The following is a 49221-nucleotide window of genomic DNA, read 5'->3' as shown; positions in this document are numbered from 1 at the left end:
AAATCACATGAATTTGATTTAATATAAAAATCATTAGTTTTTCTATAGGTTTTAAGTATCAATCTTTCATTCTAATGGTTTGTTATGCAAAGCTAGTTCTGCACTGCGACAAAATGTGTCGTATTATATAGTCTTTATGTAAAAACAATGCATCATTCCGTACAATAGAAGTAATAAATTCCGTTATTAAACTGTTATTACTATATGAAAACACTCATCCTATTTTTTATTTTATTCACAAGCACCATTACTGTTTCAGCTCAGAATAAAGAACCTGAAGGCTTCTATGAGACTTCAGACCATGTCAGGATAAAGTACAAGATTTCAGGAACAGGAGATCCCTGCATCTATATTCCCGGAGGGCCCGGACAGGGATATCCGTCATTTGAACTTTTAGGAGGCAGCAGTCTTGAAAAAAATATGCAGATGATTTATATGGACCAAAGAGGCTCAGGAGAATCCGGAAAGTCTGCAGATTATCATCTGGATAAAATGGTTCAGGACATTGAAGAATTGAGACAACATCTGAAGTTGGAAAAGGTATTTTTGCTAGCCCATTCATTCGGGGGAATTATTGCTGTTAATTATGCCAAAAAATATCCTCAGTACACCAAAGGACTTATCCTTTCCAATATCACTCTCCATTTCATGAATGATGACTCTGTACAAGAACAGATTGAATATGGAAACAGTCTTTTACAGCATAAAAATAAAGTTATTCCTAAAGACAGTCTTTCTTCAGAGCTTTCAAAAATAAGCACTGCATTAAGAAAGAAAAGAATCGGATATAAATTCCTCACAGAGGATGTTGAAACCATTAAAAAGATGGATAAAGTGGATTCTCTTCACCCACGAATTATCGATTTCGGGATGGCTGTGATTTCAAAACCTAAAGAATTTCCGGAATATTATTCTGATTACACACCAATGACAAAAGACATCAAGGTTCCGGTGCTGGTAATCACAGGAAAAAAAGATAAAGCTGTAGGAACCCGGCATTATAAGACCTTTCAGTTTCCTCATCAGAAAGTGGTAGTTATTGATGGCGGACATCTTTTATATTACGAGAGAAACAGGGAGTTTGTGAGTGTGATTGAAAGATTTGTAAGTGAAGTGAAATAAAACTGTTTCGGCGCAGCCTCTGGCTGCGCCGAAACATACAAAAAGCGGCATCCAGAGGATGCCGCTTTTTTATATCAATTCAAGACATTAGAATTTCAAATCTCCATTCACTTCTCTCACTGCATTAGCAGCTTCAGCGAATTTCAATTGCTCTTCAGCAGTCAAAGTTACGTTTACAATTGATTCTACTCCGTTGGCTCCGATGATCGCAGGAACTCCTAAACAGATATCGTTTTGTCCGTATTCTCCTTCAAGCATTAAAGAACAAGGGATCATTTTTTTCTGGTCACATGCAATAGCCTGAACCATTACAGAAACAGCAGCACCTGGAGCATACCATGCAGAAGTACCTAATAACTTTGTAAGGGTAGCACCTCCTACTTTAGTTTCTTCGATTACATATTTTTGCTGATCATCACTTAAAAACTCAGTTACAGGAACACCGTTTCTTGTAGCTTTGCTCAATAATGGAAGCATACCTGTATCACTGTGAGCTGCGATTACCATACCGTCTACATCAGAAATCGGAGCTTCTAAAGCTTCAGCCAATCTGTATTTGAATCTCGCAGAGTCTAATGCACCACCCATTCCGATGATTTTGTGCTTAGGAAGACCTGAAGTTTTGTGAACAAGGTAAGCCATAGTATCCATTGGGTTAGAAACTACAATGATGATTACTTCCGGAGAATGTTTTACTAAGTTTTCAGTAACTTCTTTTACGATACCAGCATTGATACCGATTAATTCTTCTCTTGTCATTCCAGGTTTTCTAGGAATTCCTGAAGTGATTACAGCCACATGAGAACCTGCAGTTTTGCTATAGTCTCCTGTTGTTCCGGTAATTTTTGTATCAAATCCGTTAAGAGATGCTGTCTGCATCAAATCCATTGCCTTCCCTTCAGCAAACCCTTCTTTAATGTCTACCAAAACTACTTCTGAACAGAAGTTCTTCATTGCGATGTATTCTGCACAGCTTGCTCCTACAGCGCCTGCACCTACTACAGTTACTTTCATATTGTTACTTTTTAAATTATTTTTTGTTAGTTAAGTTTAAATTTGAAACTCCCCAAATTTAATAATTCCTGAAAAAATGCGCAATTTTTCAGAAATTTAATTAGAATTAAAAGAAATTAGTTGACGTTCAGCAAAAACGTGTACAGTTTTTTCGCTCCGGAAAGGACTTTATTGTAGTTTTCTTCAGCCACTTCAGCATCCAGAATTTCCTTAAAATTCTTCCACATCGGCCCGGTATTCTCCTGATAACATCCGAAAAAGTTGAAGGTAATCCCATCAAACCCTTCCGTTTTGGAAAGCTGTTTGGCAATTACATTACCTCCAAGGGTTGAACCTTCGATCACATACATCGCCCCCAAAGCTTCATGTTCATTATCAAATTCAAGATCATGAGAAGCGGCTTTGTTGTCCAGAGAAAGACTTTTCAGGTCTTTTTCAATAAGTGAAAGCTTCTTTCTTTCATCAAGCTGAAGTTTTTCACCGAATTTATCAGCCAGGCTGCTGAATATTTTATCTTCACTGTGAAGAAGCATCAGATAATTGGTATGGATGATTTTTTTATAATCTTCCAGGGTGAAAGTTTTATTGAAAATTTTCTCAGAATTAAAGAGTTTTTCTGCTGCATCGTGATAGTCTGCCGTATTTTGCTTAAGATATTCTGATACCATAATAACGTTTTAAAAGTTTCTCAAATGTAAGGCTTTTTGAACGTTAAAATGAAAGAAGTTCCCTCTTTATTGCTCTCATAATCCACATTTCCCCCTATCCTTTTCATGATACGGTGTACAATAGACAACCCTACTCCATTTCCTTTAAACTTCTTCGCATTGTCCATTCTGTTGAAAATTTTAAACATTTTATGCTTCTCCTCTTCCGGAATACCGATTCCATTGTCAGAAATACGGTAAATAATGGTTTGGCCGTCTTCCGTGCCTTCAATTTCAACTTTAGGATAATCTTTGTGAGAAGAATATTTCACAGCATTGTTGATGATATTAAGAAATACCTGGTGCAGCATGGTTTTATCTGCCATTACATCCGGGCATTCTTTAATAACGATCTCACTTGTGGGACTGCCATAGGTCATTTTTGCATTTTCTGAAATTTTCCTGATGGTAGGGACCGTGTTAAGACTTTCAAGCTGTATCTCACTGTATTTGGCACGGCTTAGCTGCAATACATCATGCATCATTTCAGCCATATTATCAATCTCTTCGATGATGGTATTGATCTTGGTTTTACTCTTTCCGGAATCGTCTTTAAGATTACTTAGGAGCATCTGCGCATTAAGCTTCATTACCGTCAAAGGAGTTCCAAGGTCATGTGAAATTGTGTAAGAAAAACTGTCGAGCTCTTCATTCACTTTTTTAAGCTCATCATTAAGCCTTTTGATCGCATTATAATTCTTATGGGAGGTCTCTAAAATCAAATCCCTTACCGCCTGAACGGCACTGATATTTCTGGAGTTCCATCTTTTGGAATGTCCTTTGATATTTTCTGTAAAAATACGGAAAGAAGTTCTGGGTGATACCATTTGTCTTTCTTCTCCGTTCTGAGAGAATACCCCTACTGTTTTTTCAGGATTTCCGGCCCAGTTGATATGCTCGTCAAATTCTTTACGGAACCAGATCAGCATTTCGTTTTTATCACGTTCAATAAAGTAGATGATAATACCTGCCGCATTGTCAGAAAGATTCAGTTCTTCACCGTAATGTTTAAGAAAATTCCGGCTCACATAGATACGGTCTTTCGTATTGGCAAGCGCCCACTTTGTAATTCTGTCAATACTGCCTAAATCCGGAGTACTTCCTGCTGTTACAATACTCTCATCATAAACAATGGCAAGACCATCAGCTTCCGGTAGATTTTTAAGTTCTGTTTTACTTTCAATCAGAGAGTCGGATAAATGATGATGTTTTAAAAATTTTGTTTTCAGATGAGACAGCTTTTCATTCAGTTCCAAACGGTAATTCAATTCACTTTTGGATTTAAATGAAGAATAGGCATTGGCTGCCAGAGCAGTAAAAATCCCTGCCTGTACCCTGTCCTCAAGGTCAATATGCTTAGGCTTAATATTCTGACAGGTCACCAGCCCCCAAAGATGATCATCAATGATGATTGATACGCTGAAGCTTGATGCTACCCCTGAGTTTTTAAGATATTGCGCATGCACAGGAGACATTGCTCTGGATGCAGAGAACGTGAGGTCAATATTTTCTTCTTTTTTACTGAGAACAGGAACAGTATCAGCATATACGTTACTGAAGATTCTTTTTCTTTTTTTAAGATAAAGCCCCCGTGCCTGTTTTGGAATATCAGACTCCGGGTAATGAAGACCGAGAAAGCTTTCCATATCTTCATTCTTTTTTTCAGCGATCACTTTTCCCGAACCGTCCATCATAAATTTATAGATCATCATCCGGTCATAATTAACCACCTTTGAAAGCGTTTCCAGAAGATGATCCCACAGCTCCTGTTCATTATCAATGATATAAAAATTATCGTATTTGTTCGAAATCCTTTTATCCGGATTGATGATTACTTCTTCAAACTCAAGAAAAATATACGCGTCACTTCGATACACTGAAAAATGATAGTCTTTACCATCAATGAAAATCTTATCAAAATAGGTTTCATTTTTACGTCTGGTAAACTGTTCCAATGAAGTATAAATCTCGGAATCGATAATACTCTGAAAACTTTCCGGAAAGTCAGAAATCTCTCTTCCGAACAGCTCATCTGAGCGCTCGATTTTAAATATATCCGCAATATTCCTGCTGAAGAAAGTAATGGTACGGGACTCTGCATCAATGCCAATCAAATAACCAAAACTTTGTATGGAACCGGGAATATGGATAGGTTCTTCATGACATTCTACAAAATTCATATATATTTTCAGTCTATCTATCAAATATAGCGCTTTTTTCGAACAGCTCTCTCTTTTGTGGTAGCTAATTTCAAAGCATGCATCAATAGAGGGACACCGCCTGTTTCAAGCTTCTGACCATCAGGATAAACCCATTAAAAAATTTTCTTTTTTTATCACTTTTTAGTACGATATTTCTAAAAGTTACAAAAAAAATCCCAGCAATCAAATATTTTCTCCTTTAAGCATGATTCATAACATGAATTACACATTATCAACTAAAATTATTATGTTATCTAAACAAATTTAGCTAAATTTATATCACCAAATAATGAATATGAGAAAAATCCATTGAATTATTCACAATAATTTCAATATAAATTTTAAATTCAAATAATACTATTATGAAAAAGTTCCCATTAATTTTATTTTCTTTGATTCTATCAGTAGGATTATGGAATCCTTCAGAAGCATGTACACGAGTGGTATATAAAGGCCCTCAGAATACCGTTCTTACAGCCCGTTCTATGGACTGGCGTGATGAGATCCCGACGAATCTCTGGATATTGCCAAAAGGAATTGACCGCACCGGCCAAACCGGGCCTAAATCTATAAAGTGGACCTCTAAATACGGAAGCCTTATCAGCTCTTCATGGGACATTGCTTCAGCAGATGGAATGAACGAAAAAGGACTGGTGGCCAATTTGCTTTGGCTGGGAGAATCCCAATATCCGAAATTCGATCCTAAAGGAAGTAAAAAGGGACTTGCCATCTCATTATGGGCACAGTATTATCTCGATAATTTTGCAACAGTGAAGGAAGCAGTTGACTTCTCAAGAAAAGAACCTTTTGTGGTAGTAAGTGACTATATCCCGGGAACAGAGAGATTTACAACAATCCATCTTTCTATTTCCGATGCTTCCGGAGACAATGCCGTATTTGAATACATCAACGGTAAACTTGTGATTCACCATGATCCTTCTTACACAGTAATGACCAACTCTCCGGTTTTTGAAGAACAGCTGGCGCTCAACAATTACTGGAAAGGAATTCCGGGAACGGTAATGCTGCCGGGAACCAACCGTGCCGCAGACCGGTTCGTGAGAGCATCTTATTATGTCAATGCCATTCCGCAGACTGCTGATACCCGTACTGCTGTAGCCAGCGTGTTCAGTGTGATCAGAAACTGCTCTGTACCTTACGGAATCACTTCACCCACAGAACCTAACATTTCTTCTACAAGATGGCGTTCCGTTTCAGACCAGAAGAACCTTGTTTATTATTTTGAAACGGTTTTCACTCCGAATACCTTCTGGGTAGATCTTAAAGATTTTGACCTGAGCGCAAAAGGAAAAGTAATGAAACTGGATCTGAGCAACAACCAGACTTACAACGGTAAATCAAATGCAAGCTTTAAAGAATCTGCACCGTTTAAGTTTCTGGGGTTAAACTAGACCTTTCAGCGACAAATACAATACCACATTATCATTTCATCTGCCCTCCGTATATGAACGGACAAAGTACGATGAATGATCACTGAATATATAATCATTTCCCTCCTTGAGCCTGTCAAATCTCTGATTATGACGGAACGGCTAAGGAAATAAAAAACAAAAAGATATGGCCTTTTTTTCAATCAAAAAGAAAAGCCTGGTCCTCTGTATGCTGGTCTGCGGATTAGCAGCAAATGCACAGATCCAGGATTCTCTGAAGACCCAGCCTCCTCAACAGGAAGAAGACAATGTAAAATATCCGCAGCTGCAGATCAAAGGGCTTTTTCAGGCACGTTATCTCGTTGGGATGTCCAAAGATGTAGATGTAAACGGACTTCATCATACGGATGGCTCCGGGACGGATAATAATTTCATGCTCAAATACATGAGAGTACAGGTGCGGGCACAGATCAGCAAACGTACCGAAGTGGTAGCCCTGGCTAACCTTGCCGATTTTAAAAATGATCCGAAAAGCAGAGTGCTGGAAAATGCTTATTTAAAATATTCCTTCAGTCCCAAGTTGGCATTCACTGTAGGGCAATTCAGGCCCTGGTTCGGTATTGAGGAAACCTACCCTATAGACATTATCAAATCATTAGACTGGTCTAACCAATACTCTGAATTTGGAAAACTGGGCTGGACGAGTTTCCAGATCGGGATGTCAGCAACAGGGCAGCTTCAGTTGGGAAAGATCCCATTCCAATATGCAGTTTCCGTAGTGAATGGAAATGGTAAAAACCAGATCAATGACAATGATAACGGGAAACAGTATTCTACCCGGATGGTCTTCGGGCTTTATCAGAAATACAACTTCAATGTTGGTCTGAACGGAGGAATCGGGGAAGTATTCAGCAAAAAAGTATATGCTCTGGGTATTGATCTCAGTTCACTGATCAAATTCGATCCTAAATGGAGCCTTGATATGCAGCTCGAAGCTAAGCAGGCCACCAACCATGTACTGTACAATTCCATCGCACCTGAATTAAGACCTGATAATCCCGACCAATATCTGATACGTGGTGTTTATTTTCTTCCGAATGTAAGATATGAGATCAACCACAAAAACCTCAGCGCCTTCGAATTATCCTGCCGGTACGAATACCTTGATACCAACTTCAGAATGGCTTCCAATCCAAGACAGACGATCACCCCGATGTTCGGCCTGGAATTCCTGAAGAATTACGGAGCCAGAATCCAGCTCGGTGTACAGTTTGACCGCTACAAATATCAGGTGGAAAATACATCACAATACAACAATAATCTATTCATTGTACAGGTACAAAGTAGGTTCTAACCTTTAAACAGTCATTATCATGAAAGAAATAAATAGTAAAAACGTAGCGATCACCTTTGCCGTTGCGTTGATCATATGGTTCATTCCTGCTCCGGAGGGAGTTGCCGAAAATGCCTGGCATCTGTTTGCCATCTTTGCTGCGACCATTTTAGGAATTATTCTTAAGGCTGCTCCAATGGGCACCATGTGTATGATGGCAATTGCCTTTACAGCTCTGACACAGGTTGTTGCTCCCGGAGATGCGGGAAAATCAATCACAAAAGCTCTTTCCGGTTTTGGAGATAAAGTAATATGGCTGATCGGGATCTCATTCTTTATTGCCAGAGGATTTATCAAAACAGGATTGGGAAACCGTATTGCCTTTCTATTCATCAGGGTTTTTGGTAAAAGTTCACTGGGATTAGCTTACGGACTGGGGCTTGCAGATGTGTGTCTGGCTCCCGCTATTCCAAGTAATACTGCAAGAGGTGGTGGAATCATCTACCCTATCATGAAATCTATGGCCATCAGCTTTGATTCTGTACCGGAAAAACCGGAAACCCACAGAAAATTAGGGTCATTCCTGACGTTGAACAGCTATTATATGAACCTCATCGCTTCTTCCATGTTCCTTACAGGGACAGCGAGCAATCCGATGTGTCAGAAATTTGCTGCCAATCTTGGTATTGATATTACCTGGATGTCATGGGCTGCTGCAGGTTTCATTCCGGGTGCGGTAGCGTTCTTTGTCGTTCCTTTGGTATTGTACAAACTATATCCGCCTGAATTGAAAAAAACAGGTGATGCCCCGAAAATGGCTACCCAGAAATTAAAAGAAATGGGACCTATCTCCAGAAATGAATGGCTGATGTTATTGGCATTCTTCATTCTGCTGGGACTTTGGATCTTTGGTGGTGCACTTTCTATTGATGCCACTACAACAGCTTTCATCGGATTGACCTTACTGTTATTAACCTCAGTATTGACCTGGGAAGATGTAAAAGGCGAAAAAGGAGCATGGGATACCATCGTTTGGTTCGCTGTTCTGGTAATGATGGCAAGCTCTCTGAATGAATTGGGCTTCATTGGCTGGTTCAGTAACCTTATCAAGGTACAAATCGGAGGTTTGAGCTGGCAGGTAGCCTTCCCGGTGATTATCATAGTCTATTTCTTCAGCCACTATATTTTTGCGAGTGCTACAGCTCACGTAGCGGCTATGTATGCTGCATTACTGGGTGTAGGGGTTTCTTTGGGAATTCCACCTATGCTATTGGCCATGATGCTGGGGTTCATGGGTTCTATTTATGGAGTACTTACCCACTACGGCCACGGTCCGGCTCCGGTATTCTTCGGAAGCGGCTATGTTGACCTGAAGGTCTGGTGGCTCAGAGGTCTTGAAATAGGAATTGTCTTATTGATCATCTACATGGCTGTAGGTGGGTTATGGATGAAAGTTTTAGGATATTATTAATTATTAAATCAAACATATGTTATCAACATTGTCAAGAAAAATGCTGATGTGTCTTACAGGACTCTTTCTGGGATTCTTCCTGTTGATCCATTTCCTCGGAAATCTTCAGCTTTTTCTTCCACAGGAGCAGGCCCACCTGCAGTTCAATGCCTATTCGCATTTTTTATCAGGAAATATCATTATCAAAATAGTATCTTATGTTTTGTATGCAAGTATTATTTTGCACGCAGTAGATGGGCTGATCATTACTTTAAAAAATAAAAAATCCGGAGGCGGCTATCAGACTGACAGACGTGGAAGAGCCAGCAAATGGGCTTCCAGAAATATGGGAATCCTGGGAACATTAATCCTGATCTTCCTGGTCATTCATTTTCAGAATTTCTGGTATATCTATAAATTCGGGAATCCTCCTTTGGACGAAAACGGAAATAAAGATTTATACATTCTGGTAGTAACGGTTTTCAAGGAATGGTGGTACGTCCTTATTTATGTACTTTCTATGGTTGCCCTATGCTATCACCTGATCCATGGGTTATACAGCTCCGTAAGAACGCTGGGGGTATACCATCCTAAGTTTGTGAAATGGGTTAAAATCATTGGAACAGCCTATTCTGTTATCATCAGCTTAGGTTTTGCACTGATGCCTATTTATGTATTCTTTACCTATCATTAAACAGATTGATCATGATTTTAGATTCAAAAATACCTCAGGGTCCATTGGAACACAAGTGGGAAAATTATAAAAAGAAAGCAAAACTCGTAAATCCTGCCAACCGTAAAAAACTGGATGTAATTGTGGTAGGAACAGGTCTTGCGGGAAGTTCTATTGCAGCTTCACTGGGCGAGATGGGATATAATGTGAAAGCATTCTGCTTCCAGGACAGCCCCAGGAGAGCGCACTCCGTGGCAGCACAGGGAGGTGTAAATGCGGCTAAAAATTATAAAAACGATGGCGACAGTGTCTACAGAATGTTCGTAGATACCCTGAAAGGCGGTGACTTCAGAGCCCGTGAAGCCAATGTCTACAGAATGGCAGAATGTTCTTTGAACCTTATCGATCAGGCTGTAGCACAAGGAGTTCCTTTCGGGCGGGAATACGGTGGATATCTGAACAACCGTTCATTCGGAGGAGTTCAGGTAAGCCGGACATTCTATGCAAGAGGTCAAACCGGACAGCAGCTGCTTCTGGGAGCCTATCAGGCTTTGATGCGGCAGGTAGGAAAAGGTTCCGTACAGCTGTTTTCAAGACATGAAATGCTTGACCTTGTCACTGTTGACAGCAAAGCCAGAGGAATTATCGTAAGGAATTTAGACACAGGAGAAATTGAAAGACATGCTGCCCATGCTGTAGTACTGGCAACTGGAGGGTACGGAAAGATCTATTATCTGTCTACCTTAGCAATGGGCTGTAATGGTTCTGCCATCTGGAGAGCACACAAAAAAGGGGCCTTAATGGCCTCTCCGAGCTGGATTCAGGTGCATCCTACTTCCCTTCCGCAATCAGGAGACTATCAGTCTAAACTCACTTTGATGTCTGAATCATTACGTAATGACGGAAGAATCTGGGTGCCTTTACAACCGGATGAAAAAAGAGGCCCTAATGATATCCCGGAAGATGAAAGAGATTATTATTTGGAAAGAAGATATCCGGCTTTTGGAAACTTAGCCCCAAGAGATATTTCATCCCGTGCTGCTAAAGAAAGAATTGATGCAGGCTTCGGAATCGGTCCCTTGAAAAATGCAGTATATCTGGATTTTTCTAAAGCGATAAAGGAACAGGGAAAAGACAAGATCGAAGAGAAATATGGAAATTTATTCGATATGTATCTGAAAATAACGGGTTATGATGCGTATAAAGAACCCATGATGATTTCCCCGTCAGCTCACTTTTCAATGGGTGGTCTTTGGGTAGATTATGAGCTAATGACTACCATTCCGGGGCTGTTTGCACTGGGTGAAGCTAATTTTGCAGATCATGGTGCCAACAGATTGGGAGCCAACTCTCTTTTGCAGGCTTCTGTAGATGGATATTTCATCGCCCCATATACCATTGCGAACTATTTGGCAGACGAAATTCATACCGGAAAAATTTCACCCGATACTCCTGAGTTTGAGCAGGCTGAAAAAGCTGTTAAAAACCAGATTACTGATTTTATCAATATCAAAGGAACCAAAACCGTTGATTATTTCCATAAAACATTAGGAAAACTCCTGTACGATTATTGCGGGCTGGCCAGAAATGAAGAAGGGCTGAAATACGCCATCCGTGAAATCAGAAAACTGAAACAGGAATTCTACAAAGACGTAAGGGTATCAGGACAGGGAAATCAAATGAATGCTGAGCTGGAAAAAGCAGGTCGTGTTTCCGATTATTTTGAAATCGGGGAACTGATGTGCTATGATGCTTTAACCCGTAATGAATCCTGCGGAGCGCACTTCCGGGAAGAATTCCAGACTCCTGACGGAGAAGCCATGAGAAATGATGCAGAATATCAGTTTATTTCCGCCTGGGCATGGTCCGGTGAAAATGATGAACCTGAACTGATCAAAGAACCTTTAATCTTTGAAGAAATTCAGCCAACGGTAAGAAGTTACAAATAAAAAAACAGAAATTATGGATTTACATCTTAAGATATGGAGACAGAAAGACAGAAAAAGTGAAGGAAAACTGGTCAGCTATGACCTTAAAGAACTAAACCCTCACATGTCTTTCCTGGAAATGCTGGATAGTCTGAATGAAAAACTGATCACTGAAGGCGATGAACCTGTAGAATTTGATCATGACTGCCGTGAAGGAATCTGCGGGCAATGCGGAATGATGATCAACGGCATTGCTCATGGGCCTTTAAAAAATACAACCACCTGTCAGCTGCACTTAAGGTCTTTTAAAGATGGGGAAACGATTCTGATAGAACCATTCCGGGCAGAAGCATTCCCGGTAAAAAAAGATCTGAAGGTAGACCGATCTGCTTTTGACAGAATTATCTCTTCGGGAGGTTTCGTCTCTGTGAATACCGGGCAGGCACCTGATGCTACAGCTATACCTGTTACCCATCAAACGGCTGAAGAAGCTTTTGATTCTGCTGCATGTATCGGATGTGGGGCTTGTGTGGCCACCTGTAAAAACGGAAGCGCAGCTTTATTTACGTCTGCAAAGATCACTCATATGGCACTCCTGCCCCAAGGAAAAGAGGAAAGAAGCAAACGGGTGCTGGATATGGTTGCCCGGATGGACACAGAATCATTCGGACACTGCTCCAATACGGAAGCCTGTGAGGTGGAATGTCCGCAGGGAATTTCCGTACTCAATATTGCCAGAATGAATTTTGAATACAACAGAGCATTGTTTTTCAGGAAAAAAGCTTAGATACATAAACGAAGAACGCTAAAAATGATAATGTGAGAAAGGGTGAATCTGCAATGCGGATTTGCTCTTTCTTTTTTTGATTTACTTCTATTCGTTCATCATGGCCACTACCCTTGCCGGAGCTGCAGAACCACCTACAATTTTTAACGGAAATACACAGATTTTAAATCCGGATGGAGGTAATGCACTGAGGTTTGTAAGCTGCTCGATGTGTAAATATTCTTTTTCAATGCCTACACGATGGGCTTCCCAGAAGAATTCTGGATCATTGAGTTCTTTGGCCTTCTGAGCCATATATTTCAGAGGAAGATCCCAGCCCCACTGGTCAATTCCCATTACTTTTACGCCCTGGTCAATCAGCCATTCCGTAGCTTCTTTACTCATCCCCGTTCCTTTTTCCACAAAATCCGGAGTTCCCATCATTTTGTCACGATCGGTTCTGATCAGTACAATATTTCTTTCCTGTATGGTAATTCCGTTTTTATCAAGATCTTTTTTCAGGTCATCTATGGTGATGGCAACAAAGTCTTCTTTATGGGTACAGTCGATCACAATTCCGTCACCATAACACCATTCCAGCGGAATCTGATCTATCGTTTTAGCAGGTTTCCCTTCTACTACAGGTCCATAATGCCATGGCGCATCAATATGAGTGGTAGCGTGAAGCCCCATATTTTTAATCGTGTCATCTGCCCAACCTGTCCAGTTTTTAGGAAAAAGCCTAAAGGGAAGGTTTAAGGCCAACCGGATCAGCCAGTGTGATTTTCTGTGAGATTTATGCTTGATCTTCACTCTCATGAACCATGGGTCTCCTGCATTATATTGAATAGGCTTTGTCAGATCAACAATTTTTGTTTTCATATGATTTAGCTAAGAAAACAAAGATAATGAATAAGGTAAAAAAACGAATAGATATTAGCAAACGAAAAAAAGATTAGTAACAGCTAATCTTTTTCTAATTCTAATGGGTTTTCGTATTTTTTGTTTTCTTCCCGTTCTTTTTGTCTTTGCCTTATCATTTCTTGACCTTGTATAATAGTTGTACCGTAACTAGCGAGTACACCGGCGACATTAGATTCTACATTCTGTTTTGCTTGTTTTAATTTTGCTTGTGTAGTTTCTGTAGCTCCAGTATATCGACTTTCCTTAATATTAACTAATTTACCTTTTAATTTAGAAGTAGGTACAGATTTTACCAATTCAAAATCATAATCTCCTTTATCATCTGTTATTTTGACAATTAATCCAGGTAATCCGCTAAATTTCATCGGACCATAAGGAAATGGAATTTCAGGAGAATACCATGCTATCCAATGACGCCCTTTAAAAGTAACTTCTGCTTTTTTACAATTAATTGTGTTAATTATTTTTGTTTCATCTATAAGTTTCCAATTTTTTATTACAGGTTCTTTATACGTAAGTAATGACATAAGAGCGGAATCAAAATATTGTATATTTTCATTAGATTGTATAATTGTAAAGTTGAAACTCGTTTTTGGAATCACGACCCCTGCTTTCCAACCAAGAGTTATACTTCCATCAGGATTATTTGATGCTGTACCTGAATTTGTCATTACTGAATCACCCTTCAACGATACAGCACTTGCAAAAAAAGCTCGTCGATTTGCTATTTGTAAGATGAATAGTTCTTCATATCGGTTGTCAGTTCGATTATCGAATTTAGCTTTTAATTGATAAGTGAATTCACCTTTTAAACTATCAGCCTCTTTATATGATTGCGTATAAAATAAAGCACCATAAAATAAAATGAATAGTTGCAATAATTTTTTATGGTAATGCATTAAAAAAATATTTCTTATTAAGTGCAGAAATTTTCACATTAATTAAGCTAAATTATAACTAGGACCAGTATGAGTAGCTGGTTTACAATAATTTGCTTCAATCTTCGCTTGCCATTCATTTGCTTGTTGAGCAGTCCAATCTTGTGTAGTTGTGGCTGTAAAACCGCAAGAAGTGATAGCAATCCAAACCTGACCTCCTTTTACAGTTTTAAGATCTTCACGAGTCATTTTTTTTAATTTTTTCATCAATATGATTTTTTAATTAGTTCTCAAATATATAGAACTAAATCAAACCTATAGGATATTTTTTATTATGTTAATCAGTTATTTATCTGGGGAAAACATATTTTTTACTTAAAAATTTTTCATGTAAAATTAAGCTGATTTGATGATATTGCTTAAACAAAAAAGTAGCTATTAAAAAAATGCTCTTGGTTATTTTTTTATATGTTAAATAATAAATCTCGAACTGCAATTTTCATTTAAATGTTGTTAAGTTTGGCAGTTAAAGCCCTTTGGGGATCATAATCTTTTTCGGATCATTTTCGTCATACATAATCTCAATTATTCCTTGTTTAGGAATGGAAGAGAGTTTCAAAAGGCTGACAATCTTCTTATAAACAGCAATATGTTCAGTACCTCTGAAATCTTTAAAACTTACCTGAAACATGATTTGTGGTTGGTCATTCACCGTAAGGCCTGTCTGGCTTACACTGATGATAGTGGCTTCAGCATTTCTTCCTGAAAAAAGAATCTGTTCTTCTTTTGTATTTTTAAAAAACCTGCTGAAAATCAACTGAAAAACCAATACATAGATAATGGTCATGACCCCACTGAAAATAATCGGGTGCATAAATGTCAGGAATCTCCAGCCAAAATCAAAGGATTCATGTATATAGAAATAAGAGTATAAACCAATAACATAAGCAATCAGCAATCCTGTAAAAATAATTCTCAACATCATTCCTGATGCATTGAACCCTACTTTCTGATCACTTAAAATAAAATAGGGTTCCTGTGAAACATTGGGATTTAGCAGTACTTTCACCTTATTTCCGGCATCAAATCTTCTTTCCTGTGGTTTGGAGTCATGAAACATCATTGTATGCTCTATCACAGTATTGCTGAGATTGGGGAATGAAAGTGCAACCTGAATGAGATTCATATTGTCTTTAGGAATATACTTGAGGAGTTTATAATCAATGATTTGGGCTTCTCTTGGAATTCCGTTTCGCAGAATGGATTTAATCGTATTTTTTTCTTTAAAAGTTGTAATGAAAAGCTTATTGATAAAGAAAATAATTACATATCCCCATATCAACAAAGAAAAACCGAGATACCCATAGCTCACCGCTAATGAATTTCTCGGTCCTGTTGCGAATTCTCCGGTCATCATATAAATAAAAATCGGAAAAGGAACGCAGAAAAAAAAGAGGAAAATTCCCCAGAAAATGAGCATAAATTTCATAACCTGTATTTTGCAATCTGCAATAAAGTTATGATAATATTATGAAATGATCTTCGTTTTTATTACACTTCTTTCTCGAAGTAAAGTCGGTAGTATTTTCCTTTATCATCCTCTCCCATCTCTATTTTCTGTCTGTCACCGTGAATGTAGATATGGAAGTTTTTATCAAGTTTGATAATGCTTTTGAAATGCCTCTGTGTCTTTTTTACAGCTGCTTCACTGATCGGGAATTCCTCAGCAATATTCACCTGCATATCCTGTTCGTAATCTGTTTTAAAATTCACAAAACTTTCAATCACATGCTCATCACCCAATACTTCATTCGCAAATTCATCCAATTTAAACTCTTCTTTTTCTTTGAAGAAATTAATCGATTTATTCAGGAAATCCGCCTGGTCAGCTTTTGAAACCTCAAATTCCTGTGGAAGCTGCTTGGTAATATAATCTTTGTAAACCATCAAAGCTTCCTGCGTGTGGAAATATTCATCATCACGCTGTTTTACTTTTAAGAAATCCTCGAACCAGTAATACATATCCCCGTTTTTGTTGTTGTCAACCACAGAAAGTACATATCCTGTATCCTTATTATTATTGTAGATCAAAGCTGCCTTATCAATTTTAGACAAACCAATTCCCTGATCTTTTTCAATATCAAACGTTTCTTCTGCTGGGTTGATTTTCAGGAAAGATTCTCTCTTTTCTGTTTTAAAGATCCCGATCTTGTCTACTTTATCAGGACGGTCGCTTTCGTCTTCAAAAAGTACGATGAACAATTCCCCACTCTGAACTCTAGGGTTTTCAGCTGCTTCGAAAAGGTGTTTTGCAATATTTTCAGATTCCCAAAGGAATTTGGATTTATCATCAAAAATTTCTGATACCGCACTGTAAACCGGATTATTTACCAGATAGGTATCACTGTAAAAATGAAAGGTTTCTTCCGATTTGAATGATCCTAAGAAGTAATCTTCAAGCAATTCTGCCATTCCTTCTTCCAGTTTCAATTCCTCTTGTGAAAGCGTCAGGGAATCTCCGTTGATCTTATTGCCGACTCTGTGTACTATTATTTTTGAAAACATTTTTCTGAATATTTGGACTGCAAAGATATTCATTCTAATTCTTTCTGCGAAACTTAAAAAATGTCACAAGTTGGGGTAGACTTTAAACCACTCTTCAAAAATTCTTTGAATTTTCGCCACCCCTCCAAAGGGGAATTCTCAGCCGTTCATTTGTGGTGACAGGTCATATAAGTTTTGCCCTTTCGTTTTTCCAATTTGATAAAAACCTTCTCATTTTGACAGGCTTTTGGTATTAAATATTTACACTTAAAAACCACAATCATTTAATTATCAATATTTTAAATAAAATTCATATTCAACGGAATGGCATTGGCATCATGATTTGAAAACATCAGAAAATGGACTTAAAAACATTAAACAGAATTGATAAACTGCGAAGATTAAAAAGCAGAGGTCCCAAAACCCCGGCATGGCTGAAACCTTATCATATGCTCTTCTTTGCTTTCCTGGTCGTTTTCATCTTTGGAGCATTCATGAAACTGCTGGAACAACATCCCAATTAAAATATAATACTATGAATTATTTACAAGCCGTAAAGGAAATCACTGATGTGGTTCCCGACTTTGAAAAAGAAGTAAAAGAAATTAAAATTCAAAACTCATACAGCATCATCCGCACCTTCACAGAACGTATTAAAAACATGATCCGACAGAATGACAGAAATCTGCTGTTCAGGAGTTTACAAAAGATGGACAAAATTTACACTGACGGAGATACAGTATTAAAGAATGCAATTGAGACAACCTTTATCTATTCTCTGGACAATTGTACTGCTTTCTGCAGTGAGGAATACAGAAAAGTGATTTTTAGTCACATTTCTGCCAACCTTCAGAAAGTATATTCCAGACAAATTTACAGTCACGGCATATAAAGCTTTTGTTACATTTTTTATCCGTTTCATTACAAAGTGTTTAAATTAAACAAAATTAAAAATAACTCACAATCAATAGATTATGAAAAATAAAATCAGAAAAATTTCAGACTGGAAAACCTGGAAAACTACGACCAGCAGACACAATACAGAGATATTGCTCACTCACATTGCGGTGATCATAGGGGTATTTATTTTTGCAGCCTGTATTTAAATTTTGGTATACATTTCGCTGCAATAAAAAGTGTTTGAAAAATTCTTAATTATGATGAAAGTACAAATGCAAACTATTAATCAAAAAATAGCTGTTGAATACTTAAAATTTTTCTATCCGCCACTTCGCAATGAGATCACGCAGTTATCTGTACAGGATAATTTCGCCGGGATTATGCAGGCTACGGTCAATTATCTGAAAAATCTTCTTCAGGAATCGAAGATCAATATCATTGCCCATCACATCAAACTGATGGACTGGATTTACAGAAACGGGAATTCCTATGTAAGAACCATGATCGAAAACCTTTTCGTAAGATCTTTCGAAAGTTTTAAAAAGCATGCCAAGATCCAGCATTGGAAACTGCTTTACCAGTATATGCCTGTGAGCTTCCAGATCATTTATAATGAACAGCAGAAGCAGGACCAGATGTATTTCGGAAAGTAAATTTTCAGAGTTTACAGCGATGAAGGCTGAGAAAGTAAAGAACAATTCATGTATAGGTATAGGGCAGATCCAAATCTGCTCTTTTTTATTTTTAGGATCAGTCACTTTGTGAAATTTTAGTTATTTTTAAATATTGAACAGATTCAATTTCTCACCATGATTGAAATGAGGAAATACTCTAATCAGGAAGTACATCCTGAGGCAAGACGGGTTATAAAATATAATTTGTTGTGGTGTAACAATGATAATGCTGAAATTCTGAGCGATAAAAATATTTTCACTTTGAAAACCGGCCACCCGGTGATTATTACTTCAAGGCATTTTCATCAATTGAGATCTGTGGAAGGAGAACTTACCGCTCTTGAGTTTACTTTAGAATTCTTCAGTAAAAGCGACAGTGATATTCAGCCGATCTTCCACAATGGACTGTTTTGTCATCTCGGGATGAATGAAATAATCAGGGTTTACAATTAATTATATAACTTTCTATAGATGAACGGGAGCATTGATATTTTTGACGCCATTGTTATAGCTGGTGTAATACAGGGTATAGCTGCCACAATAGCCGTCTGGTGCTATCCTTCCAATACCTTCGGCAGAAAACTTTTATCCGCATTATTGCTAACCCTGGCCTTCCTAAGTATCAAAATATTGCTACATACTTCAGGTCTATGGCAATATCCCGGTTTTCGTTATTTTCCTCTGGCTATTGACACCCTTATTCAGCCTTTATTTTACTTATATACCTGTTCTCTTACAGAAAAGGATTTTTCGCTTCGTCGCCGGCAATTATGGCATTTCGCTCCGGCAGCTTTATTTCAGATCCATGCTATTATTGTATATATCATTACCATGTCACAGCCTGACATACATACAAAAGATCTTATTGCTGAAAAGGAATTGCATTACAATGCTGTTAAATGGACGGAGGATATATTTGCTCTTTTTTCTGCGGTCATTTACTGGTTTATGAGCTTCCGGAGGACACAAGCCTACCGTAAATGGTTATTTACCAGCCAGTCTGCTACACAATATTCTGAATTTGCATGGCTACGGAATCTTCTTATCGGTACCGGAATATTAGTTGCTGTACTGTTTTTATCTTCATTATCTTCCAATATTTTACAGCTTAAAAACACGTTTTTTTATCTGGAAGTTTTCTATATCTATCTCACTTTGCTTATTTATTTTTTATCCTTCCAGGGTTACCGGGCCTTGGTGGCTGCTGAAACATATATTCTGAGAGCATCAGGTGATGCATCATCTTTGGTACTGATCATACCGAAAGATTTATCAGACGCCGAAATAAAAACCACAGAAGATAAAGAGAACTTTTCTGCAATTCAATCTGCATTAGAGGAAATAATGAATAAGGAACTGCTTTTTTTGGAACCTGAATTAAACATTAAACAGATTGCAATAGCAACGGGCTTCCCATCAGCACAGGTTTCAGCTGCCATCAATGCACAGTTCGGGGTAAATTTCCGGAGCTGGGTAAACGGTTATCGTGTGGAAGAAGTGAAAAAAAGACTGGCTGACCCTGCTTACAAACACCTCAGCCTTCTGGGAATCGCATTCGATTGCGGTTTCAATTCTGAGGCCAGTTTTTACCGTATTTTCAAAAATCATACAGGACATTCTCCCAAAACCTATTTACAAAATATAAAATAAGAGTTTTAAAAGAACTCTCAAAACCTGTTTTGAGTGGGTTATGGATTCCGGATAACCTTCATTTGCACTAAAAAAATCTGCTTATGAGGCCAATACAATTATTATCCGTTATCCTGTTGATGATATATAGTACAGGATATTCCCAGATCAGCGCAAGCCAGATCCCTGCACAGAAACCCGCTATTCTGAATGCCCCTTTTCTGTTGAAAACCGATTGGGACCAATGGGGTATTTATGCAAAATATACTCCCGAAAACCAGGTATTAGGCTGCTGGAGTACAGCCATGGCACAAATACTTTATTACCATCGTTTGAAGCCATCCGGTATTGTTTCCTACACATGTTCTAAAGGATATGTGATTAAGGATACTTTATCTCATTATTCCCCGGTATGGAAGAACTTTACCGGGAGTCTCAACAATCACAGCAATCCTGAAATAATAGAGGCTGTAGCCCGGTATTCTTATTTTACAGCTCTTGCCGTTCGCAAAGATTTTGGAACTTCCCGGTACCTCGAAATGATCAATCCTGCACCACAGATCGAAAAACATTTTGCCTGTAAAGCAGTCTTCTATGGAAGTTTCACGGGAGATATTCCTTTTTCACAGGAACAGTTGAAAAGTATTTCCGAAAAAGAAGAAATCAGACATATCATTGGTAAAGATGAAATTATTCTATTGATTAAAAACGAGATCGGGCATCGAAGACCGGTTTATTTTCACATGGGTAATTTTACTACTTATGGCCATTCAACAGTTATTGACGGATATGTGGAGAAAAAAGGTATTTTTTACGTACACCTTAATTATGGTGCCGGTGGTTTTCGTACCGGCTGGTATGACCTCTTTAAGCCTATTGATGTAAAAGATGATATCCGTTTGCGGGCATTTGTAAGTATTGAACCGGAAAAATAAAAAACTCTTCCGGATATTGGGAAGAGCTTTTGTTTTCATAGAATCAGGGAGCTGGAGCCTGGAAGGGAATTACATTCTTATTTTGAAGATTAACTTCCGGCTTTCCACTTCCCTCTTCCAGCGTTTTCCTTTATTTCGGTAATTCCGGCGGACGCATTTTGTATTTGTAGCTGTTCAGGGTTTTTAAGAATTCCACAATATCAAATACTTCCTCATCGGTCAGATTCAGTTTTTCAATCATTTCAGACTTGTGTGGAAATTTAGGATCATTGATCTGCTCTCCTTTTGGAGTTTCCCTGCCCATTCCGGCATTGTACATCATAACGATATTAGCCAGCTCAGGGAAAAGCCCGTTGTGCATATAAGGTTTATTTTCAGAAACTTCTCTCAGAGTCGGAGTTTTGAATTTCCCCACATCTTCATTTTTATTGGTAACGATATACCTGCCCAGGTCTTCATATTTTTTTCCATAATAGGTAAGACCCAGATTATGGAATTTCTGATCGGAAAAATAAGGGGTATTATGACAATTGATACAGTTTGCCTTGGTCCGGAATAAGTGCAGGCCGTTCACTTCAGAATCCGTCAGGGCATCTTTTTTCCCGGAAATAAATTTATCAAATTTTGAAGGCGGACTTATGAGAGAACGTTCAAATGTCGCAATCGCTTTTGAAATTTTATCTTCCGTAATGTCTCCGTTTCCGAAAGCTTTCACAAAGAAAGGTTTATAGTCTTTAATTTTTCTGATATTCTTTACAGCCAGCGACATGTGAAGGTTCATTTCCACCGGATTTTCTATCGGGGCTTTTACCTGTTCTTCCAGCGTTGCCGCACGTCCGTCCCAGAAAAAAGTTTTTGCATAGCCTATATTCAGTAAGGTAGGTGCATTCCGGGTTCCTGTCTGCCTGTCATGTCCGAAGGAAACCCTGCTTCCGTCTGACCATCCTATTTCAGGATTATGACAGTTGGCGCACGAGATCTGCCCGCTTCCCGAAAGTCTCGGATCAAAAAACAACATTTTTCCCAACTCCATTTTATCTTCGGAATAGGGGTTATCTTCTGGAAATTTCATTTTGGGAAGAGATCCTATATCCTGAAAGCCTTCTTTAGCTTCATTGAATAAATGGGGAACCGGCCATTTGGACTGGTCTCCGCTGCTGTAAAGGGTACGCAGTTCTTCTACGGTATACCCCGTAGGATCATTGGAAGTATAACTCAATAAAGATGCTATACCGGCAATGGCCAGAATAGCAAGATATCTGTCTTTCATTTTTTAATAATAAACATTCAGTCCTACAGAGGCCATCTGATTGGCTCTTCCGTTGTAGTCCACTTTATTTTTATAGGTACCATTCGCCAGCCATATCTGGGTAAAATTTCCGAAGAACTCATACCTGATTTTATTTCTGTCCAGGATATAGCTTGCGTTCAGGCCAAGCCCGATTTTTGTGGTACTGTCATACGCAAAGTCAGGCTGTGCTATTTTGGTTACAAATATATTCTCTTTTGTACTTTGATAAGGAGCATAATTGAATTCTTTTTCCAAAGGCACATAAAGATTTTGGGTAATTCCCACAGCCAGTTTATGTGAAGGCATTAAGACCAGCTCTTTTTCCACTCCCAGACGGTATTGAAAGAAAGAAAGTTTTCTCTCCATCACTACAGAAACATCCTTTACATGATTTCTACCGTATGCGGCATCCAAAACCATCTTAAATGCTTCATTCCTGTGATTGAACCAAGTGACGCTGTTCTGCCAGGACAGGTTCTGCTGGTCCAGACGATACGTTCTGTATTCCAGGGCATAATTGTAGTTATAATCCTGCTGATCCTGATAGGTTAATGCAGATGCCCATTTTTTTCCATTATAATTTCCTAGAAAATTAAGATAAAAACTATGAAGTTCTGTTTTCAGCCCTGAGTATTTTACATAATCTTTCTGGTAGATAAAGTTAGGGTCCTGATATTCGAAAACCTTGTAAAAGCGTTCAGTCACATTTTTATAATCATATCCTGCAGAGAAATGAGTGCTGGCAGTATTGAATGCATACTCTCCACCCAAGATATAGCCTCCCATTTTGTATTCGGAGGTTTTGTACTGGGTATTCCCGATATACTGGTTTCCGTAACCTTCATTATAGCGGATATAAATACTGTCATTTGCCGGTACATGCGCTTCAATGTTCACAAATAAGATATTATTCATCTTATAATGGTTCACATAGCTCAATTTACCAAAAAGTGAATGTTGCCGCCAATTCAAGCCCAGTTTTGCGAATGCTTTGTATTTATAATCATCCACTTTGGGTCTCGGATCAGCATTTTGCCGGTACGATTTAGCATACAGCCCTTCTGCTCCCATCTGAAGGATTACAGGTTTTACAGGATTATAAGCTACCTGTCCGTTGATAAAATAACTCTGTTTCTGCCACTTTGCGGTACGTGGCACCCAGTAATATGATGGATTGTAAATAAAAGAACTGTGGGTGGTTCTTTCATCATTCAGAATATAAGGAACATTATCCTCGGCTGTTTTATCTGCCTGAAGCCTTCCTGAAAGGGCTATTTTAGAATTAAGTTTATAAACACCTTCCGAATGAAAAATGAAACTTCCTGTTTTTTCAGGAGACTGAACTCTTTTAAAATTCTGTTTCATCGTAGAATACTGAAAACTTGTTTCCGAAAAATCCAGCGGCTGGAAAAAAGAAATATAAGGGTTGTCTATCCTGATATTTTTCTCTGCAGAACTTATATTGATACTGTCTAAATGGGTGGTTTGTGCATGAAGGAACTGGCTGCCCAATGTGACCAGTCCCAGTATAGTGGACTGAAAGATACTAATCGTCTTCTTCTTTTTATTTTGCATATCCTCGAGGGTTTGCTTTAATGGTTACAAAATCATTCGCTGAGTTATTGGTATCCTGTAATACAATACGCCCGTTAATATTTTCTTTGGTCTTACGGATCACCGAAAGTCCTGTGAAATTACCCGCTGCCAGTCCCTTTTCATTGACCACAAAAGTACGGGTGGCATCAATATCTGAAGGAAAATCTTTAGGGGCTTTCTGCTCATCGTCTGTAATATCTACCCCGTCAATAATATATTCTTTAGGGATTTGAAGGAAAAGCGTTCCTGTTACGGGAGATTTAGGAGTAACCACCTTTTTCCAGCTTGCAACTTCTGCATCTGTGGCTCTCAGAATACCTAATCCCAACATAGAGGTAACATTCAGTACAAGGTCATTGGAGGCTATACTCCAATAAGAGATCAGCATATCCGGCACCATGATATTCTGAATATCCCATGCAAAGGGCTTTTTACCAATACTGATATTATAAGCTCCAAGATAGGCTTCAAAATCTGCATGGCTCAGATCAATTGTTTCATCAGGATTTTGTATGGAAATGGCTGTCCCGTTGATGTCATTATAAGGAGCCTTATGATTGAGTGCCGTCTGAGCAATGACAATACTTTTCCCTGGTAAAATAGGATACTGGTCTCCATTTCCAGGAATTTTAATGAATATATTGGCATACACATAATCCGTATTGGCAGAACTTCCGCCTCCTGCAGTCTTACTCCAGTCATATTGCCCGTTGGATAAAGTATAATTGGTTACATTATTGTTTGTGTTTCCTTCCAGAAATACAAGGTACAGACCATCTGCATAGATCGCCTGATCGGAATTATTATGAATTTCGATAAACTGGTCCCTGATATTGGCTCCGGTTTTTGAATTTGATCCTGCATAATAATATTGCTTGATAACCAGGTCACCAAAATTCCCGCTGGAAATACTCAGTATTGTGGAAGATATTTTGGAATTGACAATTGCTTTTTCCTGAAAACCTCCGAAATGGACAATTTCGTAACTGGTCTCTTCTCCGATTTCCTGTTCGTATTCGGATTTCTTCAACTGAAGTTCGGCTTTAATGCTATAATTTCCGGGGAGTACAGCCTCCAGCTTCAGATCTCCATTGGCATCTGTCTTTCCGGTAATTTTATCTCCGGTAGCTGCGTTTTCCATCGTAACCGTTACATTCGCTACTCCTTTATCTGCAACGTCAGGATATTTTGAAGCATCATATCTGAGGCTGACTGTATACGGAACAGGTTTGATTTCGTTTTTACCAAAGTCATCGTCCCTGTTGCACCCCAACAAGGCAAGAGCAGGAATGATGAGCCAGAATATTAATCGTTTCATTGTTCTTATTTTTTAGCAGTATTATTAAAATTTGTAGGAAATATTAGCTCCGAATGAGGTTGATGTAAAGTTGGCGTACAAATAGCCTCTTTCGTCATAGGCTTTCAGATTGAAAACATTACTCACATACACCGATAATCTGAAACCGCTCAGAAAATCTTTTGTTACCCTCAAATGAACATTATGCAGGGTTTTATTGTAAAGTCCCGAAAGTTTTTCATCTGTAGGTTTTCTGAACAGATTCTGATATAACTGATTCGTATTTTGCCCTTCCGGAATCATTTCAATGTCTCCGCCATGTTTGATATACCCTATCGGATAAATATCACTGGCATGAGTAAAAGTTCTGTCTGAAAGAAAATGATCTGTTCTGAGACCAATAATCAGCCCTGAAGGAGCAAGGTGATAATCGAAACTGAAACTGGCCCTGGCCATCGACTTTTTACTTTTGGTATCATTATAAATTCCGTATTCGAAATTCGGATCTATGATTTTTGGAGGTTCGTATTTATAAAGTCCCTTATCTTTTTCCCCTGAAGTCTCCACATAGCTGGCATTGAAACCGATAACGAGGTTAAGCGCTTCTATTTTTTTGAAATTCGCCATCAATTCCAATCCTTTATCTACTGAACTGTATCCATTGATAATTCTGTTCTGCAGGTAAAAATATTTTTCGGTTCCGACGATTTCAAAAGTTGGTACTTCCGTTCCTGTTATATTGACGTTCACTTTAGCTTTATTCATAACCTTAGGAACTGACATGGTGGTGAATCCGTCGAATAGCCTGTTATAATAGGCAGTAAGGTTCACGGTTGCAAAAGGAAACCTGTAATCAATTCCTATTTCGGTTTTCCAGCTGCGTGAGGGTTTAAGGTCAGCATTATCTCCCGGAGTCACTACCGTCTGCATAATCGCAGCTGAATAGTATCCGGGTAAACGGTAGTCTCCCAGCAGGAAGTCGAAATAACGGGGTGAAGTATACATCTGATTAAGGGACGGTGCTTTGGAGGTAAGCCCAAAACCTCCTCTCACAGAAAGGTTTCCTAATTGATAAGATGTATTAATCCTTGGTGAAAACGTAGAGAATGAATTCTGCAGGTCATAACGAAGTCCTAAATTGGCTCTGAAAATATTTTTATTGGAAAAAACTTTGGTGATATTATCCTGAATATAAAGGGCATACTGCTGAGAAGAATGCACATTGTCCCGGTAATTGAAGTCCCGCATTCCATCAGAGCTCTGGCCGGCAGCTTTGATTGTGGTAAACTGACCTGCCGTACCGTATCTTCCTCTTCCGAAATTATCACCATAGCGGAAATTGGCCCCCACACTATACATATGCACCCATTTGGAGGATGTCACCCTGCTGCCATTCAGGCTTAAGTTTGAATAAATATTGAACGGCTTCCCATCAGCATAAGCCAGATTTTCATAAGCCGGTAAGGTATAAGGAGCATAATATACCTGGTTCTCAGTAGCATTTCCATAAGGTCTTGCGCCCTGATTCAGCCAGAATTTACGTTCTGTAAACTGTGTGGCATAGCTGAGTCCTACATCTGCGCTGATTGTTTTGAAAAAGGTTTTTCTGACTTTCTGATCGAAAGAGTAACTGATATTATTGCTCAGTGAAAAACTCTTATTATCTACATTGATCACAACTCCGTTTACATCATCCGGATCTTTTTTTCCCTGGCTGGAATTGGCAGAAAATGCTGCCGTAAGTTTATTTCTGAAACCGCTCTTGCTACGGGTAGACCAGAGTAGATTCACACCGGTTCTGTCATATCCTACCAGGCTGGTTCTCGGATCTGTAAGTGAATTCATATAATTCACAGAGACATTCAGTGCATTGCTTTTATTGAGGCTGAAACCTTTGGTAAGTCCAATCTGGTAAGTTCCTTCCCTTAATGAAGCATCAAGGCGGAGCGGAGAGGCACTGGCTGTTGTAGTCACTTTGATAAGGCCTGAGGTAAGATCTCCATACTGGGCATCCGGAACTCCCTGTATCACTTCTATACTTTCTATATTTTCAGTGGGTATTTCTCTCAGGTCAACACCATAATTGGGCTGTCCGGGCATCAATGTTCCGGCTTTTGTTGTAGTATTAAAACTCAAACCGAAAGCTGCGGCATTGGCAGAATCATAACTCTGCATGTTTTCGTTATTGGATAAGGCGATATCATTCACCATAAGCTGTACACCGAAGGCCCTGTTTCCGAAATCATCACCTCCGGGAATTCCCGAGGTACCGGTAACAGAAGGCCCGCTTGCTGTCCGGAAGACAATATTTTTAAACTGGGTATTATCAAACTGCTGAACATACTGTCCGGGCAACTGCTGCAATACATCTCCCAGTGAGAAAGACTGAAGGTTCTGAAGAGCTTCCTGTCTGATCTGGATCTCAGAGAATTGTTTTTTCTTTGCGGTAAGCTCTACTCCTTCTATTCTGATAGTAGATTTTTCATTCTGATATTTTGGAGACGGAAAGAATCTGAGATTCAGTTCTTCGCTTTCACTCAGGACAATGGTCTCCTGATTATTATTACTGTTGTTTTTAAAGACAAAGCTGCAATCTCCTTTAAGAATGATGATGTCATCTTTTAAAGACAGTTCTCTACATTTTTTCAGGCCATCGTTGATGATTTCCCCTTTTTTGAGTTGTCCATTATGGTAGAACTCCACTGCCTGAGCCGATATGCTTCCACCTGCTGCCAGAAAAACAGCGCCAGCTAATAACGATACTTTCACCTTAGAATATTTAAGGCCGCAAAATTAATTATAATTATTCTAAATAAAAAAAGTAATTTTGAAATTATTTTAGTTATTATTTCTTAAAACAAATTAATATATATACACAATTCCCTATATAAAGAATAAAATAATAAAAACATTTTTCATTCCTTTTAAATGAAAATAACCTATAAAGCATCCATAAATACGTTATTTTTATTTTTTTTAAACTGGTAAAAAGACTGTAGAAATAACCTGATGAAAAATTTGCTCTTTTTTAATTTACTGCTGTTCATACAACTGTCTTTCGGGCAGGTGATGATGGCTCCGGCAACCTTATCCCGTAATGAAAAGCTTGCTGCAGATGCTTATAATGTTTTCAAAACCAATAAATTTCTTGATTTTAAGAACAAAGATTTTATGGAAGAACTCATCGATGGAAATGTTTATAAGAAGTTTGACCTGCATCAGTTTTTTGACCATAAAAAGAATTGGGATGCTATAGAAAATGAAACCTTCAACACTTATAAGCAGGATCGACCGGGATACAATTATATCTTTGCCAATACCACAATGACTGAAACCTATACTAAAAGCGGAAGCTATGGTGTACGCAGAGAAATAAGTACCGTTTACAATGCCAAAGGCTTTATACTAAGTCGTGAAGAAAAAATATCTGTGAATGATTTTCATAATGAAACACGAAGCATATTCAATGAATTTGACCAGGAAAACAGAGTGGTAAAAATTACCAGCACCACTGAGCGGATGGTAAAAGAAGAGAATAAAAAATCTGTAACAGATATAGTTTATGATACTGACCAGATTAAAATAACCAGTGAAAACGGAACGATAATCTGCAGATTTGGCCTTGATAAAAACACGGTTGGCTCTACATCCCAGCTGAGCCCAAGGGAGACTATATCTCAGTTTATGTATGCTTTGGCCGGTAATCAACCGGAACTGGCAAAAGAGCACCTCTCGGACAAGAGGCAAAAAGACAACAGATCTCTTCCAAAGCTGGCATCAGTACGTTCTATGGGGGGAACAGACACTCATACTTCTGATAAAGTAATGACCGAAGATACCTGGGAAATAGAATTTCCAGGAGAGAAGAAAAAACGATATCATGTTTCTTTTACGCTGATAAAGCAAAAGAACGGATGGAAGATCGATGATTTTACCATTCATTAATCATCTATCAATCGGCATTGATAGATTTTCTGCTAAGGCACAGTTTCTAACCCTGAAAATTTAAGACCGTCTTTTTCGTCTTTCAGCCAGAAAATAAATTGTACACCTTCATGACCGTCTCCCAGTTCATTAGGCCTATCAATTGTATACAGTACAATATAATCCCTTCCACCTTCTCTAGCCTTAAACTTATCAACAGAGAATTTTATTTCTTTCCGTTTCAGTCTTTCCATCAAATCCTTATTAAAAACAGGAATTAGATATCGGGTATAAAAAGTCTTTTGATCAACAATCGGGGGCTTTTCCGGTGCGGCATCAAAACATACATAACAGTATAATTTTGGAGTGGTGAGTTTCTTTAAAGCTTCAATATCTCTTTTCTCAATCAGTGTGATCAGCTGCTGGGTAAATTCTTCGGACCGCATTTGTATTTCCTTCTTTGATTCAGGTGTTTTTTGTGCACACACCGCAAAGTGAAGACATAATGCTAATAATATGGACAGGTGTTTCATTATAAGATAGATTTAGTGTGATAAGAAAAAATACGGTTTAAATTCATACTGATAATCAGCCAAAAAAGATACAAATTTTCTTTTTATTAAGTTACTTATTTTTCCGGAATATCATTTTTACATTACTGATCTTTTACATGAATTTGGCATTTAAATTTTCTGATTTTTCCCTCTGAGATTAATAAACCTTATTTCCTTTGATTGTTAAACTATGCTTAGTTTTTATTGAAGGGCAGCATCTTCCATCCTCTTCAGTGTACTTCAGTTTTTCAACAATGATTTTTCCATTTTTGATGGTGTCAAAAGCAAACAGATAATCCGGTTCATATCCGGCAATTACCTTTACTTTATGCCCATTGTTTTGGTATAATGACAGCCCTTGTCCTATAATTGCATTTCCTCCTTCAGGCGCAATATCCCAATATATGGCCACATCATCTATCCCATCACCTGTAAAATCTCCTGTGTGGGGATCCTGAAGATCGATGACACCGTCATAAGTTTTGAGGATCTTAGGTAAATAATCTTCAAATTGTTTCATGGCCAATTTTACAGCTTCTTCTTTTGAAATTCTGTCTCTGGAAGATTCTGTTTCTTTGAATTCTGATTCTTTTTCTTTAGATAAAGCTTTTTCTTCTTTCAGTTCATCTTTTACATCTGCTTTAGTCTTCAACTTATTACACCCTGCCAATGTTCCCGCCAAGCATAGTATACCGATGATCTTTTTCATAAATTTTATAATGAGTATAGAGTTTATAGTGAAATTGGAGGTTAAATATACAGTAAAATAACAAAATCCTGCTATTCGAACAGTCATTATATACACTCAATGTAATTCTTTCTGCATAATATGTATTAAAAAATAATACATGTTTTAACCCCATAAACAGACACATTAAAACAAATTTTTCAAAAAAAGATCATAAAAAATTTGCGCAACCAATTGGTTTCATATAAATTTACAGTTGTAAAGTTTTATGATCATACATGACAAGACGAGATATTTTCCAGGCCATTGCAGATCCTACCAGAAGAGCCATTATAGGCCTTATTGCAGTGCAGGCAATGACACCGAATGCTATTGCAGAACATTTTGATACTACGAGACAGGCCGTATCTAAACATCTGCGTATTCTAGTGGAATGTGAACTGGTAAAACAGGGACACCAGGGCAGGGAAATCTACTATTCACTGGAAATAGACAAAATGAAAGAAATAGATCACTGGCTGGAGCAATTCCGTAAAATCTGGGAAACAAAGTTCAGCCAACTGGACGACTTATTAGCAACCATCAAAAAATAATATAATGAAAAGCAACCTCTTATTTGATTTTTCCGTGAACAAGGAAAACAATACCATTGTTGTAAAACGTGAATTCAATGCCAACCTTGAACTGGTTTGGCAGGCATGGACAACAGCAGAACTGCTGGATCAATGGTGGGCACCCAAACCCTACCATGTGGAAACAAAATCCCTAAACTTTACTGAAGGTGGAATGTGGCTGTATGCCATGGTAAGCCCGGAAAACGAAAAACTATGGTGCAAAGCAGATTATGAAAAAATAGAAACTCTGAAATCTGTGACCTGGCTGGATGCTTTCTGTGACGAAAACGGAAAGGAAAATACAGAAAAGCCCCGCTCACACTGGACCAATATTTTTTCGGAAGAAAACGGCATCACAATGGTTAACATAACTCTTCAGCACGACAGTTATGAAGATATTGAAACAATGATTGCCATGGGATTCAAGGAAGGCCTTACCATGTGTCTGCAAAATCTGGACGAATTGCTACCCACATTGAAAAAATAGCATGAATTGTATCTTCATACAAACTAGAGATATAATATACAAACCCGGCGGTAAACTTCGTTTACCGCCGGATTGTTTTATAATTAAATGTTAGTGTTTACTACATCTATTATTTTCCAAGACATTAGATGGTTTATTGCAGAATCATAAGATTATTAGCTTTTGGCTGCATTCCATTTATTTTTGTAAGGGTCAAATCCACAACTTTCAATCTTAGACCAACTTGTTCCGTTAAATTCAATATCAGAATTATCTAAACAAGAATATCTAAACTGACAGTCTTTACAAATATCTATATTATCATTATTAATAAACCATTTTTTAGTAAATTGATTATCACCGATTAATTTTTTTATACTTTTCTTATTAAAATTTCCATACACATTTTTATGAGCCAAAAAGTTCTTAAAGTTTCCATCATTATCAATACAAACTTTTCTGTTTAATGCAACATTAAATTGTTGAGCTTCACAAAAAAAATCTACATTAACAACAAGATTTTCCTTATTCTTTGCATCCTTTGTTGAAGAATTGATAACTTTTGTAGTAAATAGCAGCCTTTTTTGCTCATAGAATTTGGATTTCCCATATGTTTCTATAACTTTATTTTCGTCAGAAACACTATGAACTATAAAAATTGATATTCTATTCTCTATATCTTCAAGATACTGACAGAATGAAAAATCAAATAAAAACTCCGGGATCACAATTTCCAGACTTCTTATACGCGATGTACGTGTAGCTTCAAGAATTTCAAGGATAGTTTCTCTACTATTTATCTTATTAATTCTTAATTGTAAACTGGAGCAACCCAATGCGTTTAATTGCATTATTGCGGAAATATAATTATAGTTACAATTTTCATTTATTTCCAAAATAGCGTTGTTTACTTCCAGTGGTGAGAACCATTCTAAACTCAATGGAGGAAAACTTTCTACATTATCCAGAAAAAAGCCATATCCTATTTTTGTCAAATATTTAAAATAGTTGTTTATTCCTTCATCTAATTCGTTATTGAAAAAGTTTTTGGTATCTTTAACTGTTTTATTTTCATTAATTTTTAATACATCGAAGAGTAAGTTTGGAACATCTATGTATTCATTGTTCTGTAAATCTATTATAATACTCTCCTGGTTTCCCCTAACAGGAATACAGTTAGCAAACAGTCTAAAAAAATTACTCATAATATATTCATTATAGGCTTATGATTATGAAAAATATCAAATATTGTAGTTTGATGAAACTTACTGTGCGCTGAGTAATAAAGATTAAAACGTTTAACCTCTTCTTTTGTGTAATAAACATTAGTTATTAAATGATAATTAATGGGAAAGTATTTATAGCTTTCACGATTAAAAATTTCAACAAAATTATTTTTCTTCATTTTCTACTGTGTTAAATATTCAGCAATTTTCATTTGTAAGTTATAATTACAAGCTCCAGAAACAAATCCAAATTGTCCAACAGGATTAACCTCCAGAAAAACGTATTTATCCTTTGTCTTCACTATATCCAATGATCCACAATTCAAATCCAACTCTTTCATTAGACTGCAAATCTTTTCTTCCAAATCAGCAGGTAACTGATAGGGTACCCTTCTATTCATATTTTCTCTGTTATACTTTCTAAAATCGACACTGGTACGACTATTTTGCTGGGAAAACATAGCCATTGAATAAATTTTACCGTCTAAATAAAACGACCTGATCTCATAAACTTTCTCCAATTTCTCCTGAAAGTGCGCAATAAAAAAATACTCCGGTAGCTGATTAATAAAATTCAGATCGATCTTTTCCGTGTATGTTGCATATGTTGAATATGTTTCTTTTATATCACATATCATTATATCATGCATCTTTGTAATAATCTCATCGTTACATTCGTGGAAAAAATTAATTAGTTTCAATTTGCTATTAGTTAAAATTGACCTTGGTATATCAATGCCTAAATCTTTTGCGATTCTTAAAGCTTCAAATTTATTAACCTCATACTTAAGAGCAGTTCCTAATACTTTTTCAGATTTATACTTGCTTTTTAAATCATAAGCATTAATATTTTCAAGTTCTTTATTTGTAGAATGTAACAATCTTGTTTCTAAATCTCTGTTATCAATCTTTTTCAACAGTAGGTTTTCAGAAATTTTCCGAACAGGGAATGGCCTCCTACCAGGTCTTCTATACCAAATTGCCTGTACATTAATACGTTCACTTAAATCAATAAAGTAATCTTCATTATCAGGTACTTCAAAATAATCAGTATTAATTCTTTTTATTTCACCTTTATATAAATATGAAATCCAATCAATTACCTGATTGGTTGTGATATCATTATCTTCAGTATAAATAACTATCATTTTTTAACAATTATATTATTTGAAGAATCTACAATTTTTAAATAATCATCTATAGGATCCAACTCCATTTTCTCTCTCCTTGAATTCAAATGTATAGAATCAATTAAATTTTCCACATAAGCCCTGCCATTATTTTTGAACGATAATTGTGTACCATAAATCTGTTTTCTATTATTTAACAGCTCTACTCTATCAATCAGATATGCCAGTTGCCTTTTTTTAGCATTACCATTTTTTACAGCTACTTTCATAATGGGCAAATATTTTTCCATCGTTTCAACGTCATGCGCATGCTGAATTGTTACAAAAAGTGCAAGGTTGGCATCTTTACCAACTTCATTTTCACCTAACCATCCCAAACTATCGATAATTTTCGTAACGATTTTAATGTTTTTTCTATCTAATGAATCTTGTTTGATGTGATCATAAATAGGATCCCGAAACTTCTGGTCATCCACCAAAACTTCTTCCAGTATTTTTTTTACCTCGTTATACTCCTTTTCTTTTTTACAAGAAAAACAACAAAGAAATAACATTAACAAAATTTTACATTTTGTAATCCTTAATTTATTCAAACGAAACATAATACTGTTTTTAATTGAGATTGAAGATTCTTCGAGTATTAAAAAAGGACAGAAAAATTCTATCCTTTTTAGTAAATCTATATTACTTATTTTTAAATAGTCCCATCATAATATTTATCTGGTGGTGTAATCGTATTATCGTGGTTACCACCTGAAGTTACACCAGTTGTAATATCGGAACCAGCAGTTGTTACCAGCTTACCTCCCAAAACTCTGTCAAGTTTATTTCTTTCTATTCTACTTGATTGAAACTTGATCATTAGCTCATCTTTTTTTTGATTCTTTTTCATGATAAAAATTTTTGATTGTTTTTTGTTATTATTAACATATCGAATTTAGAAAAACAATTTTACAATTAGAATCAATTTAACAATATTTAACGTTTTTAAATCACTAACAAAATCATATCTAAATGAAAATAAAAACAAATAAGGGTGTTTTTTATTGTAAATATTAATCGATAATTATTTATTAATTACAAAAACAACAATTACACTATCTAATATTTTGAATTTAATAACAAAAAATTCTTGTAAACACTATTTGGGTTACTATAATAATTACCAAACAAAGTTTACAAAAACAAAAAACCGTTATAAATATTGTATTTATAACGGTTTAAATTTATCTTAATTGATACTAATCAATCATTATTTCACTTCTTCGAAGTCTGCATCCTGTACATCTTCACCTCCTGCATTGTTAGCCCCTGCATTTTGCTGAGCTCCTGCATCAGCACCCGGCTGTTGACCTGCTGCATATAATTCTTCAGAAGCTGCCATCCATGCTGCATCTAATGCTTCAGTTTTAGCTTTTACATCATCAGCATTTTTAGCTTCGAAAGCAGTTTTCAATTCAGCTGCTGCACTTTCGATGGCTGCTTTTTTGTCAGCAGAAAGTTTCTCACCGAATTCTTTCAGTTGTTTTTCAGTCTGGAAGATTAATCCGTCAGCTTTGTTGAAGATCTCAACTTCTTCTTTTCTCTTAGCATCTGCTGCAGAGTTTTCCTGAGCTTCTTTTTTCATTCTTTCGATTTCTTCGTCAGAAAGACCTGAAGAAGCCTGGATTTTGATAGACTGCTCTTTACCTGTTCCTTTATCTTTAGCAGATACACTTAGGATACCGTTTGCATCAATATCGAATGTTACTTCAATCTGAGGAACTCCTCTTGGTGCAGGTGGGATATCAGTAAGATCGAATCTACCGATTTCTTTGTTATCGTTGAACATTGATCTTTCTCCCTGTCCTACTCTGATGCTTACAGCCGGCTGGTTGTCAGAAGCTGTAGAGAATACTTCAGATTTTTTAGTTGGGATCGTAGTGTTCGCTTCAATTAATTTAGTGAATACAGAACCCATTGTTTCAATACCTAAAGAAAGTGGGGTAACGTCAAGAAGTAATACGTCTTTTACATCACCTGTCAATACACCTCCCTGGATAGCTGCACCAATAGCTACAACCTCATCAGGGTTTACTCCTTTAGATGGTTTTTTACCGAAGAATTTTTCTACTTCTTCCTGGATAATCGGGATTCTTGTAGAACCACCTACCAGGATTACTTCGTCGATATCAGAAGTTGATAAACCAGCATCTTTTAATGCCTTAGCAACAGGCTCCATAGATCTTCTTACAAGATCAGCAGATAATTGCTCGAATTTAGCTTTAGTTAAAGTCTTCACTAAGTGTTTAGGACCTGTAGCAGTAGCTGTGATATATGGCAAGTTGATCTCAGTCTGTGGAGAAGAAGATAATTCGATTTTTGCTTTTTCAGCAGCTTCTTTCAATCTTTGAAGAGCGATTGCATCAGCTTTTAAGTCTACTCCTTCTTCAGATTTAAACTCATCAGCCATCCAGTTGATGATCACATCATCAAAGTCATCACCTCCTAAGTGAGTATCACCGTTTGTAGACAATACTTCGAATACACCGTCTCCTAAATCAAGGATAGAGATATCGAAAGTACCACCTCCAAGGTCATATACAGCGATCTTTTGATCTTTATGGTTTTTATCAAGACCATAAGCTAATGCTGCAGCTGTAGGCTCGTTGATAATTCTTTCTACTTTAAGACCTGCAATTTCACCGGCTTCTTTAGTAGCCTGTCTCTGTGCATCATTGAAGTATGCAGGAACAGTGATTACCGCTCTTGTTACTTCCTGACCAAGATAATCTTCAGCAGTTTTCTTCATTTTCTGAAGCGTCATTGCAGAAATTTCCTGTGGAGTATATTCTCTATCGTCAATTTTTACTTTTACTGTATCGTTTGGTCCGGCAACTACTTTATAAGGTACTCTTGTGATTTCAGAAGCATCATCTTTAAAGTGTGTTCCGATAAATCTTTTGATAGAGTAAACAGTTTTTGTTGGATTCGTTACAGCTTGTCTTTTTGCAGGATCACCTACTTTTCTTTCACCATCTTCTGTAAATGCTACGATAGAAGGAGTTGTTCTTTTACCTTCTGCGTTAGGGATAACAACAGGGTCTTTACCTTCCATTACAGCAACACAAGAGTTGGTTGTTCCTAAGTCAATTCCAATTATTTTACTCATAATATTTTATATTTTTTCTATTTTTAATTTAATTTACACTCTCAATTTCTCAATATCTGTACCATTCAAAAAATTATGACAAAATGACACAATAAAAATAAAAACCCCGATTAACTCGGGGTTTAAATAAAAATTATAAGGCATTTTTTCTTATAAATCATGTTAATTCCTGGTTTTAATTACCATGATGCTGAATAATGATTTTTTCCGGTGCCTGTATTATTATAAATACTGACTCTGTAGAGTTTTGTTCCGGCATAGGTCTCATTATTTCTCATATAAAGCCTGTTTTCTTTCAGTGTACCGAAATATTTATTATATCCATAGCTCGATTTCATATTCCATTCTCCTTTTTTCTGATAAATAAATACGATGATCTCTCCGTTATCCTGAATATAGTAAAATCCTCTGCTTCCGTTATAGTTCGGATTAAGGTTTAAACTTCCTTTCAGGTTGGTAAATACATTCAGGTTTCCGTTTTTATAAAAGTAAAGGTATTCTTTGGTATCATAGGTCCATTTATTTTTTTCGTCGGGAATACTATAGTCTTTATTTCCTTTTGTAAGGTACTCCAATTCATAAAGACGGTCTTCTGAAAAAAAATTCCGGGTTATCTGTTCCTTCTTTTTTATCTTCTCGAAGCTTAGAGGAACTCTGGTAACACCATCATCAAGCAGTCTACCGGGTGCATTCTGCCCAAACGCCCAACTCATAAGAAAGATCCCTATACTTTTAAAAATTACCATAATGAAAAAGGATTAATTGTCTGATACTGCATATAATTGGTATATCCGCCGCTAAGCATTTTAAAGCCAGGCTGTCTGGTATCTATTAAAAAGTTATCCATATCATGGGCCCAGCGATCCTGAATAGCATGTCTGAACCAATCGGAGTCCTGACCCATACGCATAGCTCCCACATTCATATATACAGCTCCCATTCTATACTGAGGGCCTTCTTCTTTCACGAAGTTGTGTGGATAAAATTCTCCATTATCGCCATATACCCCTTGTCCTATCTTCTCATCGTCTCCGCTATAATCACTTCTGTATCCGGTAAACAAATTAAATCCGATTCCGAACTGCTTATATCCCAAATGAGCAGAAGCTGTACGATAGCTGTCATTTCCATCACCAAGATAAGGAAAACCTTTCTTTATAGAAAATGGCATCCCATCATTTTCATATCTGAAACTAAAATCTCCGTGTCTTATCATTAATCCTCCTATTCTCTGATCAAATCCACCACCTCTGAAAGTTGTAGAATAAATAGACAATCCAAGTCTTCCATTATCATATCCAATACCTCCGGAGTATCTTTTTTCCCAGAATGAAGCTCCGCTACCTGCTGCCTCAGACTGATTGGCAATGCTGAAACCTGCAGAAATATTCCAGTTCCCTTTTTTATAAGACATATTAAAATTAAGTCCAAGACTGCTGCTGTTGCCCAAAGCTATACTCGGGGATATTCCTATACTGAATCCACCGCCCAGATTGACATTAAAACTCGGCATAAAAGATCCCATAAAGCCTGCCAGTGCAAAGCCTCCCAGCGTGCCGACCGGTATTGCATAGGGTGCAATAGCTCCCATAACTGCCCCGGTAAATGCACCTCCTAAAATAGACATTCCAAATTTGCCCCAGCTCCAATCACCTGTCTGTATGGCCTGCCCTATATAACTTGCAGCACCGGTAACGGCTCCAATAATGGCACCGGCAAGAACTGCCAGCCAGAATATCTCACCACTGGGATCGGTATACATCAAAGGATTATTCAGCACATATCCATATCTGTTATAATTTTGCGTATTAAAAGGATCCTGTATAAAATTATCTACAGACAGGAAGGTATGCAGTTTAGGATCATACATTCTGCCATTCATATGAATAAGACCAACCTGGAAGAAATGCTCATGAGCAGTATATCCACGCTCAATCAGCAGGTCAGGATTCGCTTTTTTAAGATCTATTTTTATTCCGTTTTGTTCAAGATATACCAGATTTCCCCATGGGTCAAACTGTCTTCTCTCTTCAATTTTTCCTGATCTGTCTGAAATTGCCATAATGGTTCCCTGGTAATCCCTGTGAAGATAATGCAGGCCTCTACTTATTGATTCATCGTTAGGATCGAAATCTTCGATATAGGCAGCCGGAGCAGAATAAGGGTCACCTGCGATATAAGTCACAATCCTTGTCCGTACAAAAAGCGGAGGAGTTTTCCCGATAAAAGAGTTTTCAATAATTTCTACTGAAGTGTTATCCGAGTAGATCTTATGTCTCATATAGTATGCGAAATTAACATTGTAATTATAATCCGAAGATGCTCTTGTCTGATGGATGTTATACCCAAATTTCGCCATTTCATTCCCGTCCTGCGTGATAGTGACCGGATTTTTAAATGCATTATAGGATATCATCTGAAGCTGATTTACTTTATAATATGCATCCCCCACAGCATTTAGATTAATTTCTGTTTTTCTATATCTGTTGGTATCTGCATATTTATAATCTCCTACAGTACTGTTGTTATCAATTCTTCCAAACGAATCATAGGTCTGAGACTGGGCTCCGTTAGGATTGGTCCATGAAACCAGTCTTTGTAAGGCGTCATATTCAAAAACCTCATTCCAGCCATTGGGTATAGCCAAATTTTTCCGGCTTTTTAGCAATCCTGTATTTCCTACGAAGCTGTATTCGTTTTCCAGGATAAGTCCTGAAGTGCTGTTCTTATGTCTTATCTTTTCGATAAAATAATTATTGTCATAGGTGTTGTTGATATCCGTCCCATTTCCGAAATATGCTGAGATCACCTGCCCTTTTTCATTTACACTTCCTAATTTCCATATTGCGTCACCGTTACCGTCGTTGATGGCTACCAGTATACCACAGGAAGCATAAACATTTTCAATAACAAAAATACTGGAAAGATTACCGAAAATTGTTTCCTTGGTTTCTTTATTGATTCTTCCCAAAGCATCATAAGTATAATGATTTCTGAAGATTGCCGAGCCATTATTTTCTTCACGTTCTGCGACTCTGTAAAAATTATCATACTTGTAGGTGTAAGAGTTGTTTACTCCATCAGATGTTCCTGTTTCTGAAGCAAGAAGCCCCTGGGCATTATAATTATAAGTAATCTTGATATCTGTGTTGGCACCGGAAACTTCTTTCTTGGCCGTTCTTCCATACTGATCATAAACAAACGTTGTTTTGCCTTTAGGATTTTCTTCTTTCAAAAGCTGCCCTAAGCCATCGTAAACATAGATATAATCACCTCCTACAGAAGGATCAGACATTTTTGTTTTCTGTCCCCATCCGTCCTGTTCTACATTGATAACATGCCCTGCATAATTTGTAGATTTCAGGCCTCCGTTGGCATAGTAAGTATAATTTATTACCCCGCCATTATCTGACATTTTAATCTTATTTCCCCACTCATCCTTAGTAATGGTTTGTGTTCTCTGACCTTCTACTACAGTTGCAGATAATCCGTTATAAGAAGTGGTGATAATTTTTCCGGTCGGGAATATGTTCTTGACAGGCCTTCCGTACAGGTCATATTCCGTAACAGTCCATTTGCTTGGAGAAACCGTGGAGAAGTAAGGTTCACTTACTTTGTAAGCTCTGTCTAAAACATCATATTCTGTTCTTTTTTCTATCCATTTACTGTTTATAGAAAGCCCTCTTTCAAGACGTTTCCTGCCCCAGTTATCCACTAATGTCTCTTTGGTTGCTCCTGAAGCGTCAACGATTCTTGATCTGATCCCATTTATAAAATCTCCTGAAGTAATCCACTCATAGAAATACTCGGTAATATTATTATAAATGTCTTTTTCCTGCGCTTTTCTCTGCCAGGTATCATATACAAACGATACGGTCTGATTCAGGTGATTGGTCTTGGACAGTAAGGTTCCCAAATTAGATTCATAGGATAACAAAGATGAGTTTCCTAAAACATCTGTGGTTTTAATGACAAATCTTCCGGAAGGATCATACTGTGTCTTCTCTACTCTTGAAACTATGCCGGGAGCAGAAAGGGTTTTCTGGGTATTATTACCAAACTGGTCATATTCCAGATCTTCGGTAATATAATCTGTATTATTTCCTTTTTTTCTGGTTTGTGTAACAAGTCCGTTGGTATAGGTAAAAAGCATTTCTTTAGAGAAAACATCTGTTCCCAAAGTCTGTGTTTCGGCTTTTTTCACAGGTCTTCCTATATAATACTGAGAACCGGTTCCCGTAGGGTTGTCTTCATAGTCAATCAGGTTTATTTTTTCACCACCATTGGCTACGATTCTTGTTTTTTTAGGATTATTGTAAGCATCGTAAATGTCTACATACTGATTGGTCGTAACCCCTGTCAGGTTATCAATTTGCTGTATCTGCGACTGTAAATTGACAAAAACCTTATTAGGCAACAGCGACGTGGCATACGTGTTAATTGTTTTTGAAACAAAAGAACCTGGAGAATTGAAGTCTGGTGTTTCGCTCATATAGCTCTCTTTAACAGCTCCTCTTTTCTGCGGGTCCTGTAGAGAAACTGCCCATAAAGGCTGAGTTACAGTACCCCCATACACGGAAGATTTGGCAATTCCATTAAATCCTATAAAGCCAAGACCCTGTAAATTCATTACAGCACCTTTATATCTGTACTCCTGTATTTTGGTTTCTCCGTTAAAGCTTTTCTCAATTTTTCTTACCAGCTTCATAGACGGAGCTATATTCAGATTGATATAAGGATATAACTCGGAAGAATCTCCGGTATAGGTTCCTGAACTGCTTCCATTATCTATTGCGGTATCATAGGTAATTTCCGTTACCAGATCATTTGTTTTGATTCTTTTCAAAGTAACATCTATACGGTTATCTTTTTTGAACGAAACATATTTGATCTTATCCCCACCAAAAAAAGCATAATCTAAGTTCTGATTGGCAATATTAGGATTGTTTAAAAATATCGGTGTTCCTTTATTGATTGCTCCTCCATAGGTAAAATTATTCTGCCAGCCATCTATATAGGCTGAAAAAGTAGGCATACCATTGACATTGCTTCCCATATTGTACTTCACCCCTCCTTTATCTCTGATGCTGTAATTATCTCCATAAGCGAGATAAGCACCATTCGCGTTGGGTCCTGCTTCCGGCACATTATGCGGAGTCAGGATATCGTGATAGAACAAATCTGCTTTTGCATCTCCGTTGATGTCTGTAAAAGTATAGTAAGTCTGCTGAAGCATATATCCGCAGATATTACCGCCTGACGGGGCCGGATAACAGGAGTTGACTACCTGAGGCTTAAAATAATTGGTTCCTATATCCCTTACATTACCCATAAATGTCTCTCCGGAATTGATTATAAAATACCAGTTCGTAGTTGCATTTTCTATAGGAGTTACCATATCAGTTTTACCATCTCCGTTAAAATCAGCAAGATAACACGGATATTCATTTTTGATAAGACCACTGGAAAAAGTTGCTTTTTGAACAAAGGCTCCGTTTTTCATTCCATATACATAGAGTTGGCCGGGATTGATAATATATAAATCCGCTACACCATCTCCTTCAAAATCTGCTACGTAAATTCTGGAATCTGATTTTACAACATAATTATACCCCAAAGTAGCCGGTGTCTGTGCACTGGAATTGTTAGGATCCAGCTTCAGTAAAAAAACCTGAGAGATATCAATCGTTGTATTTTGTGTACAGCAATCCGGCGGAGGTCTGTTGGCATCCGTACTTTGTTTTGCAGGACCACAGTAATAGGTCTGGGAAACGGAATAAGGACGAACCACAGCCAGAATATCAGATATTCCGTCACCATCAAAATCTCCGGTGAGATAAGTCTTGGGAATTCTGGAATTGTAGGTTGTGCTTCCGTTAATCACAATACATCTTTCATTCACAGCGGTCGGAAACCTGTAAGAATTTGTAAATACCAGATCAAGTGAATTGGCATTGCTGCTCGAAGTATAGTTGTTTATTTTTATAATCTCTTCGTCCGTAACAGGTGTCGTAGTGTCACCGATTATGGTAGTTATTGCATCCAGATTATAAAATTTATTATTAGGCAGCACTAATTTTGTTGAAAAAATATTTGTGAATTTTTCTACATTAATCAGGGTGCCCGCTACATTGGAACTGGAATTGGTAAGCTGGCTGGAGTTGAATCTGTAAAGCTGATCCCTGGAATTGGGATAAGTCATAAAGTCTATCGAACTGTCATTATCAAAATACCCTGAAGTATACTGCCAGTTGTTTCTGTCATAAGCCGGAGAAACGCTCGTTATTGTTTTCGAATTATTGGTAATTCCGTTATCTGTAGTGTCATATTCTAAAATAACCGGTTTAATACTTTCATTACTCCCGTTATACTCCTGAACAGCTACGAGTCTTTCGTAATTTAAAGAAGTTACATTATAGGTGAGCTGGTATTTTCTGAAAAGCTGTCCGTTGCCCGTTACCTCTACCCGGTCCAGTTTTCTGTGTGAATAAATATCCCGGGAACCAAAAATATAAGCCTGGTCTGTTCTTGCAGCATCTTTATAGTAAAACTTTATTTTATTGGGACTGTCATTAGGGCTAATGGCCGCATTATTCCCATATTCTATCGTCTGAACATAGATATAATTGTTGAAACTGTCGTAGGTAAAGCGAATCCTGTTCTGTTGAGCATCTTCGATATAATTGATTTTCCATTCAAAGCTGTTCATTCCCAAGAAGCCACTTGGTCCACCGTATTTGGCGGTTTTACCATCCGGATAGTATACCATAAAATACTCCGGTCCATTGGCTACATTACCATGTGAAACTATTTTAATATTGGAATATGTTTCCGTTTGATACTCTGCTCCGTCTGCTCCATAAGTTCCGGATTTTAAGAGCAGCCTTTGCCCGTCAAACGCAAACCTGTCCTTATCATTATAGTCTACCCCATCAATGATCCCGTCATGAAACTTTGTTGATGGTATTCTTGTAATAGATGATATACCTGCGATATTCCACCCCCATCCTGCAAGACCGTTTCCGCTCTGACTGGAGTAAGCTAAGGAAATCCCCGGTACCATATCTTTGATTCCGGGAAGATTGGCAATAGGTATTGTATAATTGGCAGCTCCTGATGAAGAAACAGACAAATCACCAGGCGTCTGACCTACAGATTGTCCGTTGAATAACCCTGATATAAAAAGCAAGGTTATTAGAAAGTAGATTCTGATTCTCATGTTGTGTGATATTGGTTATTGTTTCAAGATCTTGTAAGTAAGTTTTTCTCCACCGTTCAGATGAAAAATCACAACGTACATCCCTATCGGATGTTCTGAAAGATCCAATAAGATCTTATTCTCTCTCCTATCGAAAGGAAGCTCCCTGTACTGGGTGAAATTATAGGCAACAAATTCCACTTTTTGAATCATCTTGCCCAATTCATCGGACCAGACCAGATTTACTTTACCCTTGGTAGGATTTGGATAAATTTTAACCTGGTATTCCCCGGGAGGAAACTCTTTTTCAATGATCCGCTGCTCAGTCATTGCATTCTTAAGAGCAACACACATTGCACAATATTTCCTTACAATCTGATTTCCGCCACTTTCATATTCAAAGGTGAGCGTCTGTGACTTTATCCCTCCTATTGAAACCAATAAGAAAAGAAGTAATGATAAAAATTTTCCCATAAGTCCTGTTTAGATTATTAGTATATACAAAAATCCAGAAAACAAATCAGCTGCGAAAGGATAATACATCCTGGAATGCAAGATCATATAAGATTAATTATCTAAAAAATAACCATTATTTGTTTTTTTTAGATATTTTTGATAATAAAACACTAATTCACATGAAAAATTATCAGAAAAACCTCTTTGATCTGTTATTAAAAGAATCCGGAGGAAAAAAGAATCTGGTAGATGTAATGATTGATAAGCTGGCGCTTTCTAATGACACTGCTTACAGGAGAATCAGCGGAAAGAGTCATATTACTTTAAACGAGGGAATTTCCCTGGCCTCCCATTTTGGAATATCTCTGGACCTCATCCATTCTTCCCATCAGAATAATGTTGTTTTAAACAAAACCCATGATATCTACAATATTGATGACCTGGAAACGTATTTCGAATCATCTATCCGGAATCTTCAGAAAGTAAAAAATAAACCGGATGTTGAATTTATTTATGCTGCCAAGGATATTCCTCTTTTTTATTTCATGAGGTTTGAAAATCTTAGAAAATTTAAAATCTATGCATGGCTGAAACTTATGGATGTAGCTTTTTTCTCACAAAGAATAAACTTTGAAAATTTTGAAATCCCGGAAAACATTACCCGGAAAGCCATTCTGTTGTCTGAAGCGTATAATGATGTCAGCTCTACTGAGATTTGGAGTAATGTTACCATTTATACCCTTCTTGAACAGATTATTTATTTTCGCCAGCTCGAACTGATTACAACTGACAGTGCTTTAAAAATTTGTAAAGAGATCGAAGAAATGCTAAACCTGATCGAAGAAAGGATAATCGGTGAACAAAAAACACCTTTCAAACTATATCAAAATGACCTTCTCATCATGAATAACAGTGTTTTTATCAGATTTTCAGATCAGAAAATGCTGTTTTTACCTTACAATATCCTGAGTTACTACTACACACTGGATGAAAGGGTTTGCGGAAACTATGAAAAAAGTCTTGAATTGATTCTCAAAAACTCCGAATTACTTTCTACCAATAATAAAGCCCGATATATTTTTTTCAACAAAATGTATAAAAAAATTGAAGAAATAAAGAAATTATCGCAGAACTATGATCAATGATAAGCTTACTCTCCATTGCAAAGAATACTGTTCAGAGGGGTTAAAATTAATCAAAGTTTAACCTAAAAAATACGGTAAAATCTATCCGAATTATTATTTTTGATAAAATATACACATTCAGAATGTCATTACACTTTAATCCACGAGATATTACATGGCTTGCCTTTAATGAAAGGGTTTTACAGGAAGCCATGGACGAAAAAGTTCCTTTACATTTAAGAATACGTTTCCTCGGAATCTTCTCCAACAATCTGGATGAATTCTTCAGGGTGCGTGTTGCCGGATTAAAGCGTGCCATGGATTTTAAAGAAAAAGTGATTGCCGAGTCTTTTTACCAGCCACCTTCCAAGATTCTTCAGAGGATCAATGAAGTGGTTATGAGGCAACAGCAAAACTTCGACAAAACCTGGAAAAAGATCCAGACAGAAATGGCTGACCATAAGGTTTTTATCAAGAACTCGAAAAACCTTACCGCAAAGCAGAAAGAATTTGTAAGACAATATTTCGATGAAGTGGTGGAATCTAATGTCATTCCTATCCTTCTTCATGAAAATACTCCGATGCCTTACCTCAGAGATAAGAGTCTTTATCTTGGTGTCGCTATGAGAAAAAAAGACTGGCAATATTCCAGCAATTATGCCATCATTGAAATTCCATCCCGGTTTGTAGGAAGGTTCGTATTGCTGCCTACAGAAGATCCGGAAGAGAAAAATGTAATGCTGCTGGAAGATGTGATCACTTTTAACCTTCCGCATATTTTCTCGTATTTCGGATATGATGAGTTTGCGGCCAATGCGTTTAAAGTAACCAAAGATGCTGAGCTTGATCTGGATAATGATATCAGGACCAACTTCGCAGAAAAAATAGAAAAAGGACTTAAAAACAGAAGAAAAGGGAAACCGACACGTTTTGTTTTTGATAAAGATATGGACAAGGCTCTGCTGGAACTTCTTATCAGAAAACTGAATCTGACCAAAAAAGACAGCATTATCCCGGGAGGAAAAATTCATAATTTCAAACACTTTATGGATTTTCCGGACGTCTTTGAGACCTATGAAAGACCTGTAGAAAGAACTTCATTTACCCATCAGGCTTTTGAACATGGGGAAAGAGTGACTGATGTGATTCTGAAAGAGGATGTACTTCTTACCTTCCCTTACCATAAGTACAATCCGGTGATTGACCTTCTTCGTGAAGCGGCTATGGATCCGGATGTAAAATCGATACAGATTACAGCTTACCGTCTGGCAAGCAACTCTAAAATCAGCAACGCTCTGATCTACGCAGCAAGAAATGGTAAAGAAGTGACCGTTATGCTGGAGCTTCAGGCCAGGTTTGATGAAGAATCCAATCTAGAATGGAAAGATATGCTGGAACCGGAAGGAATCACCGTTCTGATTGGAATTCCCAACAAAAAAGTACATGCCAAATTGTGTGTTATCAAAAAAAGATCTCACAACAAAACCATTCAATACGGATTTGTAAGCACCGGAAACTTCAACGAAAAAACAGCCCGCATCTATGGAGACCATTTGCTGATGACTTCTGACCGGGGCATCATGGCAGACATTAATAAGGTATTCAATGTGCTGAAGAAACCCAAAGATGACTTTCTCCCGGTTTTGAAAACATGTAAAAATTTATTAGTTTGCCCTCAGTTTATGCGTGAAAAGATTTTTCATCACATCGACAAGGAAATTGAAGAAGCCAAAGCAGGAAGAAAAGCCGAAGTCATTGTAAAAGTAAACTCTTTAAGTGACAGACTGCTGATTGAAAAATTATATGATGCAGCCAAAGCAGGGGTTATCATAAGACTGATCGTAAGAGGAATCTATTGTGCCGTTAACCAGAAGGAATTTAAAGAGAAAATTAAGGCCATCAGTATTGTAGACGAATATCTGGAACATGCCAGAGTCATGTATTTCTACAACAAAGGAGCAGAAGATATGTATATTTCTTCCGCTGACTGGATGACCAGAAACCTTGATTACAGAATAGAAGCCGCAGCCAAGATCACAGACAAAAATCTTAAAAAAGAATTGAAAGATATCCTGGACATTCAGCTCAGAGATAACGTTAAAGCAAGAATCTTAGACAAAAGGCTAAGCAATGAATATGTAAGAAATGATAAAAAAGAATGCCGATCACAAATAGAAACCTATAAATATTTGAAAGCTAAAACGAATAAGAAATGAAAATAGCAGCGATAGACATAGGAAGTAATGCAGCCCGACTTCTTATCAATGAAGTAAAGATCAACAACAGAAAGCCTGAATTCATCAAACTTAACCTTCTCAGAATTCCTTTGAGACTGGGAATGGATGTATTCACCATCGGAAAAATAGGCCCGGAAAGAGAAAAAATGGTCATAGATTCTATGAAGATCTTCAGTGACCTGATGAAAATCTATAAAGTAGACCATTACAGAGCCTGTGCCACCAGTGCCATGCGTGATGCTGCCAATGGAAACGAGATCATCAGCCAGGTGAAAGAAAGTTCCGGAATCAATATTGAAATCATCTCAGGAGACGAAGAGGCAACCCTGATCTATGAAAACCATGTAGCCGAAGGTCTGGACAAGGAATTCGCTTACCTGTATATTGATGTGGGAGGAGGTTCCACAGAGCTTACTTTCTATGAAAACGGTAAAATGGTATACGAAAGATCCTTCAATATCGGAACGATCCGCCTTCTGAACAATCTGGTGACAATAGACAACTGGAAAGAAATGAAAGAGGAGATCAGAAAAAATATCAACAGCAAAAAACCAATCGTAGCCATCGGTTCCGGAGGAAATATCAACAAGGTATTCTCCATGAGCAAGACAAAAGACGGTAAACCTATGTCTTTATCCCATCTCAAAAAGGTTTATAAGGAATTCAATGAACTTTCTGTAGAGGAAAGAATGACAAAATACAGCCTCAGAGAAGACAGGGCCGATGTTTTGGTTCATGCCCTGAATATTTTTAATAATATCATGTCATGGTCGGATATCAACCGTATCTTTGTTCCGAAAATCTCAGTAGCAGACGGTTTGATCCAGAATATCTACAGTCAGTTACAGCACAAAAAATAGCTGTATACAACAATATAATAAAACCGGTTCATCATTGAGCCGGTTTTTTTTCGGGAGCAATTTCCCGCTTTCCGTCATTGCGAGCACAGCGAAGCAATCTCATCATCGCTACAAAAAGAAATAATTCACCCAGAATATCATATTTTTCAGGTTTTGGCTAAAGCAAATGGAATATTTTAAATTAAAATGGCCGGGCTAAAGCCCGCCCCTATTGATATTGATATCCTGATGATATACAAAGCTAAGAGTTGTTTAATGACAAGATCTTTTATCTTTTATCTTTTATCTTTTATCTTTTATCTTTTATCTTTTATCTTTTATCTTTTATCTTTTATCTTTT

Annotated in this window: 42 protein-coding genes; 20 read left to right on the top strand and 22 right to left on the bottom strand. The window is 37.4% G+C overall.

The annotated features are described in order from the left end of the window. Positions 1 to 204: 204 nt before the first annotated feature. Positions 205 to 1122, top strand: coding sequence for an alpha/beta fold hydrolase (locus ACTJJF_RS10920; RefSeq protein WP_440699677.1), 918 nt, complete (start codon positions 205 to 207; stop codon positions 1120 to 1122). A gap of 87 nt (positions 1123 to 1209) precedes the next feature. Here ACTJJF_RS10920 and ACTJJF_RS10915 read toward each other — a convergent pair whose 3' ends face one another. From ACTJJF_RS10915 to ACTJJF_RS10905, 3 genes are all read right to left on the bottom strand, one after another. Further along, positions 1210 to 2136 (bottom strand): malate dehydrogenase, encoded by a 927-nt coding sequence (locus tag ACTJJF_RS10915; RefSeq protein ID WP_105700941.1) that lies wholly within the window; start codon positions 2134 to 2136, stop codon positions 1210 to 1212. A gap of 116 nt (positions 2137 to 2252) precedes the next feature. Further along, positions 2253 to 2804, bottom strand: coding sequence for a biliverdin-producing heme oxygenase (locus ACTJJF_RS10910; protein WP_440699676.1), 552 nt, complete (start codon positions 2802 to 2804; stop codon positions 2253 to 2255). A 20-nt stretch (positions 2805 to 2824) separates the two neighbouring features. After that, the gene (locus ACTJJF_RS10905) at positions 2825 to 5023 is read right to left on the bottom strand and encodes an ATP-binding protein (protein ID WP_440699675.1); all 2199 of its coding nucleotides are present in this window, start codon (positions 5021 to 5023) and stop codon (positions 2825 to 2827) included. A gap of 383 nt (positions 5024 to 5406) precedes the next feature. Between ACTJJF_RS10905 and ACTJJF_RS10900 the strand changes: the two genes are divergently transcribed. The 6 genes from ACTJJF_RS10900 to ACTJJF_RS10875 all read left to right on the top strand — a co-directional run bounded on the left by ACTJJF_RS10900 (position 5407) and on the right by ACTJJF_RS10875 (position 12606). After that, a complete protein-coding gene (locus ACTJJF_RS10900; RefSeq protein WP_440699674.1) occupies positions 5407 to 6456 on the top strand; it encodes a linear amide C-N hydrolase in 1050 nt (349 codons plus the stop codon). 166 nt (positions 6457 to 6622) lie between these two features. Next, positions 6623 to 7789, top strand: a complete 1167-nt coding sequence (locus ACTJJF_RS10895) for a porin (RefSeq protein ID WP_440699673.1) — start codon at positions 6623 to 6625, stop codon at positions 7787 to 7789. Positions 7790 to 7808: 19 nt separating this feature from the next. Further along, positions 7809 to 9239 (top strand): anion permease, encoded by a 1431-nt coding sequence (locus ACTJJF_RS10890; protein ID WP_440699672.1) that lies wholly within the window; start codon positions 7809 to 7811, stop codon positions 9237 to 9239. Between the two features lie 16 nt (positions 9240 to 9255). Then, complete coding sequence (locus tag ACTJJF_RS10885) at positions 9256 to 9912, top strand: succinate dehydrogenase cytochrome b subunit (RefSeq protein WP_440699671.1); 657 nt, start codon at positions 9256 to 9258, stop codon at positions 9910 to 9912. Positions 9913 to 9923: 11 nt separating this feature from the next. Beyond that, a complete protein-coding gene (locus ACTJJF_RS10880; protein ID WP_440699670.1) occupies positions 9924 to 11840 on the top strand; it encodes a fumarate reductase/succinate dehydrogenase flavoprotein subunit in 1917 nt (638 codons plus the stop codon). Between the two features lie 13 nt (positions 11841 to 11853). Beyond that, the gene (locus ACTJJF_RS10875) at positions 11854 to 12606 is read left to right on the top strand and encodes a succinate dehydrogenase/fumarate reductase iron-sulfur subunit (protein WP_440699669.1); all 753 of its coding nucleotides are present in this window, start codon (positions 11854 to 11856) and stop codon (positions 12604 to 12606) included. 87 nt (positions 12607 to 12693) lie between these two features. On the opposite strand, the gene ACTJJF_RS10870 is transcribed toward ACTJJF_RS10875, so the two are convergent. The 5 genes from ACTJJF_RS10870 to ACTJJF_RS10850 form a co-directional block, all read right to left on the bottom strand. Next, positions 12694 to 13467 (bottom strand): cyclase family protein, encoded by a 774-nt coding sequence (locus ACTJJF_RS10870; RefSeq protein WP_440699668.1) that lies wholly within the window; start codon positions 13465 to 13467, stop codon positions 12694 to 12696. An 83-nt stretch (positions 13468 to 13550) separates the two neighbouring features. Next, complete coding sequence (locus ACTJJF_RS10865) at positions 13551 to 14408, bottom strand: GLPGLI family protein (RefSeq protein ID WP_440699667.1); 858 nt, start codon at positions 14406 to 14408, stop codon at positions 13551 to 13553. Between the two features lie 42 nt (positions 14409 to 14450). Continuing rightward, a complete protein-coding gene (locus ACTJJF_RS10860; RefSeq protein ID WP_440699666.1) occupies positions 14451 to 14654 on the bottom strand; it encodes a bacteriocin-like protein in 204 nt (67 codons plus the stop codon). Positions 14655 to 14913: 259 nt separating this feature from the next. After that, positions 14914 to 15876 carry a hypothetical protein gene (locus ACTJJF_RS10855; RefSeq protein ID WP_440699665.1) on the bottom strand — a complete coding sequence of 321 codons (963 nt, stop codon included), beginning with the start codon at positions 15874 to 15876 and terminating at the stop codon, positions 14914 to 14916. A gap of 62 nt (positions 15877 to 15938) precedes the next feature. Next, positions 15939 to 16952, bottom strand: a complete 1014-nt coding sequence (locus ACTJJF_RS10850) for a nucleoid-associated protein (protein ID WP_440699664.1) — start codon at positions 16950 to 16952, stop codon at positions 15939 to 15941. A 338-nt stretch (positions 16953 to 17290) separates the two neighbouring features. Here ACTJJF_RS10850 and ACTJJF_RS10845 point away from each other — a divergent pair, with 338 nt between their 5' ends. The 7 genes from ACTJJF_RS10845 (at position 17291) to ACTJJF_RS10815 (ending at position 21069) form a co-directional block, all read left to right on the top strand. Continuing rightward, positions 17291 to 17455, top strand: a complete 165-nt coding sequence (locus tag ACTJJF_RS10845; protein WP_312302148.1) for a hypothetical protein — start codon at positions 17291 to 17293, stop codon at positions 17453 to 17455. An 11-nt stretch (positions 17456 to 17466) separates the two neighbouring features. Then, complete coding sequence (locus ACTJJF_RS10840; RefSeq protein WP_105681162.1) at positions 17467 to 17823, top strand: DUF7674 family protein; 357 nt, start codon at positions 17467 to 17469, stop codon at positions 17821 to 17823. 82 nt (positions 17824 to 17905) lie between these two features. After that, positions 17906 to 18037 carry a hypothetical protein gene (locus ACTJJF_RS10835; protein ID WP_262487256.1) on the top strand — a complete coding sequence of 44 codons (132 nt, stop codon included), beginning with the start codon at positions 17906 to 17908 and terminating at the stop codon, positions 18035 to 18037. Between the two features lie 51 nt (positions 18038 to 18088). After that, a complete protein-coding gene (locus tag ACTJJF_RS10830; RefSeq protein WP_034699318.1) occupies positions 18089 to 18484 on the top strand; it encodes a DUF7674 family protein in 396 nt (131 codons plus the stop codon). A 165-nt stretch (positions 18485 to 18649) separates the two neighbouring features. After that, entirely contained in the window at positions 18650 to 18958 is a 309-nt protein-coding gene (locus ACTJJF_RS10825; RefSeq protein WP_440699663.1) for a hypothetical protein, read from the top strand. 18 nt (positions 18959 to 18976) lie between these two features. Beyond that, positions 18977 to 20155, top strand: a complete 1179-nt coding sequence (locus ACTJJF_RS10820) for a helix-turn-helix domain-containing protein (RefSeq protein ID WP_440699662.1) — start codon at positions 18977 to 18979, stop codon at positions 20153 to 20155. 83 nt (positions 20156 to 20238) lie between these two features. Continuing rightward, positions 20239 to 21069, top strand: coding sequence for a C10 family peptidase (locus tag ACTJJF_RS10815; RefSeq protein WP_440699661.1), 831 nt, complete (start codon positions 20239 to 20241; stop codon positions 21067 to 21069). 130 nt (positions 21070 to 21199) lie between these two features. Here the strand turns inward: ACTJJF_RS10815 and ACTJJF_RS10810 are convergent, their stop codons facing one another. Genes ACTJJF_RS10810 through ACTJJF_RS10795 form a run of 4 tightly spaced genes read right to left on the bottom strand, consistent with a single transcriptional unit; the run spans position 21200 to position 28022 of the window. After that, positions 21200 to 22339 carry a cytochrome-c peroxidase gene (locus tag ACTJJF_RS10810; protein ID WP_212649253.1) on the bottom strand — a complete coding sequence of 380 codons (1140 nt, stop codon included), beginning with the start codon at positions 22337 to 22339 and terminating at the stop codon, positions 21200 to 21202. A 3-nt stretch (positions 22340 to 22342) separates the two neighbouring features. Continuing rightward, entirely contained in the window at positions 22343 to 23935 is a 1593-nt protein-coding gene (locus ACTJJF_RS10805; protein ID WP_440699660.1) for a DUF6850 family outer membrane beta-barrel protein, read from the bottom strand. Then, on the bottom strand, positions 23925 to 25274 hold the full coding sequence (locus ACTJJF_RS10800; RefSeq protein ID WP_440699659.1) for a DUF4876 domain-containing protein: 1350 nt from the start codon (positions 25272 to 25274) through the stop codon (positions 23925 to 23927). The genes ACTJJF_RS10805 and ACTJJF_RS10800 overlap by 11 nt, the downstream gene beginning before the upstream one ends. A gap of 24 nt (positions 25275 to 25298) precedes the next feature. Beyond that, positions 25299 to 28022 carry a TonB-dependent receptor plug domain-containing protein gene (locus ACTJJF_RS10795; protein WP_440699658.1) on the bottom strand — a complete coding sequence of 908 codons (2724 nt, stop codon included), beginning with the start codon at positions 28020 to 28022 and terminating at the stop codon, positions 25299 to 25301. A gap of 240 nt (positions 28023 to 28262) precedes the next feature. Here ACTJJF_RS10795 and ACTJJF_RS10790 point away from each other — a divergent pair, with 240 nt between their 5' ends. Beyond that, a complete protein-coding gene (locus ACTJJF_RS10790) occupies positions 28263 to 29198 on the top strand; it encodes a hypothetical protein (RefSeq protein ID WP_440699657.1) in 936 nt (311 codons plus the stop codon). 32 nt (positions 29199 to 29230) lie between these two features. Here ACTJJF_RS10790 and ACTJJF_RS10785 read toward each other — a convergent pair whose 3' ends face one another. Both ACTJJF_RS10785 and ACTJJF_RS10780 read right to left on the bottom strand, forming a co-directional pair. Further along, positions 29231 to 29710 carry a hypothetical protein gene (locus ACTJJF_RS10785; RefSeq protein WP_440699656.1) on the bottom strand — a complete coding sequence of 160 codons (480 nt, stop codon included), beginning with the start codon at positions 29708 to 29710 and terminating at the stop codon, positions 29231 to 29233. A 178-nt stretch (positions 29711 to 29888) separates the two neighbouring features. Then, complete coding sequence (locus ACTJJF_RS10780; protein WP_440699655.1) at positions 29889 to 30440, bottom strand: hypothetical protein; 552 nt, start codon at positions 30438 to 30440, stop codon at positions 29889 to 29891. A 257-nt stretch (positions 30441 to 30697) separates the two neighbouring features. On the opposite strand from ACTJJF_RS10780, the gene ACTJJF_RS10775 reads away from it, so the two are divergent. After that, the gene (locus ACTJJF_RS10775) at positions 30698 to 31012 is read left to right on the top strand and encodes an ArsR/SmtB family transcription factor (protein ID WP_276163062.1); all 315 of its coding nucleotides are present in this window, start codon (positions 30698 to 30700) and stop codon (positions 31010 to 31012) included. Positions 31013 to 31016: 4 nt separating this feature from the next. Beyond that, positions 31017 to 31520, top strand: a complete 504-nt coding sequence (locus tag ACTJJF_RS10770; RefSeq protein WP_440699654.1) for an SRPBCC family protein — start codon at positions 31017 to 31019, stop codon at positions 31518 to 31520. Between the two features lie 155 nt (positions 31521 to 31675). Here the strand turns inward: ACTJJF_RS10770 and gwsS are convergent, their stop codons facing one another. The 8 genes from gwsS to ACTJJF_RS10730 all read right to left on the bottom strand — a co-directional run bounded on the left by gwsS (position 31676) and on the right by ACTJJF_RS10730 (position 44678). Continuing rightward, positions 31676 to 32704 (bottom strand): grasp-with-spasm system SPASM domain peptide maturase, encoded by a 1029-nt coding sequence (gene gwsS / locus ACTJJF_RS10765; RefSeq protein WP_440699653.1) that lies wholly within the window; start codon positions 32702 to 32704, stop codon positions 31676 to 31678. Positions 32705 to 32907: 203 nt separating this feature from the next. Continuing rightward, positions 32908 to 33873 carry a grasp-with-spasm system ATP-grasp peptide maturase gene (gene gwsG, locus ACTJJF_RS10760; protein WP_312302181.1) on the bottom strand — a complete coding sequence of 322 codons (966 nt, stop codon included), beginning with the start codon at positions 33871 to 33873 and terminating at the stop codon, positions 32908 to 32910. Beyond that, positions 33870 to 34457, bottom strand: coding sequence for a DUF6624 domain-containing protein (locus tag ACTJJF_RS10755; protein WP_440699652.1), 588 nt, complete (start codon positions 34455 to 34457; stop codon positions 33870 to 33872). The genes gwsG and ACTJJF_RS10755 overlap by 4 nt, the downstream gene beginning before the upstream one ends. Positions 34458 to 34549: 92 nt before the next feature. After that, entirely contained in the window at positions 34550 to 34747 is a 198-nt protein-coding gene (locus tag ACTJJF_RS10750) for a hypothetical protein (RefSeq protein WP_312302184.1), read from the bottom strand. Positions 34748 to 35107: 360 nt separating this feature from the next. Further along, positions 35108 to 37006 carry a molecular chaperone DnaK gene (gene dnaK / locus ACTJJF_RS10745; RefSeq protein WP_312302282.1) on the bottom strand — a complete coding sequence of 633 codons (1899 nt, stop codon included), beginning with the start codon at positions 37004 to 37006 and terminating at the stop codon, positions 35108 to 35110. 179 nt (positions 37007 to 37185) lie between these two features. After that, positions 37186 to 37752, bottom strand: a complete 567-nt coding sequence (locus tag ACTJJF_RS10740) for a hypothetical protein (protein WP_440699651.1) — start codon at positions 37750 to 37752, stop codon at positions 37186 to 37188. Next, positions 37746 to 44225 (bottom strand): polymorphic toxin type 23 domain-containing protein, encoded by a 6480-nt coding sequence (locus ACTJJF_RS10735; protein ID WP_440699650.1) that lies wholly within the window; start codon positions 44223 to 44225, stop codon positions 37746 to 37748. Before ACTJJF_RS10735 ends, ACTJJF_RS10740 begins: the two co-directional genes overlap by 7 nt. 15 nt (positions 44226 to 44240) lie before the next feature. Continuing rightward, positions 44241 to 44678, bottom strand: coding sequence for a hypothetical protein (locus ACTJJF_RS10730; RefSeq protein ID WP_312302287.1), 438 nt, complete (start codon positions 44676 to 44678; stop codon positions 44241 to 44243). Positions 44679 to 44839: 161 nt separating this feature from the next. On the opposite strand from ACTJJF_RS10730, the gene ACTJJF_RS10725 reads away from it, so the two are divergent. The 3 genes from ACTJJF_RS10725 (at position 44840) to ACTJJF_RS10715 (ending at position 48881) form a co-directional block, all read left to right on the top strand. Beyond that, positions 44840 to 45805, top strand: coding sequence for a hypothetical protein (locus ACTJJF_RS10725; protein WP_440699649.1), 966 nt, complete (start codon positions 44840 to 44842; stop codon positions 45803 to 45805). Positions 45806 to 45927: 122 nt separating this feature from the next. Further along, the gene (ppk1, locus tag ACTJJF_RS10720) at positions 45928 to 48000 is read left to right on the top strand and encodes a polyphosphate kinase 1 (RefSeq protein WP_440699648.1); all 2073 of its coding nucleotides are present in this window, start codon (positions 45928 to 45930) and stop codon (positions 47998 to 48000) included. Further along, complete coding sequence (locus tag ACTJJF_RS10715; RefSeq protein ID WP_312302294.1) at positions 47997 to 48881, top strand: Ppx/GppA phosphatase family protein; 885 nt, start codon at positions 47997 to 47999, stop codon at positions 48879 to 48881. The genes ppk1 and ACTJJF_RS10715 overlap by 4 nt, the downstream gene beginning before the upstream one ends. The last annotated feature ends 340 nt before the right edge of the window (positions 48882 to 49221 follow it).

Origin of the sequence: Chryseobacterium sp. 22458, assembly GCF_052044975.1 — a bacterium.
Taxonomy (GTDB): domain Bacteria; phylum Bacteroidota; class Bacteroidia; order Flavobacteriales; family Weeksellaceae; genus Chryseobacterium.
This window is presented reverse-complemented; position numbering and strand designations above follow the sequence as displayed.

Coding starts and splice junctions, on each gene's coding strand:
- ACTJJF_RS10920 (WP_440699677.1), top strand. CDS start 205: ATGAAAACACTCATCCTATTTTTTATTTTATTCACAAGCACCATTACT.
- ACTJJF_RS10915 (WP_105700941.1), bottom strand. CDS start 2,136: ATGAAAGTAACTGTAGTAGGTGCAGGCGCTGTAGGAGCAAGCTGTGCA.
- ACTJJF_RS10910 (WP_440699676.1), bottom strand. CDS start 2,804: ATGGTATCAGAATATCTTAAGCAAAATACGGCAGACTATCACGATGCA.
- ACTJJF_RS10905 (WP_440699675.1), bottom strand. CDS start 5,023: ATGAATTTTGTAGAATGTCATGAAGAACCTATCCATATTCCCGGTTCC.
- ACTJJF_RS10900 (WP_440699674.1), top strand. CDS start 5,407: ATGAAAAAGTTCCCATTAATTTTATTTTCTTTGATTCTATCAGTAGGA.
- ACTJJF_RS10895 (WP_440699673.1), top strand. CDS start 6,623: ATGGCCTTTTTTTCAATCAAAAAGAAAAGCCTGGTCCTCTGTATGCTG.
- ACTJJF_RS10890 (WP_440699672.1), top strand. CDS start 7,809: ATGAAAGAAATAAATAGTAAAAACGTAGCGATCACCTTTGCCGTTGCG.
- ACTJJF_RS10885 (WP_440699671.1), top strand. CDS start 9,256: ATGTTATCAACATTGTCAAGAAAAATGCTGATGTGTCTTACAGGACTC.
- ACTJJF_RS10880 (WP_440699670.1), top strand. CDS start 9,924: ATGATTTTAGATTCAAAAATACCTCAGGGTCCATTGGAACACAAGTGG.
- ACTJJF_RS10875 (WP_440699669.1), top strand. CDS start 11,854: ATGGATTTACATCTTAAGATATGGAGACAGAAAGACAGAAAAAGTGAA.
- ACTJJF_RS10870 (WP_440699668.1), bottom strand. CDS start 13,467: ATGAAAACAAAAATTGTTGATCTGACAAAGCCTATTCAATATAATGCA.
- ACTJJF_RS10865 (WP_440699667.1), bottom strand. CDS start 14,408: ATGCATTACCATAAAAAATTATTGCAACTATTCATTTTATTTTATGGT.
- ACTJJF_RS10860 (WP_440699666.1), bottom strand. CDS start 14,654: ATGAAAAAATTAAAAAAAATGACTCGTGAAGATCTTAAAACTGTAAAA.
- ACTJJF_RS10855 (WP_440699665.1), bottom strand. CDS start 15,876: ATGAAATTTATGCTCATTTTCTGGGGAATTTTCCTCTTTTTTTTCTGC.
- ACTJJF_RS10850 (WP_440699664.1), bottom strand. CDS start 16,952: ATGTTTTCAAAAATAATAGTACACAGAGTCGGCAATAAGATCAACGGA.
- ACTJJF_RS10845 (WP_312302148.1), top strand. CDS start 17,291: ATGGACTTAAAAACATTAAACAGAATTGATAAACTGCGAAGATTAAAA.
- ACTJJF_RS10840 (WP_105681162.1), top strand. CDS start 17,467: ATGAATTATTTACAAGCCGTAAAGGAAATCACTGATGTGGTTCCCGAC.
- ACTJJF_RS10835 (WP_262487256.1), top strand. CDS start 17,906: ATGAAAAATAAAATCAGAAAAATTTCAGACTGGAAAACCTGGAAAACT.
- ACTJJF_RS10830 (WP_034699318.1), top strand. CDS start 18,089: ATGATGAAAGTACAAATGCAAACTATTAATCAAAAAATAGCTGTTGAA.
- ACTJJF_RS10825 (WP_440699663.1), top strand. CDS start 18,650: ATGAGGAAATACTCTAATCAGGAAGTACATCCTGAGGCAAGACGGGTT.
- ACTJJF_RS10820 (WP_440699662.1), top strand. CDS start 18,977: ATGAACGGGAGCATTGATATTTTTGACGCCATTGTTATAGCTGGTGTA.
- ACTJJF_RS10815 (WP_440699661.1), top strand. CDS start 20,239: ATGAGGCCAATACAATTATTATCCGTTATCCTGTTGATGATATATAGT.
- ACTJJF_RS10810 (WP_212649253.1), bottom strand. CDS start 22,339: ATGAAAGACAGATATCTTGCTATTCTGGCCATTGCCGGTATAGCATCT.
- ACTJJF_RS10805 (WP_440699660.1), bottom strand. CDS start 23,935: ATGCAAAATAAAAAGAAGAAGACGATTAGTATCTTTCAGTCCACTATA.
- ACTJJF_RS10800 (WP_440699659.1), bottom strand. CDS start 25,274: ATGAAACGATTAATATTCTGGCTCATCATTCCTGCTCTTGCCTTGTTG.
- ACTJJF_RS10790 (WP_440699657.1), top strand. CDS start 28,263: ATGAAAAATTTGCTCTTTTTTAATTTACTGCTGTTCATACAACTGTCT.
- ACTJJF_RS10785 (WP_440699656.1), bottom strand. CDS start 29,710: ATGAAACACCTGTCCATATTATTAGCATTATGTCTTCACTTTGCGGTG.
- ACTJJF_RS10780 (WP_440699655.1), bottom strand. CDS start 30,440: ATGAAAAAGATCATCGGTATACTATGCTTGGCGGGAACATTGGCAGGG.
- ACTJJF_RS10775 (WP_276163062.1), top strand. CDS start 30,698: ATGACAAGACGAGATATTTTCCAGGCCATTGCAGATCCTACCAGAAGA.
- ACTJJF_RS10770 (WP_440699654.1), top strand. CDS start 31,017: ATGAAAAGCAACCTCTTATTTGATTTTTCCGTGAACAAGGAAAACAAT.
- gwsS (WP_440699653.1), bottom strand. CDS start 32,704: ATGAGTAATTTTTTTAGACTGTTTGCTAACTGTATTCCTGTTAGGGGA.
- gwsG (WP_312302181.1), bottom strand. CDS start 33,873: ATGATAGTTATTTATACTGAAGATAATGATATCACAACCAATCAGGTA.
- ACTJJF_RS10755 (WP_440699652.1), bottom strand. CDS start 34,457: ATGTTTCGTTTGAATAAATTAAGGATTACAAAATGTAAAATTTTGTTA.
- ACTJJF_RS10750 (WP_312302184.1), bottom strand. CDS start 34,747: ATGAAAAAGAATCAAAAAAAAGATGAGCTAATGATCAAGTTTCAATCA.
- dnaK (WP_312302282.1), bottom strand. CDS start 37,006: ATGAGTAAAATAATTGGAATTGACTTAGGAACAACCAACTCTTGTGTT.
- ACTJJF_RS10740 (WP_440699651.1), bottom strand. CDS start 37,752: ATGGTAATTTTTAAAAGTATAGGGATCTTTCTTATGAGTTGGGCGTTT.
- ACTJJF_RS10735 (WP_440699650.1), bottom strand. CDS start 44,225: ATGAGAATCAGAATCTACTTTCTAATAACCTTGCTTTTTATATCAGGG.
- ACTJJF_RS10730 (WP_312302287.1), bottom strand. CDS start 44,678: ATGGGAAAATTTTTATCATTACTTCTTTTCTTATTGGTTTCAATAGGA.
- ACTJJF_RS10725 (WP_440699649.1), top strand. CDS start 44,840: ATGAAAAATTATCAGAAAAACCTCTTTGATCTGTTATTAAAAGAATCC.
- ppk1 (WP_440699648.1), top strand. CDS start 45,928: ATGTCATTACACTTTAATCCACGAGATATTACATGGCTTGCCTTTAAT.
- ACTJJF_RS10715 (WP_312302294.1), top strand. CDS start 47,997: ATGAAAATAGCAGCGATAGACATAGGAAGTAATGCAGCCCGACTTCTT.